Annotated in this window: 53 protein-coding genes (2 of these 53 cut by a window edge); 17 read left to right on the top strand and 36 right to left on the bottom strand. The window is 59.2% G+C overall.

What is annotated here, in order from left to right; genetic code table 11:
* The 5 genes from glyQ to DBR44_RS14745 all read right to left on the bottom strand — a co-directional run.
* Positions 1–48 carry the 5' portion of a glycine--tRNA ligase subunit alpha gene (gene glyQ / locus DBR44_RS14765; RefSeq protein WP_124644782.1) on the bottom strand. Its footprint begins 843 nt before the window's first position, so only the first 48 of its 891 coding nucleotides appear in the window; its start codon is at positions 46–48; the stop codon falls past the left edge of the window.
* Positions 49–174: 126 nt separating this feature from the next.
* Positions 175–1,491, bottom strand: a complete 1,317-nt coding sequence (gene hemG, locus DBR44_RS14760; protein ID WP_124644781.1) for a protoporphyrinogen oxidase — start codon at positions 1,489–1,491, stop codon at positions 175–177.
* Between the two features lie 183 nt (positions 1,492–1,674).
* Positions 1,675–2,700: an L-threonine 3-dehydrogenase gene (gene tdh, locus DBR44_RS14755; protein ID WP_103523333.1), complete on the bottom strand. Its 1,026-nt coding sequence runs from the start codon at positions 2,698–2,700 to the stop codon at positions 1,675–1,677.
* Between the two features lie 69 nt (positions 2,701–2,769).
* A complete protein-coding gene (locus DBR44_RS14750) occupies positions 2,770–3,969 on the bottom strand; it encodes a glycine C-acetyltransferase (protein ID WP_124644780.1) in 1,200 nt (399 codons plus the stop codon).
* Positions 3,970–4,128: 159 nt separating this feature from the next.
* Positions 4,129–5,067: a LysR family transcriptional regulator gene (locus DBR44_RS14745; protein WP_124644779.1), complete on the bottom strand. Its 939-nt coding sequence runs from the start codon at positions 5,065–5,067 to the stop codon at positions 4,129–4,131.
* A 129-nt stretch (positions 5,068–5,196) separates the two neighbouring features.
* Between DBR44_RS14745 and xapA the strand changes: the two genes are divergently transcribed.
* Positions 5,197–6,042, top strand: coding sequence for a xanthosine phosphorylase (xapA, locus tag DBR44_RS14740; RefSeq protein WP_124644778.1), 846 nt, complete (start codon positions 5,197–5,199; stop codon positions 6,040–6,042).
* A 25-nt stretch (positions 6,043–6,067) separates the two neighbouring features.
* Positions 6,068–7,297, top strand: coding sequence for an MFS transporter TsgA (tsgA, locus tag DBR44_RS14735; protein ID WP_124644777.1), 1,230 nt, complete (start codon positions 6,068–6,070; stop codon positions 7,295–7,297).
* Between the two features lie 43 nt (positions 7,298–7,340).
* Here the strand turns inward: tsgA and DBR44_RS14730 are convergent, their stop codons facing one another.
* From DBR44_RS14730 to DBR44_RS14705, 6 genes are all read right to left on the bottom strand, one after another.
* Entirely contained in the window at positions 7,341–8,306 is a 966-nt protein-coding gene (locus DBR44_RS14730) for a PDR/VanB family oxidoreductase (RefSeq protein ID WP_124644776.1), read from the bottom strand.
* A 44-nt stretch (positions 8,307–8,350) separates the two neighbouring features.
* Positions 8,351–9,799, bottom strand: coding sequence for an NAD-dependent succinate-semialdehyde dehydrogenase (locus tag DBR44_RS14725; protein ID WP_124644775.1), 1,449 nt, complete (start codon positions 9,797–9,799; stop codon positions 8,351–8,353).
* A 54-nt stretch (positions 9,800–9,853) separates the two neighbouring features.
* The gene (locus DBR44_RS14720) at positions 9,854–10,972 is read right to left on the bottom strand and encodes an aromatic ring-hydroxylating dioxygenase subunit alpha (RefSeq protein ID WP_124644774.1); all 1,119 of its coding nucleotides are present in this window, start codon (positions 10,970–10,972) and stop codon (positions 9,854–9,856) included.
* Between the two features lie 139 nt (positions 10,973–11,111).
* Positions 11,112–12,065 (bottom strand): alpha/beta hydrolase, encoded by a 954-nt coding sequence (locus tag DBR44_RS14715; RefSeq protein WP_199731063.1) that lies wholly within the window; start codon positions 12,063–12,065, stop codon positions 11,112–11,114.
* 8 nt (positions 12,066–12,073) lie between these two features.
* On the bottom strand, positions 12,074–13,648 hold the full coding sequence (locus DBR44_RS14710; protein WP_137008380.1) for a BCCT family transporter: 1,575 nt from the start codon (positions 13,646–13,648) through the stop codon (positions 12,074–12,076).
* Between the two features lie 94 nt (positions 13,649–13,742).
* A complete protein-coding gene (locus tag DBR44_RS14705; RefSeq protein ID WP_124644772.1) occupies positions 13,743–14,846 on the bottom strand; it encodes a tartrate dehydrogenase in 1,104 nt (367 codons plus the stop codon).
* A 110-nt stretch (positions 14,847–14,956) separates the two neighbouring features.
* Between DBR44_RS14705 and DBR44_RS14700 the strand changes: the two genes are divergently transcribed.
* Positions 14,957–15,862: a LysR family transcriptional regulator gene (locus tag DBR44_RS14700; protein WP_124644771.1), complete on the top strand. Its 906-nt coding sequence runs from the start codon at positions 14,957–14,959 to the stop codon at positions 15,860–15,862.
* Between the two features lie 37 nt (positions 15,863–15,899).
* Here the strand turns inward: DBR44_RS14700 and DBR44_RS14695 are convergent, their stop codons facing one another.
* Positions 15,900–16,115: a hypothetical protein gene (locus DBR44_RS14695; RefSeq protein WP_124644770.1), complete on the bottom strand. Its 216-nt coding sequence runs from the start codon at positions 16,113–16,115 to the stop codon at positions 15,900–15,902.
* Positions 16,116–16,177: 62 nt separating this feature from the next.
* Entirely contained in the window at positions 16,178–17,182 is a 1,005-nt protein-coding gene (gene hemB / locus DBR44_RS14690) for a porphobilinogen synthase (RefSeq protein WP_124644769.1), read from the bottom strand.
* Between the two features lie 600 nt (positions 17,183–17,782).
* On the opposite strand from hemB, the gene DBR44_RS14685 reads away from it, so the two are divergent.
* Positions 17,783–18,889 (top strand): porin, encoded by a 1,107-nt coding sequence (locus DBR44_RS14685; protein ID WP_158613626.1) that lies wholly within the window; start codon positions 17,783–17,785, stop codon positions 18,887–18,889.
* Positions 18,890–19,050: 161 nt separating this feature from the next.
* Here the strand turns inward: DBR44_RS14685 and dnaJ are convergent, their stop codons facing one another.
* The 3 genes from dnaJ to grpE form a co-directional block, all read right to left on the bottom strand.
* On the bottom strand, positions 19,051–20,181 hold the full coding sequence (dnaJ, locus tag DBR44_RS14680; protein ID WP_124644767.1) for a molecular chaperone DnaJ: 1,131 nt from the start codon (positions 20,179–20,181) through the stop codon (positions 19,051–19,053).
* A gap of 129 nt (positions 20,182–20,310) precedes the next feature.
* The gene (dnaK, locus tag DBR44_RS14675; RefSeq protein ID WP_124644766.1) at positions 20,311–22,230 is read right to left on the bottom strand and encodes a molecular chaperone DnaK; all 1,920 of its coding nucleotides are present in this window, start codon (positions 22,228–22,230) and stop codon (positions 20,311–20,313) included.
* A 132-nt stretch (positions 22,231–22,362) separates the two neighbouring features.
* On the bottom strand, positions 22,363–22,908 hold the full coding sequence (gene grpE, locus DBR44_RS14670) for a nucleotide exchange factor GrpE (protein ID WP_124644765.1): 546 nt from the start codon (positions 22,906–22,908) through the stop codon (positions 22,363–22,365).
* A gap of 453 nt (positions 22,909–23,361) precedes the next feature.
* On the opposite strand from grpE, the gene aceA reads away from it, so the two are divergent.
* Positions 23,362–24,660 (top strand): isocitrate lyase, encoded by a 1,299-nt coding sequence (gene aceA, locus DBR44_RS14665; protein ID WP_124644764.1) that lies wholly within the window; start codon positions 23,362–23,364, stop codon positions 24,658–24,660.
* 225 nt (positions 24,661–24,885) lie between these two features.
* Positions 24,886–25,440: a flavodoxin family protein gene (locus DBR44_RS14660; RefSeq protein ID WP_124644763.1), complete on the top strand. Its 555-nt coding sequence runs from the start codon at positions 24,886–24,888 to the stop codon at positions 25,438–25,440.
* A gap of 65 nt (positions 25,441–25,505) precedes the next feature.
* On the opposite strand, the gene DBR44_RS14655 is transcribed toward DBR44_RS14660, so the two are convergent.
* Positions 25,506–26,903 (bottom strand): amino acid permease, encoded by a 1,398-nt coding sequence (locus tag DBR44_RS14655; RefSeq protein ID WP_124644762.1) that lies wholly within the window; start codon positions 26,901–26,903, stop codon positions 25,506–25,508.
* A 526-nt stretch (positions 26,904–27,429) separates the two neighbouring features.
* Positions 27,430–28,326: a LysR family transcriptional regulator gene (locus DBR44_RS14650; protein WP_124644761.1), complete on the bottom strand. Its 897-nt coding sequence runs from the start codon at positions 28,324–28,326 to the stop codon at positions 27,430–27,432.
* A 149-nt stretch (positions 28,327–28,475) separates the two neighbouring features.
* Between DBR44_RS14650 and aceB the strand changes: the two genes are divergently transcribed.
* From aceB to DBR44_RS14620, 6 genes are all read left to right on the top strand, one after another.
* Complete coding sequence (gene aceB, locus DBR44_RS14645) at positions 28,476–30,071, top strand: malate synthase A (protein ID WP_124644760.1); 1,596 nt, start codon at positions 28,476–28,478, stop codon at positions 30,069–30,071.
* A 225-nt stretch (positions 30,072–30,296) separates the two neighbouring features.
* The gene (locus tag DBR44_RS14640; protein WP_124644759.1) at positions 30,297–31,256 is read left to right on the top strand and encodes an ABC transporter substrate-binding protein; all 960 of its coding nucleotides are present in this window, start codon (positions 30,297–30,299) and stop codon (positions 31,254–31,256) included.
* 132 nt (positions 31,257–31,388) lie between these two features.
* On the top strand, positions 31,389–32,291 hold the full coding sequence (locus DBR44_RS14635) for an ABC transporter permease (protein WP_103523356.1): 903 nt from the start codon (positions 31,389–31,391) through the stop codon (positions 32,289–32,291).
* Positions 32,288–33,082 carry an ABC transporter ATP-binding protein gene (locus tag DBR44_RS14630; protein ID WP_124644758.1) on the top strand — a complete coding sequence of 265 codons (795 nt, stop codon included), beginning with the start codon at positions 32,288–32,290 and terminating at the stop codon, positions 33,080–33,082. Before DBR44_RS14635 ends, DBR44_RS14630 begins: the two co-directional genes overlap by 4 nt.
* A 281-nt stretch (positions 33,083–33,363) precedes the next feature.
* Positions 33,364–34,059: an SIMPL domain-containing protein gene (locus DBR44_RS14625; RefSeq protein WP_124644757.1), complete on the top strand. Its 696-nt coding sequence runs from the start codon at positions 33,364–33,366 to the stop codon at positions 34,057–34,059.
* A gap of 93 nt (positions 34,060–34,152) precedes the next feature.
* Positions 34,153–34,764: a glutathione S-transferase gene (locus tag DBR44_RS14620; RefSeq protein WP_124644756.1), complete on the top strand. Its 612-nt coding sequence runs from the start codon at positions 34,153–34,155 to the stop codon at positions 34,762–34,764.
* A gap of 58 nt (positions 34,765–34,822) precedes the next feature.
* Here DBR44_RS14620 and DBR44_RS14615 read toward each other — a convergent pair whose 3' ends face one another.
* Both DBR44_RS14615 and DBR44_RS14610 read right to left on the bottom strand, forming a co-directional pair.
* Positions 34,823–35,155 (bottom strand): YnfA family protein, encoded by a 333-nt coding sequence (locus tag DBR44_RS14615; RefSeq protein WP_199731062.1) that lies wholly within the window; start codon positions 35,153–35,155, stop codon positions 34,823–34,825.
* Between the two features lie 42 nt (positions 35,156–35,197).
* Positions 35,198–36,097, bottom strand: coding sequence for a LysR substrate-binding domain-containing protein (locus tag DBR44_RS14610; protein WP_124644754.1), 900 nt, complete (start codon positions 36,095–36,097; stop codon positions 35,198–35,200).
* 94 nt (positions 36,098–36,191) lie between these two features.
* Here DBR44_RS14610 and DBR44_RS14605 point away from each other — a divergent pair, with 94 nt between their 5' ends.
* Positions 36,192–36,461, top strand: a complete 270-nt coding sequence (locus DBR44_RS14605; protein WP_158613625.1) for a DUF2917 domain-containing protein — start codon at positions 36,192–36,194, stop codon at positions 36,459–36,461.
* A gap of 16 nt (positions 36,462–36,477) precedes the next feature.
* A complete protein-coding gene (locus DBR44_RS14600) occupies positions 36,478–37,083 on the top strand; it encodes a glutathione S-transferase family protein (RefSeq protein WP_124644752.1) in 606 nt (201 codons plus the stop codon).
* Between the two features lies 1 nt (position 37,084).
* Here the strand turns inward: DBR44_RS14600 and DBR44_RS14595 are convergent, their stop codons facing one another.
* The 10 genes from DBR44_RS14595 to DBR44_RS14550 all read right to left on the bottom strand — a co-directional run bounded on the left by DBR44_RS14595 (position 37,085) and on the right by DBR44_RS14550 (position 46,463).
* Positions 37,085–37,345, bottom strand: coding sequence for a TfoX/Sxy family protein (locus tag DBR44_RS14595; RefSeq protein ID WP_124644751.1), 261 nt, complete (start codon positions 37,343–37,345; stop codon positions 37,085–37,087).
* A gap of 94 nt (positions 37,346–37,439) precedes the next feature.
* Positions 37,440–39,341 carry a molecular chaperone HtpG gene (htpG, locus tag DBR44_RS14590; RefSeq protein ID WP_124644750.1) on the bottom strand — a complete coding sequence of 634 codons (1,902 nt, stop codon included), beginning with the start codon at positions 39,339–39,341 and terminating at the stop codon, positions 37,440–37,442.
* Between the two features lie 72 nt (positions 39,342–39,413).
* The gene (gene xdhC / locus DBR44_RS14585; RefSeq protein WP_124644749.1) at positions 39,414–40,376 is read right to left on the bottom strand and encodes a xanthine dehydrogenase accessory protein XdhC; all 963 of its coding nucleotides are present in this window, start codon (positions 40,374–40,376) and stop codon (positions 39,414–39,416) included.
* Positions 40,377–40,459: 83 nt separating this feature from the next.
* Entirely contained in the window at positions 40,460–41,815 is a 1,356-nt protein-coding gene (locus DBR44_RS14580; protein ID WP_124644748.1) for a nucleobase:cation symporter-2 family protein, read from the bottom strand.
* 139 nt (positions 41,816–41,954) lie between these two features.
* Positions 41,955–42,458 carry an ureidoglycolate lyase gene (locus DBR44_RS14575; RefSeq protein ID WP_124644747.1) on the bottom strand — a complete coding sequence of 168 codons (504 nt, stop codon included), beginning with the start codon at positions 42,456–42,458 and terminating at the stop codon, positions 41,955–41,957.
* Positions 42,459–42,497: 39 nt separating this feature from the next.
* Entirely contained in the window at positions 42,498–43,538 is a 1,041-nt protein-coding gene (gene alc / locus DBR44_RS14570; RefSeq protein ID WP_124644746.1) for an allantoicase, read from the bottom strand.
* Positions 43,539–43,595: 57 nt separating this feature from the next.
* A complete protein-coding gene (locus tag DBR44_RS14565; protein ID WP_124644745.1) occupies positions 43,596–44,219 on the bottom strand; it encodes a LysE family translocator in 624 nt (207 codons plus the stop codon).
* The gene (uraD, locus tag DBR44_RS14560) at positions 44,216–44,746 is read right to left on the bottom strand and encodes a 2-oxo-4-hydroxy-4-carboxy-5-ureidoimidazoline decarboxylase (protein WP_124644744.1); all 531 of its coding nucleotides are present in this window, start codon (positions 44,744–44,746) and stop codon (positions 44,216–44,218) included. Before uraD ends, DBR44_RS14565 begins: the two co-directional genes overlap by 4 nt.
* A complete protein-coding gene (gene puuE / locus DBR44_RS14555; RefSeq protein ID WP_124644743.1) occupies positions 44,743–45,681 on the bottom strand; it encodes an allantoinase PuuE in 939 nt (312 codons plus the stop codon). Before puuE ends, uraD begins: the two co-directional genes overlap by 4 nt.
* Before the next feature lie 26 nt (positions 45,682–45,707).
* Complete coding sequence (locus DBR44_RS14550) at positions 45,708–46,463, bottom strand: GntR family transcriptional regulator (protein WP_124644742.1); 756 nt, start codon at positions 46,461–46,463, stop codon at positions 45,708–45,710.
* Between DBR44_RS14550 and uraH the strand changes: the two genes are divergently transcribed.
* Together uraH and DBR44_RS14540 are read left to right on the top strand one after the other, a co-directional pair.
* Positions 46,452–46,976: a hydroxyisourate hydrolase gene (gene uraH, locus DBR44_RS14545; RefSeq protein WP_233578605.1), complete on the top strand. Its 525-nt coding sequence runs from the start codon at positions 46,452–46,454 to the stop codon at positions 46,974–46,976. The two genes, DBR44_RS14550 and uraH, sit on opposite strands and share 12 nt — an antisense overlap.
* A gap of 28 nt (positions 46,977–47,004) precedes the next feature.
* A complete protein-coding gene (locus DBR44_RS14540; protein WP_124644741.1) occupies positions 47,005–48,270 on the top strand; it encodes a urate hydroxylase PuuD in 1,266 nt (421 codons plus the stop codon).
* 152 nt (positions 48,271–48,422) lie between these two features.
* Here the strand turns inward: DBR44_RS14540 and DBR44_RS14535 are convergent, their stop codons facing one another.
* Genes DBR44_RS14535 through gcl form a run of 3 tightly spaced genes read right to left on the bottom strand, consistent with a single transcriptional unit; the run spans position 48,423 to position 51,883 of the window.
* Positions 48,423–49,313 carry a 2-hydroxy-3-oxopropionate reductase gene (locus DBR44_RS14535; RefSeq protein WP_370449664.1) on the bottom strand — a complete coding sequence of 297 codons (891 nt, stop codon included), beginning with the start codon at positions 49,311–49,313 and terminating at the stop codon, positions 48,423–48,425.
* 14 nt (positions 49,314–49,327) lie between these two features.
* Positions 49,328–50,107 (bottom strand): hydroxypyruvate isomerase, encoded by a 780-nt coding sequence (hyi, locus tag DBR44_RS14530; protein WP_124644739.1) that lies wholly within the window; start codon positions 50,105–50,107, stop codon positions 49,328–49,330.
* Positions 50,108–50,137: 30 nt separating this feature from the next.
* Positions 50,138–51,883, bottom strand: coding sequence for a glyoxylate carboligase (gcl, locus tag DBR44_RS14525; RefSeq protein WP_124644738.1), 1,746 nt, complete (start codon positions 51,881–51,883; stop codon positions 50,138–50,140).
* Positions 51,884–52,170: 287 nt separating this feature from the next.
* Here gcl and iclR point away from each other — a divergent pair, with 287 nt between their 5' ends.
* Positions 52,171–53,013, top strand: a complete 843-nt coding sequence (iclR, locus tag DBR44_RS14520) for a glyoxylate bypass operon transcriptional repressor IclR (RefSeq protein WP_124644737.1) — start codon at positions 52,171–52,173, stop codon at positions 53,011–53,013.
* A gap of 71 nt (positions 53,014–53,084) precedes the next feature.
* Here iclR and ispH read toward each other — a convergent pair whose 3' ends face one another.
* The 3 genes from ispH to ileS all read right to left on the bottom strand — a co-directional run.
* A complete protein-coding gene (gene ispH, locus DBR44_RS14515) occupies positions 53,085–54,017 on the bottom strand; it encodes a 4-hydroxy-3-methylbut-2-enyl diphosphate reductase (RefSeq protein WP_124644736.1) in 933 nt (310 codons plus the stop codon).
* A 53-nt stretch (positions 54,018–54,070) separates the two neighbouring features.
* A complete protein-coding gene (gene lspA, locus DBR44_RS14510; protein ID WP_233578583.1) occupies positions 54,071–54,562 on the bottom strand; it encodes a signal peptidase II in 492 nt (163 codons plus the stop codon).
* Between the two features lie 76 nt (positions 54,563–54,638).
* Positions 54,639–57,037: the 3' portion of an isoleucine--tRNA ligase gene (gene ileS, locus DBR44_RS14505; RefSeq protein ID WP_124644734.1), read on the bottom strand. The gene runs 388 nt beyond the window's last position; 2,399 of the gene's 2,787 nt are visible here — the last part of the coding sequence; the start codon falls outside the window, past its right edge; it ends in the stop codon at positions 54,639–54,641.

The raw sequence follows: 57,037 nt of genomic DNA, 5'->3' as shown, positions 1-57,037 counted from the left end.
GTTCCAATAATTCTGGAGGGTAAGGATGATTTCCTGGAAGGTAAGCATAGACGTGGGGTAGCTAGTGAAAAGTCAAAGGACGATTCTACCGCCTAGCGCCCCCGGCGAAAAGCAAGGCGACGGCCAGAACGCACGCCGCGTTGTGCATTGCACGAAAGAATGGCCGTTTCCGCCCTAGCGTTCGCCCTGTTCCGCCAGTTGGCGCGCCAGCCGCCGTCCCTTGGCCAGACAATCCGGCAGCGATACGCCATCCAGCCAGTTGGCACAGACATGCAGCCCCTGCCCCTGCAGCCGCTGCATGGCCTTGCGGGCCGGCTCGATGGCTGCCGTGCCCTGCGGCAGGGCTTGCGGCCAGCGGATGATGGTTTGTTGCAAGGGGGCAGATTCCAGGCCAAACAACTGCTGTAGTTCCCGGTTCAGACCCTGCAGCAAGGGCGCATCGGCCAGGGCGGCCTGCTGCTGGTAATGGCGGCCCCCGACAAAGCTGGTGATCAGCAGCTGGCCGGGCGCACAGCGCTGCGGGTACAGCAGGCTGCTCATCAGATGGCCGGCAGCAAAAGCCTGCTCGCCGGGCGCATGCAGCCCGCCAAAGCCATGCAATGGCCGGCGCACTGTGGCGGCATCCAGCACGCTGGCCACCACTGTCATCGGCACATGTACAATCTGCCGCAAGGCCTGCGCCGCCGTTGCATCGCAGTCTTGCAACAAGCTGGCCGCCTGCGCTGCCGGCAAGGCCAGCACCAGCTGCCGCGCCATGCAGGGGCCGCTGGCGGTTTCCAGCAACCAGCCATCACTCTGACGCCGAATGGCCTGCACCGGGCAATTGAGCCTGACCTCGACATCCTGCGCCAGCCGCTGCGGCAGGCTGGCCAGGCCCCCTTCCAGCGAGACTGCCTGCTTGCGTGCCACCTTGCCGCGCAGCAGCTGCGACAGCACACCACGGCTGATCGAGCCAGCCGCAGCCTCCAGCCGGGCCAGTTGCGGCAGGGTCTCGCACATCAGCAATTCTTCGGCATCGCCGGCAAACACCCCACCAATAAACGGCGCCACGGCCTTGGCCAGCACTTCCTCGCCCAGACAGCGACGGAAAAAGGCTGCCACGGTTTCGCCGGCGGGTGGTGGCGCATTACGTCGCCAGACATCGCCCAGCAATCGCCATTTGGCCTGCCGGCTAAAGAAATCGCCGCACAACAAATCCAGCGGACCCGCCGGCAACGGGTGATAACGGCCCTGCCACAGCACATGGCGCTGGCGACCGATTGCCGCCGGCAACAGCGGCGTCAGACCCAGTTGCCGCAGCCAGTCCAGCAAGGCGGCATCGGCATACAGGGTATTGGGGCCGCCCTCGATCTGTGCCAGCCCGGTGTGCTGGCTGCACACCTTGCCACCCACCCGCTCACCCGCTTCGAATACCCGTACCGCCATACCCTGCTCACGCAGCCACCAGGCACAGGACAAGCCGGATACGCCGGCACCGATGACGGCGATCATCACAAGCACGCCACGAAATTTTTCATGGCCCCAGTGTGCCGCAGCCAGCGCCGCTGAGGCTTGACCCCCATCAACGGCAGTGCCAAAGCAAAACCCGGCTTGCGCCGGGTTTTGAGCTACTAACAAATAATCTGCTGCCGCGTTGCGTCCTGGCCGTAGCCTTGCGCTGAGGGACGTGGGCTATCAGCTCCAGTCCAGAATCACCTTGCCGCTCTGGCCGGACAGCATGGTGGCAAAACCCTGCTCGAAATCATCCACCTTGAAGTGGTGGGTGATGATGGGGCGGATGTCCAGACCAGACTGGATCAGCGCCACCATCTTGTACCAGGTTTCGAACATTTCCCGACCATAGATGCCCTTGATTTCCAGGCCCTTGAAGATGACCTGGTTCCAGTCGATAGCGGTATTGGACGGCGGAATACCCAGCAGGGCTACCTTGCCACCATGGTTCATGGTTTCCAGCATCTGGCGGAATGCCTGCGGGTTGCCGGACATTTCCAGCCCCACGTCGAAGCCTTCGCACATGTGCAGCTCGCTCATCACCTGCTTCAGGTCTTCGCGGGCCACGTTCACCGCGCGGCTGGCACCCATCTGGCGCGCCAGATCCAGGCGGTAGTCGTTGACATCGGTAATGACGATATGGCGCGCGCCCACATGCTTGGCGATGGCCACCGCCATGATGCCGATGGGGCCGGCACCGGTGATCAGCACGTCTTCACCCACCAGATTGAAGGACAGCGCAGTATGCACCGCATTGCCGAAGGGGTCGAAGATGGCGGCCAGATCATCGGAGATGTCGTCCGGAATCGGGAAGGCATTGAAAGCCGGAATCACCAGATATTCGGCAAACGCGCCTTCACGGTTGACGCCCACGCCCACGGTGTTGCGGCACAGGTGGCGACGGCCGGCACGACAGTTGCGGCAGTGGCCGCAAGTGATGTGGCCTTCGCCGGACACGCGCTGGCCGATTTCAAAGCCACGCACTTCGGAGCCCATGGCGGCGACCACACCAACGTATTCATGGCCTACATGCATCGGCACCGGAATGGTTTTCTGCGCCCATTCATCCCAGTTCCAGATATGGATGTCGGTGCCGCAGATGGCGGTTTTGCTGATCTTGATCAGCAGGTCGTTATGGCCGATTTCCGGCTGGGCCACATCGTTCATCCACAAACCGGGTGCTGACTTGAGTTTGGATAATGCTTTCATGCTGTTTGCCTGCCTGTAAGTTGCGCGCCCGTCGGCCACCTGGCCCACGGGCAGAAGTCTGGATGCCGCTCAGTCGATCACTTTCAGCTCGCGGCCCACCTTGATGAAGGCGGCTACCGCACGCTGAACCTGCTCCACCGTGTGGCCGGCGGACATCTGGGTACGGATGCGTGCCTTGCCTTTGGGCACCACCGGGAAGGAGAAGCCGACCACGTACACCCCTTCCTGCAACAGGCGGGCGGCCATTTCACCGGCCAGACGGGCATCGCCCAGCATCACCGGGATGATGGGATGCTGGCCCGGCACCAGGGTGAAGCCGGCAGCGGACATTTCATTGCGGAACAGCTCGGCATTGCGCTTGAGCTGGGCGCGCAGCTGCTGGCCTTCACTCTTGATCAGTTTCAACACTTCCAGGCTGGCCGCAGTAATCGCCGGGGCCAGGCTGTTGGAGAACAGATAGGGGCGCGAACGCTGGCGCAGCAGGTCAACAATAGGCTGGCGCGCCGATACATAACCGCCGGAAGCGCCGCCCAGCGCCTTGCCCAGCGTGCCGGTGTAGATGTCCACCTTGTCGGCCACACCGCACAGCTCTGGCGTACCGGCACCGTTTTCGCCGATGAAACCGACCGCGTGCGAGTCATCCACCATCACCAGCGCGCCATGGCGGCCCGCCACTTCGCACAGGGTTTTCAGGTCGGCAATGATGCCGTCCATGGAGAACACGCCATCGGTCACGATCAGCTTGAAGCGCGCACCGGCCGCTTCGGCGGCAAGCAGCTGGGCCTCCAGATCGGCCATGTCGTTGTTTTTGTAGCGGAAGCGCTTGGCCTTGCACAGGCGCACACCGTCGATGATGGAGGCATGGTTCAGTTCGTCGGAAATCACCGCGTCTTCTTCACCCAGCAGGGTTTCGAATACCCCGCCGTTGGCGTCGAAACAGCTGGAATACAGAATGGTGTCGTTGGTGCCGAGGAAGCCGGAAATGGCCTGCTCCAGATCCTTGTGCACCTGCTGGGTGCCACAGATGAAGCGCACCGAGGCGCAGCCATAGCCATAGTCATCCAGCCCGCGCTTGGCCGCTTCGATCAGGCGGGCATCATCGGCCAGGCCCAGGTAGTTGTTGGCACAGAAGTTGAGCACGTGTGCACCATCAGCCAGGGCGATGTCGGAGCGCTGCGGCGTGGCAATCACCCGTTCCGGCTTTTCAAAACCATCGGCGCGGATTTGTGCCAGTGTCGCTTCAAGGTGGGCAAGATAGGTATGGTTCATGGCAGGGATGTCCTTATAGGCCAATCGTGGGGCGCCGGGGTTCGAGCAGCTGCGGGATCACCGCGCGCCTGGAAACTGTCATCCATTCTAGCCCAGCGTATCCGGCTTTATCAGTGACAGTTGTCAAGGATTTCGCACGGCAGCTGTCACCACCAATGATCAAGCAGTGACATGACTGTCACCATTCATTTCACCTTGCCGCCACTGCAAAAAAGCCTGAGCCACCGGCGACAGCTTGTCCCTGCGGTAAACGGCATACAGATCAGCAGACAAGGGGCTGGCCAGCTCAACAAAGCAGACGCCCGGCCAAGCAATACGGGCATAACACGCAGGTAACAGGCTGACACCATAAGCCTGTGCCACCACGGCCAGTATCGACTGTGGTTCGGCCAATTGCAGCCGTAAACGCGGCACAAAACCATGACGACAACAGGCTGCATAGAGATAGCGTCCCAGGCCACCATCCACCTGTGTCAGCAAGACAAAATCCTCGGCGGCCAGTTCTGCCCATTCGACAGCCTGCCGGGCCGCCAGCGCATGCTTATCCGGCACCGCCAGCACGATGTTTTCATGTTCAAACAAGGTGTAATGCAAACCCGGCAAGGGATGGGCGGGTGCTTCGCGCCAGAAGGCCAGATCGATGCGTTGCTGCTGCAGTGCCAGTTGCTGCGCGGCGGGTGCCAGCTCCAGCATGCCCCACGTCACTGCCGGACACACAGCGGCATAACGCGACAGCGCATCCAGCAGCCCACCCCATAGTGCGGTGCCGACCACCCCCAGTTGCAGCTGCCCGGCCTGCCCTCTGCCCATTTGCTGAATCTGCTGCACAGTCGACAGCAACTGCCCTTCCATGGCTCGCACTTCGGCCAGTAGCTCATGGCCGGCCGCCGTCAGTTGCACAGAGCGAGTGGAGCGTTGCAGCAGGCGGATGCCCAGGCGATCTTCCAGTTCCTTGATATGCAGACTGAGCGGTGGCTGTGACATATGCAGCCGTTGCGCCGCCTTGCTAAAGCTCAATTCCTCGGCAACAGCCAGGAAATAATGCAGCAGGCGGCAATGCAACAGACCCAACTGGGCCACGCGCTGAACAGATGTCATCAGACGACTCCCCCGCAGAGACAGAGCACCATTTATACACAGCCGCTATCAATCGCAATGTCCAACAGTATTGGACCCTGTCGGGTGGCTCGGACAGCATGGACCCACACCCCAAAACAGGACATTGCCATGACCGACTCCGACCTCCACGCCAAGCCTGCTGTCAGCGCCCGACTGATACGCCAGCGCTGTCCGGATTTTCAGCCCAGAGCCGCCCTGATACTGGGCTCCGGGCTGGGTGGGCTGGCAGATGCCATCACTGATGGCCAGTGTTTTTCCTACGCCGAGCTACCTGGTTTTCCCGTCAGCAGCGTATCCGGACATGCCGGTGAATTGATTGCCGGTTGGCTGGATGGCTTGCCAGTGCTCTGTCTGAAAGGACGGGGACACTTCTATGAGGGACAGGGCATGGAGGTGATGCGCGACGCCGTCCGCTGCTGTCGCTTGCTGGGCTGTGAACTGCTGCTGGTCACCAATGCCGCCGGCTCCATGCGACGCGAGGTAGGGCCGGGACAATTGGTCGCCTTGAGCGACCATATCAACTTCATGCCGCAATCACCCTTGGTTGGCCGTAATGACGAAGCCTTTGGCCCGCGTTTTTTCAGTCTGGCCAATGCTTACGATCAGGATTTGCGCCAACGGCTGCAACAAATCGCTGCACGCTGCGAGATTCCGTTGGCCGAAGGTGTGTTTGCCGCGTATACCGGCCCCAACTTCGAGACACCGGCCGAAATCCGCATGATGCAGCTGCTGGGCTGCGATGTAGTGGGCATGTCGGTGGTGCCTGAAGTGATCGCCGCCCGCCACTGCGGTTTGAAGGTGCTGGCAGTGTCCGCCATCACCAATCATGCAGAAGGCTTGTCCGACACGCCGCTGTCACACGAGCAAACACTGCGTTGCGCGGCGCAGGCTTCACGCGACTTCATCCGCCTGTTACACGCCTTCTGTGCCGATCTGGCTGGCGATGCGACCTGACACTTTTTGCGCCAAGGAGTCTGCAATGGAAAAAAACACCAAGCGTTTGCGTATGAATATGGTGGCCTGGCTCAGTTATTTCTTTACCGGTGCCCTGGTGTCCACCCTGGGGCTGGTCATTGGTCCGGTGTCGACGGCATTTGGCAAGGACCCAGGCTTTATCGGCCAGATTTTTACCCTGATGAATCTGGGGCTGTTTCTGCCCATTCTGCTCAGTGGCATACTGATGCGCCGTTTTGGGCTGGGCCGACTGCTCATTGCCGGCTCCATCATCACCTTGCTCACCTGTGCCGCCCTCTTTCTGCAACCGACACTGCTGATGTTCAGCATTGGCGTCACCATGATCGGCGCCACCGCCGGCATCATGATGGCCATCGGCAGCTATCTGGTCGTGCGTATCAACGAAGACCCCAAGCTACGCTCGGCCAACCTCATTTTTACCGACCTGTTCTTCGCCCTGGCTGGCGTCACGCTGTCAGTGGTACTGGGCTATCTGTTCCGCCTGGGCGCCAACTGGCTGACCATGTACGCCATCATGGGCATGCTGGCCATGCTGATGATTCTGCTCTGCCTGGGGCAGCCCTTTCCCAGCATGCCCAAGCAGGACGCACCGCTAGCAAGCACCGCAGAAAATCCGCGCTGGGGCGCTGCAGCATGGCTGCTCTGCTGTGCGCTGTTCGCCTTTTTATTGGCCGAGCCCATTTTCACCATGTGGCTGCCCAGTTGGCTCAAGCAGCAGTTTGCCCTGGGTGAATTGAACGCAGCGTATTACATCACCACCTACTGGACGGTGAAATCCATTGGCCTGTTCATTAACCAGTTCACCGTACGCTTTGTGCAATTGCGTACTTATCTGCTGCTCTCGACCTTGGGTGGCATGATCAGCCTGGGCATCGCCTGCAATAGCCAGAGCCCTGGGCTGATTCTGCTGTGTGCCGGCCTGTTCGGCTTCTGCAATTCAGGCTTGTTCTCCGGCCTGATGAGCTATGGCAGCCTGCAAGTCAAGAACTCGCCGCCCACCCTGACCTCGGCCTTGCTGACCATAGGCACGATGGGAACCCTGCTGTTCTCCTCCGTGTCATCTTTTGCTTACAGTCGCTTCGGCCTGTACTGGGCGCTGAACAGTTCCACCCTGGCCTATGGACTGCTGCTAGTGCTGCTGATGCTGGCCAGCCTACTCAGCCGTGCAGAACGGTTGCATCTGGTGCCACGACAAGAGGACATGCCTGCCACACCACGCAGCAGCCACTCCTAAGTGGCGCAGGCCAGATGGCGGACTGCATCTGGCCTGACTGGCATCACAAATCCAGCACAATGCGCTCGCCGCGGGCGCGCGATACACAGATCAGCAGGCTTTGCTGGGCGGCCTTTTCTTCTTCACTCAGGTATTGGTCGCGGTGCTCGGCCTCACCTTGCACAATGGCCACTTCACAGGTGCCGCACACGCCCTCGCGGCACAGGCAATCCACGGCGGCCGAACCATCCTGCTCAATGGCTTGCAGAATGGTTTGCGCTGCCTCCACCCGGATTTCCCGCCCGGAGCGGGCCAGCACCACGGTAAATGCCTCTCCGCTTTGCGTACTGGCGGCAAACTGCTCCCAATGCAGGCGAGCTGGCGCTATGCCCTGCGCTGCTCCTGCCGCCTTCACGGCCTCAATCAGCGATACCGGTCCGCAGACATAGATATGATCCTGCTCGGCCAGTTGTGCCAGCAAGCTGGCGACATTGCACTGCTCGCCTCGGGCAGCATCATGGAAATGACAGTGAGCGCCGTAACGCGCCGCCAGTTCATCGACAAAGGCCGCTTGCTCGCGACTACGAAAAGCGTAATGCAGTTCAAATGCAGCGCCGCTGGTCTGCAGTTCCTCCATCTGCGACATGAAGGGCGTAATGCCGATGCCGCCGGCAATCAGGATGTGACGCCCCGATATGGCATGCAGCGGGAATAAATTGTTGGGCGGAGATATCTGCAAGATGTCCCCCACCGCCACATGCTCGTGCATGAAAGCCGAGCCGCCACGCGAGGCCTCTTCCCGCCGCACGGCAATCTGGTACTGCTGCAGCTGAAAAGGCGAGCTGAGCAGCGAATAGGCATTATGGATAAGGCCGCTGGCGGTGGGCATTCGTACAATGATGTGGCTGCCACCACTAAAGGACGGCAGTTGACCGCCATCCTGCGCCTGCAAGGTGAAGCGTTTGATCAAGGGGCTGGCTTGCTCGATCCGCACCACGCGGACGGCAATATTCGGGGTCTGTAGGCTCATGTCGCTTCATGCTCGAGGTTGACTGGAGAAACAGGCAGCGGCGCTCAGCACGCCATGCACAGATATTTGGACTCAAGATAGTCATCAATGCCGTAGCGGGAGCCCTCACGCCCCAGGCCGGACTGTTTGATGCCGCCAAAGGGGGCCACCTCATTGGACACCATGCCGGTATTGATGCCGACAATGCCGTACTCCAGCTGCCGCGCCACGCGCCACACCCTGGCAATATCCCGGCTGTAGAAGTAGGCGGCCAGGCCATAGATGGTGGCATTGGCCAGCGCGACGACCTCCTCGTCGCTAGCAAACGGCATGACCGGTGCCAGCGGACCGAAAATTTCCTCCTCGAGCAGACGCATGCCCGGCTTTACATCGGCAATGACGGTAGGAGGAAAATACTGCGGACCGGCAGCCAGGCTGCGCCCGCCGGTCAGCAAGCGGGCTCCACCCTGTAGCGCGTCGTCCAGCAGGGATTGCACCTTGCTGACGGCTCGGGCAGAAATCAATGGGCCGACCTCGGTTGCCTCGGCAAAACCATTCCCTACCCGTAACTCGGCGACGCGGGCGCAGAAGCGCTCCAGAAAGCTGGCATACACGGACTGGTGAACATAAAAGCGGTTGACGCAGACACAGGTCTGGCCTGCGTTGCGGTATTTGGCCTGGATGGCCCCTTCCACCGCAGCATCCAGATCGGCATCGTCAAACACGATGAACGGCGCATTGCCACCCAGCTCCAGCGAGACTTTCTTGATGGTGCCGGCACACTGCTCCATCAGCAGCCTGCCTATCGGCGTGGAGCCGGTGAAACTGAGCTTGCGCACCAGCGGGTGAGTGCTGAGTTGCCAGCCGATGGCCTGGGCATCCCCGGTAACGATATTGAACACACCGGGCGGAATACCGGCGCGGTCGGCCAGTTCCGCCAGCGCCAGTGCCGACAACGGGGTTTCATTGGCCGGTTTGATGACGATGGTACAGCCGGCAGCCAAGGCTGGCGCCGCCTTGCGGGTAATCATGGCGGCGGGGAAATTCCACGGTGTGATGGCAGCGCATACGCCGATCGGCTCGCGCATCACCAGTAGTTCCTGGTCCTTGCGGGGCGAGGGAATCACGTCGCCATACAAGCGCTTGGCTTCTTCGGCAAACCATTCGACAAATGAAGCGGCGTAGCGGATTTCACCCCGCGACTCCGCCAACGGTTTGCCCTGCTCCCAGGTCATCAGCCGGGCCAGGTCTTCCTCGTGCTGCTCCAGCAGGAAAAACCACTGGCGCAGCAGCCGGGCACGTTCTTTTGCGGTCAGGTCGCGCCAGGCCGGCAGGGCCGCATTGGCAGCCTCAATGGCACGGATGGTTTCCTGCTCGGCCATCAGCGGCACCGTGGCGATGGCAATATTGCTTGCGGGGTCGAGCACAGTCAGCGTGGCGGCAGAGTCCGCCCTGCACCACTGGCCATTGATATACGCTTGCTGTCGGAACAGCAGGGGGTCTTGCAATTTCATCGGATACTCCGCAAAAGCGGCAGCTACCGGTAACCGGCAGCGCCGCAGGTGGAATCAGTCCTGGTGCTGGCGTGCCACCAACTGGTGGAAATGGGCAATGCCGTGCTCACTGATGCCGCTGCGCTGGCGGTCTGTCATGATGCGGCCCTGACCACGGTAACCACGGGACTTCAGTCCGCACTGCACGCTTTCCACCAGCCGCAGGTCTTCCGGCCGGAACACGGTGCGATACCACTCCACCAGTGCCTGCTGCTCAGCAGTCAGTTCCTTGTTGCGGAAATAGATGTCGTAGTGCTGCAAGGTGGTCTCGGCATCCACCGGGTATTCATAGATAACCGTCATGAAGTCGGCACCGGGCGGTACGTTGAACACGGTGCAAGGCCAGGCCCAGTAGCCGCTGAAGCTGGGGTCCTTGACCGAGGGGTCGATCTTGAAAGATTTTTCGGAGGATCTGGCAAGACCAAACTGCAGTGTCCAGTTGCCCTGCAGGGTATGCGTGTATTTGTCTACCTGTACCGAGTCGGCAAAGCCCGGGTGGGCTGGCGCACAGTGGTAACACTCCAGATAGTTGTCGACGATGATTTTCCAGTTGGCTGGCGTGGCAGTCACAAAGCGTGCAGCCAGATGCAGCTGGTCGATCACCGGACATGCCGCGCGCAAGCTCTCGGCCAGACCGGGTAGTTGCGCCTCCACCGGGCCGGCAGCCAGATTCATATTGATGAACACAAAGCCGGCATACTCCTCCACCTTGAGCGCCGACAGGCTTGCCTTGTCCGGGTCGAAATCGACCACGTTTTCACAATTGCGGGCATGCCCCAGCTGGCCGTCCAGCTTGAAGGTCCAGGCATGGTAGGGACAGGTAATCACGTTCTTGGCGCGACCACTGCCTTGCAGCAGCTGGTGACCACGATGGGGGCAGACATTGTAAAAGCTGCGCAATACGCCATCCCGGCCACGCACCACAATGATGCTTTCACCGGCAACATCACGCGTGATGTAGTCGTTGGATTCGGCCAGTTCACTGCCATGCGCTACGCAAATCCAGCTATGGGCGAAAATCTTCTCCTTCTCAAACTGATAGACCCTATCCGAGGTGTAATACTCGGCCGGCAAGGTCCAGGCACGCTCGTGATCGGCACAGAAATCCGGGCTCAATCTGGTGTAGTCATTCATGGGGTTCTCCTCTGCTTGGGGTCGTCACAGGGCTGCGAATGCCTGCCCTTTTCTTGTTCGGTCATGCCTGACGAATAAGGATGGCAAGGCCGGGGGAAAATCGCGCAGCGCCACATACCATGCCGGTGCGCAACAGATGTCATGTCTGGCCAGCCAACATGCGACAAATGGCCGCGACCAGCGCACGGTACATGCGGGCTGTCTCCATGCCCTGCGGCCAAAAGCGCAGGCATCCATGCAGCAACCCACGACCGACATGGCATTCAGCTGCAACGCCATTCGCCTGCAGGCGCTGGGCATAGCACAGGCCATCGTCACGAAGCGGGTCGTACTCCGCCACTGCGACAAAGGCCGGCGGCAAACCTTGCAGATTGGCCGCCACCAACGGTGCCAGGCGCTCATCGGCATGCATGGCCGGATCCGGCGCGTACTGCGCAAGGTAATAGGCCATGTCCTTGCGACTGAGCAGCGGGGCATCGGCATGTTCGCTGGCCGCTGGCTCTGTCGGTACTGCCGCCAGTGCGGGGTAGATCAGCGCCTGCCCGCACAAAGGTGGGCCTGGCTTGCCACGTGCAGCCAGGCAGAGTGCGGCAGCCAGATTGCCACCCGCGCTGTCACCGGCGACCACGACACGGGCGGGGTTGATACCCAGTGTCAGGCCAGCCATGCGCAGCATGTCCCACACCGCCAGGCAATCCTCGAAAGCGGCAGGAAAGACATGCTCCGGAGCCAGGCGGTAATCGACCACCAGTACGGCTGCAGCACATTCCTGCGCCAGCGGTGCCGCGATAAAGGCATGTGAATCCAGACCACCCAGCATCCAGCCGCCACCATGCAAATACAGTACACAGGGCCAACCGGCTGGCGGCATGGCCGCAGCTGGGCGGTACAAGCGCAGCGGGATATGTCGTCCGGCCACCGGCAGAACATGGTCCTCAAGCTGCAGCCCATCCGGCAGCGGCGGGGTGAAGTAACGACACAGGGCATCGTAGGCCACACGCATTTCGGACAGGCTGTCATCAGCGGGTAGAAACAAGGCGCTCTGATTGACAAAAGACTGCATTTCCGCAGAAAGCTGATAAGCACTCGCCATGGCCGAACTCATGAGCTGGACTGGTTGCTGGTCACCACCGCGGGCGGCTGCTCGCCAACCTGATGTGCAGGAACATCGCCATAATCTTCACGCAGCCACTTGAGCAGGCCGTACACCATGACCAGGGTGATCAGGGCAAAGGGAATGGCCGTCACAATCACCGTGGTCTTCATGGTATTGAGTGGTGCCTTGGCAAAAATCATCGCCAGCGGCACCAGCGTCAGCATCACGCACCAGAACAGGCGATCGGCAGGAGAGGGGTCTTCACCTTCGGCCAGATTGCGGGTGCAGGTAGCCGATACCGCATAGCCCACGGCATCCATGTGAGCGGCCAGAAATATCGCCATGACCGCCAGGAAAAATGCGATGACCCAACGCCCGGCCGGCAGCAAATCCAGCAACTGGCCAATCGCCACCTCACCGCCCTGCTCGCTCAGCACTTGCGGCACATTGATCAGACCGCTGATAAAACTGTGCACGCTGTAGCTTTCCAGTACGCCGTAGACACACCAGATGCCGGCACAGCCTCCTACCACCATGGCCACCAGCACTTCACGGATGGTGCGGCCACGCGAAATACGGGTGACAAACAGTGCCACCCCTGGGGCATAGGAAATCCACCATAGCCAGTAGAACACCGTCCATTCGCGAGTGAACTTGCCATCGCCCATCGGATCGGTGAACAGACTCATGTCGACAAAGCTGCTCAACATCAGTCCCAGGCTGGATAGCGCATTGCTGGTAATAAACTGCGTGGGGCCCAGCAAATAGATGTAGCCAGCCAGCACCACCACACCCCAGCACACCATCTGGCTCAGACGCTTCATGCCGCCATCCATGCCCACCCAGGAAGACAAGGTAAACAGCACGGATACCGCCAGAATGATGATCAGCTGCGTGGTGAAGCTATCGGGAATGCCTGTCAGGATCGACAGCAATCGGGCAAAGGTAATGGCCGTAAGCACCAGCGAGATAGTCAGTGCCCCGAACATGCACAGCATGAACAGCAGATCCACCAATCGCCCCAAGGCTCCATCAGGCTTGCGGCCGGTGATGGCACCGATAATCGCCGCCAGACTCAGACCCTTGTTCTTGCGTACGTGAAAGTGATAGCACATGGCCACCGCCCCCAGCGCATACATGGCCCAGGCGCTCAGGCCGGAATGAAAGAACGAGTAGGCCACACTGTATTTCAGTGCCTGCGGCGAGGATGGCGGCAAATTGAGACCTGGCGTCTGGTAGTAATACGCCCAGTCCAGAAAACCCCAATACAGCGTGGACGAGCCCAGCCCGGACATGATGAACATGAAAATCCATGTTGACGTTGAGTAGTCCGGCCCGCCCTCCCCCAGCCGAATCTGACCGTACTTGCTCAGGCCCAGCCAGATGACAAACAACACGGCAAAAAAGGCAAACAACAAAATGGGCGAGGCAAATACTGTGGTACACCAGTACATCAGCTGGTTGGCCATCGCGACCGATGCCTTGGGCATCGCGATCATGACAAAGACCAGCGCAAACACAATCAACAGGCTGACCACTGCCAGCGGAATATCACGCCGGCCTTGCTTGGAGGTTTGCATGTTTTCTCCTTGTATCCTTGGCCCAGCAGCTGCCGGGGAATAGCTGCTGGCAGCCGCCGCAATGTAGCGGACCGGTCTGCCAGCAGTCTCTGGACTAAGCCGTCACCGCCAACGGCGCATGTGCGACCACCGCCGCAATGGCTTGGCCCAGCTCGGTGGTCGTGGCCTTGCCGCCAAGATCGGCGGTCAGCGGCCCGGTAAGCAGTACAGACTCGATGGCCTGCATGATGGCATCGTGCGCAGCGCGACAAGGCCCCTGGCTGTGGCCAAGAAAATCCAGCATCAGTGCGCCAGACCAGATCATGGCAATGGGGTTGGCGATGTTTTTGCCGAAAATGTCCGGGGCGGAACCATGCACCGGTTCAAACAGGGAGGGGAAACGACGCTCGGGGTTGAGATTGGCCGACGCCGCCAGGCCAATGGTGCCGGTGCAAGCCGGGCCCAGGTCGGAAAGGATGTCGCCAAACAGATTGGACGCCACCACCACATCGAAACGGTCCGGCTGCAATACAAAGCGTGCCGCCAGAATATCCACATGCTGCCGTTCCCATTGCACGTCCGGGTAGTGCTGTGCCACCGCGGCCACGCGCTCATCCCAATACGGCATGCTCACGGCGATTCCATTGGACTTGGTCGCAGCAGTCAGCTTTTTGCGTGGCCGGCTTTGTGCCAGGGTAAAAGCGTGATGCAGGATGCGATCGACACCATGGCGGGTAAAGATCGATTGCTGCAGCACCAGCTCGCGCTCTGTCCCTTCGAACATGCGGCCACCAACAGCCGAGTACTCACCCTCGGTATTCTCCCGCACCACCAGAAAATCGATATCACCCGGCTGGCGATTGGCCAGCGGGCAGGAAACGCCAGGCAGCAAACGCACGGGCCGCAGATTGACGTATTGGTCGAACTCGCGGCGGAACTTCAACAGCGAGCCCCACAGCGACACATGATCGGCCACTTTGTCCGGCATGCCGACAGCCCCGAAATAGATGGCATCAAAACCCTGCAGGGTGTCGAACCAGTTGTCCGGCATCATCTGGCCGTGCTGCAGGTAGTAGTCACAGCTGGCCCAGTCAAACCGGGTAACCGACAAATCGATATCAAAGCGCCTGGCAGCCGCCTCCAGCACCCGCAAGCCTTCCGGTAGCACTTCCTGCCCGATGCCATCGCCCGCGATGGCCGCAATCCTGTAAGCCCGCATCCTGCCCTCCTCTGTTCTTTCGTCATAATGACCTTGTACTTCGAGGCCTAGCATGGCGGAAAACAAAGCCCGGATAATGGGCTGGTCCGTGCATACAGAAGACACGAAACATGAAGGATCTGCTGCAGCTCGAAGATTTGCGGGTATTTTGCCTGGTCGTCCGCAAGGGAGGATTTGCCGTGGCCGCCGAAGCCATGGCGGCATCCCCGGCCTATGTCAGCAAACGTATTCGTGTACTGGAGCAATACCTGGGCTGTCGCCTGCTGGACCGCACCACCCGGCGCATTGCCATGACCGAGCGCGGAGAGCGCATCTACGCCTGGGCAGGAAAAATACTGCAGGATGTGGAACAAATGAGCGTGGAGATCGGTACCGCACGCGAACAAGCACGCGGCATCATCCGCATCAGCAGCAGCTTTGGCTTTGGCAGGGTGCATCTGGCACCGGTACTGGGCAAACTGGCACAGCATTACCCGGAACTGAGCATCCGCTTCGAGGTAGCCGACTGTCTGGTTGACCTGGCACAAGAGGGAATCGACCTGGATATCCGGGTGGGAAACGAGATTGCCCCACAGCTGCTGGCGCGCAAGCTGGCAGATAACCGGCGCATCCTGTGCGCCTCACCGGCCTATCTGGCACAACATGGTTCTCCTGCCACGCTCAATGCCCTCAGCCAGCACAATTGCCTGGTCATCAAGGAAAGAGATCACCCTTTCGGGGTGTGGCGTCTGGCCGGCCCCCAGGGAGAGTGCAGCATCCGGGTGCAGGGGGCGCTGGCCGCCAACCATGGCGAGGTGGTGCACCAGTGGGCCTTGCAGGGCCATGGCATCATGCTGCGTTCGCTATGGGATGTGGCGCGCGAACTGGAGAAAGGGGAACTGGTACAGGTTCTGCCAGACTACTACCTGCCGGCAGATATCTGGGCGGTGTATCCGGAAAAGCTGGCCAATTCGGCCAAACTGCGTGTCTGTGTGGAATTCATCCAGCAATATTTCCGGCACGGCGGGCTGGCGTAATGCTCGCCAGCACCGCCATCGCAAAGCATGAAACAACTTATTTTGGCTTGCGCAAACTGGCCGGGGTATGGCCGGCCGGGCTGTCTGGCCCATCTTCGTCGTCATCATCATCAGCCGCATAGGGCTGCGGCTTGACGCCGGGCAGGTCGACTGGTGGCGGGGCCTTGGACAGTCTGGCCAGCGAACCGATGGTGGACATCACCAGCGCGACGATGACAAACAGCCAGAACCAGGTGGAGTGCAGAAAATCCATGGCCTACTCCTCTTTCAGGACAATGCGCCGCCCAGGATTGCAAGGCGGCGCAGTGCGGGTCATCAGCCGCGACGCAGCAGGCGCGCCGCATCCAGCGCAAAGTAGGTCAGGATGCCGTCGGCACCGGCGCGCTTGAAGGCCATCAGGCTTTCCATCATGCACTTTTCTTCGTTCAGCCAGCCATTCTGGAAGGCGGCCTTGAGCATGGCGTACTCACCGGACACCTGATAGGCATAGGTCGGCACGCGGAAGGTGTCTTTCATCCGGCGAATCACATCCAGATAAGGCATGCCCGGCTTGATCATGACCATGTCGGCGCCCTCTTCCAGATCCATTGCCACTTCCTGGATGGCTTCATCCAGATTGGCCGGGTCCATCTGATAGTTGTATTTGTCAGCCTTGCCCAGATTGCCGGCCGAACCAACCGCATCACGGAAGGGGCCATAAAAGGCAGAAGCGTACTTGGCCGAATAAGCCAGAATCTTGGTATGAATGAAGCCCGCCTCTTCGAAAGCATCGCGCAGCGCACCGATACGGCCATCCATCATGTCGGACGGGCCGAACACATCCACGCCGGCTTCGGCATGGCACAGACCCTGGCGAATCAGCACTTCGGTGGTTTCGTCATTCAGCACATAGCCGCTGTCATCGATCAGGCCGTCCTGGCCATGCACGGTATACGGGTCCAGTGCGCCATCGGTCATCACGCCCAGTTCGGGAAAGCGCTGCTTGAGTGCACGCACCACGGTAGGCACCAGACCGTCCGGGTTATAGGCTTCCTGCGCGGCATTGTCCTTGCCGGTTTCAATCACCGGAAACAGCGACAGCATGGGAATACCCAGCTCCAGGGCTTGTTCGGCGGTATACAGCAATTTGTCCAGGCTCTGGCGCACCACGCCCGGCATGGAGGCGACTTCCTGCTCGCGATTCTCACCTTCCAGCACAAACACCGGATAGATCAGGTCATTGGTGGTCAATACGTTCTCGCGCATCAGGCGGCGGGAAAAATCATCCTTGCGCATGCGGCGCATGCGCGTGGCAGGGAAATAGCGGTTGGCAAAAATCATGGGGTTTCCATCACAGGTGACAATAGCAATGCTGGGAATTGTACGCCTGTTGCTGCCGGCTGGCAGTGTCATTCCCCTTGCTGGCCGGCGAGCGGCAGCATGCCCTGCAACAAGCGCGTGCGAGCGGCTGCAGCCGGCGGCAACACCACGCCAATGCATCAGTAAAAATCATACCTAGCATTCTTGCAGCTCATAGCAATTGACGATAAGTGTTGTGTAAAAACAGCATTTTTATCAGACAAAACGTCTAATTTACCAAAATGCAACAGTTGAAATACTTAGAAAAACGATCGTTTACACGGAAAAACTACAATAAAAAACAATATTCAGCACATGGGGATTGAACTTTACAAAAACCATAACTTTTTGTTTTTAAATAAATATATCGAATTAATTACAAAAAAATCATCGACACTCATACCTGGAAAAAGCTTTTTCCCATGGCAATTTGTTAATAAATGTTCATTGACGGTTACAAACGTGTTTCGCACACTCAGCCCGGTTGGTGAAATCAAGTTTTTACATGGCTTGCTTTACACCGCGCCCAGCCTGCCAACAGATCAGGCAGGCCTAGAAAAAACTACTAAAGGATTTAGAGGAATGAAAAAACTCGTACTCGTTGCTGCCATCGCAGCAGCCATGCCGGTGCTGGCCCAAGCCGACGTCACCATCTACGGCTCCATCCGTGCTGGCCTCGACAGCATGAAAAGCAGCGACACCAACTTCAAATCGAACACCGGTGTTGACGACTTTGCCAGCCGTATCGGCTTCAAGGGTAGCGAAGATCTGGGCAATGGCCTGAAAGCCATCTGGCAAGTGGAAACCGGTATGAACGTGGATGGCGTAACCACCAGCGGCACCGGTGCAGGCACCTTCGCCAACCGTACCAGCTTTGTCGGCGTAGAAGGCAACTTCGGTAAGGTTCGTCTGGGTTACCTCGATGATGTACTGGGCGAAACCGAGTCCACCGACAACCTGTATGGCCCGCGTCGCGACAACACTGGCATGGCATTCCCGCTGTATGAAGGCAGCGACGTATTTGGTGCCTACGGCGATAGCCGCGTCAAGAATGGCGTACGCTACGACAGCCCGGACCTGAACGGCTTCAATGCCATGGTTCACCTGGGTTCCGGTGAAGCACAGGCTGCTGGCGGCAAGAAAACCGGCAACACCCTGGGTACCCGTCTGGCCTACTCCAACGCCGGCTTCTTCGGTGCCTACGCCTACATGGCCAAGTACAATACCGTCGCCGATCACAACAGCGGTGTACATCGTGTTGAATTCGGTTACGACGCCAACAACCTCTACCTGGCTGCCACCTTGCAGAAAGCCACCCTGTGGGGCGATGCCTGGGCCAAGAACACCGATGGCAGCTATGCCGTTTCCGGTATTGCTGGCACTACCGTTGCCAATACTGGCGCCAACAAGCTGAGCAGCCGCTCCTGGGCCATCAATGCTGCCTACACCATTGGCGCATTCAAGCCGTCCATCGTCTACTCCAAGCGCAGCAGCGTGAAGGTTGACGGTCAGTCGCAAGACTGGGGTGCCACGCAATGGGCCGCCGCAGTGGACTACAGCCTGAGCAAGCGCACCATGCTGCAAGCCGGCTACGGCCAAGTGAAGGAAGACAAGGGTGCACAGGCTGCACTGGGTTGGGCACAGGACAAGGCATCCATTACCTGGGTGATGCTGAAGCACAACTTCTAAGCCGGCTGCCTGGCTGGTTCCTTTGAAAAAGTCATTTGCCACCGCCTTGCCGCGGTGGCTTTTTTCATTCTGCCGCCATCAACACGCGTGAAAAACAAAACCCCCGGCGGACCGGGGGTTGATCGACGACCTGCAAGCAGGCACAAGCCCTGTATTGCGGCTTATTCGAAGAAATCGCGCAGCTTGTCCATGAAGGACTTGGAACGCGGATTATGCATGGCAACGTCGCCCTGGCTGATGGCTTCGAATTCACGCAGCAGCTCGCGCTGACGCTCGGTCAGCTTGACCGGAGTTTCCACCACTACATGACAATGCAGATCGCCATAGTCGGTGCCGCGCACTGCCTTCACGCCCTTGCCGCGCAGGCGATACACCCGGCCGCTCTGGGTTTCTGCGGCGATCTTCACCTTGGCCATGCCGTCCAGCGTGGGAATTTCCACCTCGCCGCCCAGCGCAGCCGTGGCAAAGGAAATCGGCATTTCGCAATGCAGGTCCATGCCGTCACGCTGGAACACCGCGTGCTGCTTGATATGGGTCACCACATACAGGTCGCCGGATGGGCCGCCATTCTGCCCTGGCTCACCTTCGCCGGACAGGCGGATGCGGTCGCCCTCGTCCACCCCGGCCGGAATCTTCACGTTCAGCGTCTTGTTGGTCTTTTTCTGACCGGCACCATGGCAGCTGGTGCAAGGATCGCTGATCTGCTTGCCGGTACCGTGGCAGGTCGGGCAGGTTTGCTGGATGGAGAAGAAGCCCTGGCTCATGCGCACCTGACCATGGCCACCGCAGGTGGAGCAGGTCTTGGGCTGGGTGCCTGGCTTGGCACCGGTGCCATGGCAGACATCGCAATCTTCATGCGAGGGAATGCGAATCTGCTTTTCGCAGCCACGCGCCGCTTCTTCCAGTGCAATATCCAGGTTGTAGCGCAGGTCGGCACCGCGATAGACATTGGAACGACCACCACCGCCAGCACCGCCCCGGCCACCGCCGAAGATGTCGCTGAAGATGTCGGCGAAATCGCCAAAGCCACCAAAACCGGCACCACCGCCGCCGCCACCGGCTTGCGGGTCTACCCCGGCATGGCCGAACTGGTCGTAGGCACTGCGCTTCTGGCTGTCAGAGAGGATTTCATAGGCCTCTTTGACTTCCTTGAATTTTTCTTCGGCTTCCTTGCTGTCCGGATTACGGTCCGGGTGATATTTCATCGCCAGCTTGCGGTATGCCTTTTTGATGTCGTCCTCGGAAGCATCGCGATTGATGCCGAGCACATCATAAAAATCTCTTTTGGACATGGTGTTTCACTCTCTGGCCGCGACCAGCCGGTCCGGCAGGCAATGATCTTCTTGATACGGCAAAGGCACAGAGGCCGGTGGAGAGCCCTCCGCCATTCCCTGTGCCTCGTTCAGTCAGCAAGCGGATGCTTACTTCTTGTCTTTCACTTCTTCGAACTCGGCATCCACCACATCGCCTTCGTCCTTGGCCTTGCCGGCATCGGCCGCACCCTGACCTGCTTCAGCCTGCTGCGCCTGGGCATACATGATTTCGCCCAGCTTCTGGCTGGCCTTGGCCAATTCTTCGGTCTTGGCTTCGATGACCGCCTTGTCTTCGCTCTTCACCACTTCTTCAGCGGCCTTGACGGCGTCTTCGATCTTGGCCTTTTCGGCGGCATCGATCTTGTCGCCATGCTCAGCCAGCGACTTCTTCACGCTGTGGATCAGACCTTCGGCCTGGTTACGGGCAGTCACCAGCTCGTGCAGCTTCTTGTCTTCCTCGGCATTGGCTTCGGCATCCTTCACCATGCGCTGGATTTCATCTTCCGACAGACCGGAAGACGCCTGGATGGTGATGTTGGCCTGCTTGCCGCTGGCCTTGTCCTTGGCGGACACATGCAGGATACCGTTGGCATCGATGTTGAATTCCACTTCGATCTGCGGAATGCCACGCGGTGCAGGCGGAATATCACCCAGATTGAACTGACCCAGGCTCTTGTTGGCGGCCGCCTTTTCACGCTCGCCTTGCAGTACGTGGATGGTCACCGCAGTCTGGTTGTCATCAGCCGTCGAGAAGGTTTGCGAAGCCTTGGTCGGGATGGTGGTGTTCTTCTGGATCAGCTTGGTCATCACACCGCCCAGGGTTTCGATACCCAGCGACAGCGGGGTTACGTCCAGCAGCAGCACGTCTTTACGCTCGCCGGACAGTACCGAACCCTGAATCGCAGCACCTACAGCCACGGCTTCGTCCGGGTTCACGTCCTTGCGCGGTTCCTTGCCGAAGAATTCCTTCACCGCTTCCTGTACCTTGGGCATGCGGGACTGACCGCCGACCAGGATCACGTCGGTGATGTCGGACAGCGATACACCGGCGTCCTTCAGGGCAACACGGCACGGCTCGATGGAACGGGTGATCAGGTCGTCAACCAGGCTTTCGAACTTGGCGCGGGTAATCTTCATCGCCAGGTGCTTCGGACCGGTAGCATCCATGGTGATGTACGGCAGGTTCACTTCGGTCTGGGTAGCGCTGGACAACTCGATCTTGGCCTTTTCAGCAGCTTCCTTCAGACGTTGCAGGGCCATTACGTCGTTCTTCAGGTTCACGCCCTGTTCGCGCTGGAACTCGGTCACGATGTAATCGATGATGCGCTGGTCGAAGTCTTCACCGCCCAGGAAGGTGTCACCGTTGGTGGACAGCACTTCGAACTGGTGCTCGCCGTCTACGTCGGCGATTTCAATGATGGAGACGTCGAAAGTACCACCACCCAGGTCATAAACGGCAATCTTGCGGTCGCCTTCCTGCTTGGCCAGGCCAAACGCCAGGGCGGCAGCTGTCGGTTCATTGATGATGCGCTTCACTTCCAGACCAGCAATGCGGCCGGCATCCTTGGTAGCCTGACGCTGGCTGTCGTTAAAGTAGGCCGGAACGGTAATCACCGCTTCGGTCACTTCTTCGCCCAGGTAGTCTTCGGCAGCCTTTTTCATCTTGCGCAGCACTTCTGCGGAGATTTGCGGCGGAGCCAGTTCCTGGTCGCGTACCTTGACCCAGGCATCGCCATTGGGAGCCTTCATGATCTGGAAAGGCATCAGGTCGATGTCTTTTTGTACTTCCTTGTCTTCGAAGCGGCGGCCAATCAGGCGCTTGGCTGCGTAGAGGGTGTTTTTCGGGTTGGTCACAGCCTGACGCTTGGCCGGTGCGCCAACCAGGATTTCGCCATCTTCCATATAAGCAATGATGGACGGGGTGGTGCGTGCGCCTTCGGCGTTTTCAATCACCTTGGGGTTACCACCCTCAACGACGGCTACGCAGGAGTTAGTGGTGCCCAGGTCGATACCAATGATTTTGCCCATATTCAGTATTCCTTTATCTCAATTCGTTGCGACTGCGGCCGAAAGCTGATAGCCGTGGCCTGTTGTCTTCATAGGTATTGGCTATGCTGTCTTTTTCAAGTGGCTGCCAAGAACCTTTTTATGATTTTCGGGTCAGGCACGCGCCTTGGCCACGATCACCATGGCCGGACGCAGCGTGCGCTCAGCCAGCTGATAACCTTTCTGTAGCACCCGTAACACCGTATTGGCTTCGGCATCGGACTCTTCCGCGCTCATGGCCTGATGCTGGTGCGGGTCAAGCTTGTCGCCCACAGCCGGGGAAATTTCCTTGATCTGCGCCTTGTCAAAGGCGGCCACCAGTTGTTTCAGCGTCATGTCCACACCCATTTTCAGGGTGTCGATCTGACCGCTCTTGTCCAGCAGGGCCATTTCCAGGTAGTCCTTTACCGGTACCAGCTCCTGGGCAAACTTGTTGATGGCGTACTTCTGGGTGTTAAGCAGCTCTTCAGCATTGCGACGACGCTGGTTTTCCTGATCTGCACGACTGCGCAGCAACTGATCCTGCAGTTCGGCAACCTGTGCCTCCAGTGCGGCGATGCGCTGTTCGGCGGTTTGCTCGACAGTCTGTTCGCTGGCTGCAGCGTTGATGGTTTCGTCGACCGCGGCTTCGTTGGTCGCGTTGTTCTGGTTTTCCTGCATGGCAAGACCTCAAGTGAATCAGCTTTTAACGATGTCCTGATGCCAGATAAGGTCTCTCTACGGGAATTCAAGTCCCAGGTCTTGCCAAGGGTTCACAACCGCTGTGACCAGCGCTCACCTCGCGGTGCGTTTTCTGACTTTTCTTTTCGCAACTGCAACAAAAACTGGGCGATCAATTATTCATTTTTCGCCACAATTGTTACCTTCTGAACATCGTGGTTTTTTCGGTGTTGCACCGCACACAAGCTATTTTTTTTGTGCTTATAATGGGCCACACACGCTGAATGACCCACCAAGCAAAGCCGTTATCCGCGGGCTTTTGGTGGTCAGAACGGGCAACAGGCAAAAACCGTTGTCAACAAAATCACTCCGGAAAAACCGGAATGTCATTTGGCCAGAGGATTGCCGGAATTCACCGGTCTGCAGAGAAAACTATTCGAGAAGGGTTTGAACATGACTACTCGCGAACAACGTATCGCCGCCATTCAACATGACTGGGACACCAACCCGCGCTGGAAGGGTATCAAGCGTGGTTACACCGCCGCCGACGTAGAGCGTCTGCGTGGTTCGGTGCAAGTGGAACACACCCTGGCCCGCCAAGGCGCCGAGAAACTGTGGAACCTGGTCAACAACGAACCCTACATCAACTGTCTGGGCGCACTGACCGGTGGTCAGGCCATGCAGCAGGTCAAGGCTGGTATCAAGGCCATCTATCTGTCGGGCTGGCAGGTCGCTGCTGACAACAACGAATACTCCGCCATGTACCCGGACCAGTCCTTGTATCCGGTGGACTCGGTGCCGAAGGTGGTAGAGCGCATCAACAACGCGTTCAGCCGCGCCGACGAAATCCAGCACTCCAAGGGTGTTGAAAAGGGTGCCGCCGGTTTTGTTGACTACTACGCTCCCATCGTGGCCGACGCCGAAGCCGGTTTCGGTGGCGTACTGAACGCCTACGAACTGATGAAGGCCATGATCCGCGCTGGCGCGGGTGGCGTTCACTTTGAAGACCAACTGGCCTCGGTGAAGAAATGTGGCCACATGGGCGGCAAGGTACTGGTACCGACCCAGGAAGCCATCCAGAAGCTGATCGCTGCCCGTATGGCTGCCGACGTTTACGGCGTGCCCACCCTGGTGATTGCCCGTACCGATGCTGAAGCTGCTGATCTGATCACCAGCGACTACGATGCCAACGACAAGCCCTTCCTGACCGGCGAGCGCACTGCCGAAGGCTTCTACAAGACCAAGAAGGGTCTGGAACAAGCCATCAGCCGCGCCGTCGCCTACGCTGACTACGCCGACCTGGTATGGTGCGAAACCGGCACGCCGGATCTGGAATTTGCGCGCAAGTTTGCCGAAGCGGTACACGCCAAGCATCCGGGCAAGCTGCTGGCCTACAACTGCTCGCCGTCCTTCAACTGGAAAAAGAACCTGGACGATGCCACCATCGCCAAGTTCCAGCGCGAACTGGGTGCCATGGGCTACAAATACCAGTTCATCACTTTGGCTGGTATCCACAGCATGTGGTACAACATGTACGACCTGGCACAAGACTATGTTGCACGCGGCATGTCGGCCTACGTCGAGAAGGTACAAGAGCCGGAATTCGCAGCACGCGACCGTGGCTACACCTTCGTATCGCACCAGCAGGAAGTGGGCACCGGCTACTTCGACGATGTCACCACCGTGATCCAGGGCGGCCAGTCCAGCGTGACCGCGCTGACCGGCTCCACCGAAGAAGAGCAGTTCCACTAAGCACCAACGAGGGCTGCCTGGCAGCCCTTGTTAGCACGCCCGCCGGCACCCTGCCTGCGGGCGTTTTGCATTTTGGCCGCTGTTTATTAAATCTGGCTAAACAATCAATTCATCCAGAATGACTGGTCCTGACACGAACAATCACTATACTGGACGCTGCTATTGCTTCCGGCGCGCCATTCACGGCACGCCCTTCCCGATTCATCTCCAGCAAAGGTATTCCCCATGACCAAGGTTGTCGTTGTCTATCACTCCGGCTACGGCCATACCCAACGTGTTGCCCAGCAAGTGGCAGCAGGTGCCAATGCAGAACTCATCGCCATTGATGCCGAAGGCAATGTGCCGGACAGCGCCTGGGATACCCTGGCGGCGGCTGACGCCATCATCTTTGGCTCCCCCACCTATATGGGCAGCCCGAGCTGGCAGTTCAAGAAATTTGCCGATGCCAGCTCCAAGGCCTGGTTTACCCGTGCCTGGCAGGACAAGGTGTTTGGCGGCTTCACCAATAGCGCCAGCCTGAACGGCGACAAGCAGGTTGCGCTGATCAACCTGCAAACCCTGGCCTCGCAACACGGTGGCATCTGGGTCAGCCTGGGCCTGCTGCCCAGCAACAGCAAGGCAGCCGCCCGTACCGATGTCAACAATCTGGGCGGCTCGGTCGGCCTGCTGGTGCAGTCCCCGTCGGATGCCAGCGTGGATGAAATCCCGCAAGGCGATCTGGACACCGCCAAACAATACGGTGCACGCGTAGCCGCCATCGCCGCCAAGCTGCGCGGCTGATTCAGCTCGCTGCAGATGCAAAAAAAGCCACCTTGCAAGGTGGCTTTTTCTTTGGCAAGCGCAGGTCAGGCTTGCTTGTGCAGGTGTGAATTCTTGCGCGAATAACCGAAGTACACCACCAGACCAATCACCAGCCATACCACGAAGCACAGCCAGGTGAGTGCGGACAGCTGGGTCATCAGGAAGACACAGAAGATCACCGCCAGCGCCGGCACATAGGGCACGCCCGGGCACAGGAACTTGCGCGGCAGGTTGGGTTCGGTCTTGCGCAGCTTGATGATGGCGATGGCAATCAGCGAGAAGGCAGCCAGGGTACCGATGTTCACCAGCTCGGCCAGGGTGTGCAGCGGAATGAAGCCGGCAATCAGCGCGATGATGGTACCGATCAGCCAGGTGGCCTTGTACGGCGTGCCGTATTTCGGGTTCACCTCGGAGAAAATCTTCGGCAGCAGGCCGTCGCGGCTCATGGCGAACAGGATGCGGGTCTGACCGTAGGTCATCACCAGAATCACCGTCAGCATGCCCAGAATGGCACCCAGATCGACAAAGCCGGCAAACCAGTCCAGCTTGGCCACTTGCAATGCCAGCGATACCGGATGATCGATACCAGCAAATTGGGCATAAGGCACGATGCCGGTCATGATGGCCGACACGATGACATACAGGATGGAACAGATGGCCAGCGACCAGATCACGCCCTTGGGAATGTCACGCGCCGGGTCTTTCACTTCTTCGGCCGCGCAGGTCACTGCGTCAAAACCCAGGAAGCTGAAGAACACGATGGCCGCGCCGTGGAACACGCCGTTCATGCCATAAGGCAGGGCCGGGCTCCAGTTGACCGGCTTGACGTGCCAGATGCCAATGGCGATGAACACCAGTACCACGGCCACCTTGATCAGTACCACGATATTGTTGACGCGCTTGGACTCCTTGATGCCAAAGGCCAGCAAGGCAGTAATCAGCATGGCGATGGTAAAGGCCGGCAGATTGAACAGCGTCTCCTTGCCCGGCACCGCTCCGGCAGCAGCCGTCAGCGCCACCGGCAGATGAATGCCGAAACCGCCCAGCAGGCTCTGGAAGTAACCGGACCAGCCGACGGATACCGCCGAGGAGGCCAACAGGTATTCCAGCATCAGATCCCAGCCGATGATCCAGGCGACCAGTTCGCCCAGCGTGGCATAGGCATACGTGTAGGTGGAGCCGGAAATCGGCAGCATGGCGGCAAATTCGGCATAGCACAGCGCGGCAAAACCGCAGGCCATGGCACCGATGATGAAGGACAAGACCAGACCCGGGCCGGCGACGGTGGCGCCGGTACCGGTCAGCACGAAAATACCGGTGCCGATGATGGCGCCGATCCCCAGCATGGTCAGGTCGAAAGCCGTCAGCTCCTTGCGAAGCCCTTTGGCGGTCTGGGCAAATTCCAGCATGCCCTGAACGCTCTTCTTGCGCATCAAACTCATGTTCAGACTATCCTGTGTGCACCGCTTCCCCTTGCCATGTTTGGGCGACGGGGTAGCCAGCGTTGATGATCATACTCAGCCCTTCCGCGGCTGCCCCGTCTGTTGCCGGTTCGTGACCGACACCTCCACGCAGGGCACTGCAGCGGAAAACGCGCGATCTTACAGGAAGGGGGGAACAGTTCAAGCCATAAAATCGGACAAAGTGTATCCATTATCCATTCCGCGACCATTCTGGCAGCAGGATTTGCCTCAAAGCCGTCATAAGCCTGCAAGACAAGGCAGTTAATAGCGCTAGACAGCCAACAATCCGGTAGAAATTGCCATAAAAACGCAATGCCATGCCTATTTGACAGCAGTTTGCCCCACTGCAAGCCTGGCTCTCCACTATTTAACAAAATGCGACAAGGCACCATGACATCGGTCTGAATGACCGGCAGGTCGGGACTATCGTCATGGCCGAGCAAGCGCGACCATTACCGGCGAAACAAGGGCGATTGCACACCGTGGGCAGCGTCGCGCTGGCTCATTAATCCCAATAGCCCGGTGCGGTGTAAATCTGCCGTAAATGCTCGATGAAATGCCGTACCCGCGCCGGCAGGAAGCGCCGCTGCGGCACCACGGCATACACCGGGTAGTCTGGTGCGGCAAACTGGTCGAGCACCGTGACCAGCCGCCCTTCCGACACATCGTCCTTCACCTCCCACAACGAGCGCCAGGCCAGGCCCAGACCCTGCAAGGCCCAGTCATGCAACACTGCGCCGTCATTGCACTCCTGCCGCCCGGCTACGCGCAGATTGATCAGCTCGCCATCGCGCTCGAAGCTCCAGCCGCGACTCTGGCTTTCGCCCAAGGACAGACAGTTGTGGCTGGCCAGCTCTTCCAGCGTGCGCGGAATGCCATGACGCGACAGATAGGCGGGCGAGGCCACCACCACCCGGCGGTTTTCTGCCAGCCGCATCGCCACCAGCGAGGAGTCGGCCAGATCGGAAATACGAATGGCGCAGTCGATGCGTTCGCGCTGCAAATCGATCAGGCGGTCGGACAAATCCAGCGTGACCCGGATATCCGGCTGTGCCAGCTGGAAGGCCGCAATATGCGGTGCCACATGACGCCGGCCAAAGCCGGCCGGAGCCGACACCCGCAAATGGCCGCGCGCCCGGCCACTGCCAGAGGCAACCGCGGCCTCGGCCTCGGACAGCTCGGACAGGATGCGCAAACAATCTTCAAAAAACGCCGCGCCCTCCTGCGTCAGGGTTACGCTGCGGGTGGTGCGCACCAGCAATTTCACCCCCAGCCGCTCCTCCAGCGCATCCAGCCTGCGCCCTATCATGGCCGGCACCACACCCTGCTGGCGCGCGGCTGCCGACAGGCTGCCATGATTCACCACCGCAACAAAGGTTTCCAGCTGCTTGAATTCACTCATTGCACACTTAAAAGTAAAAGATGTTATGCCTATTTATGCATTTTTTTTTACTGTTTGGCTAGATACACTGGCTGTCATCGCAATGCAGCATTTTGATCAATCAGGACGGCAAGTTCGCCGCCCACGGCAATTCAATCAGGAGCAAGCACATGGCTATCACCCTTCCGCAAGGCGTGGAAATCCTCGCCCCGCTGACCCCGGCGTTTGAAGAAATCCTCACCACCGAGGCGCTGGCCTTTGTCGCCAAGCTGCACCGCCAGTTTGAAGCACGCCGCCGCGAACTGATCGCCGCCCGCGTGGTACGCCAGGCCGAACTGGATGCTGGCAAGCTGCCCGACTTCCTGCCGGAAACCGCCGCCATCCGTGCCGGCGACTGGAAAATTGCCCCGCTGCCGCAGGATCTGCTGGACCGCCGTGTGGAAATCACCGGGCCGGTTGACCGCAAGATGATGATCAACGCGCTGAATTCCGGTGCCAAGAGCTTCATGGCTGACTTCGAGGACTCCAACTGTCCGAGCTGGGAAAACCAGATCAGCGGCCAGATCAATGTGCGCGATGCCTATCGCAAGACCATTTCCTTTGCCAATCCGGACGGCAAGCAATACCGCCTGAACGACAGCGTGGCCACGCTGATCCTGCGTCCGCGCGGCTGGCACCTGATGGAAAAGCATGTCACCGTAGATGGCGAGATTGTCTCCGGCTCGCTGTTCGACTTTGCCCTGTCCTTCTTCCACAACATCGCCTATCTGCAAAGCGTAGGCAGTGCCACCTATTACTACCTGCCCAAGATGGAAGGCCACCTGGAAGCACGGCTGTGGAACGATGTATTCGTGTTTGCGCAAACGGAACTGGGCATCGCACAAGGCAGCATCAAGGCCACCGTGCTGATCGAAACCATTCTCGCGGCTTTCGAAATGGACGAAATCCTCTACGAACTGCGCGAACACAGCTCCGGCCTGAATGCCGGCCGCTGGGACTACATCTTCAGCTGCATCAAGAAGTTCAAGCAGAATCGCGACTTCTGCCTGGCCAACCGCGCACAGATCACCATGACTGTCCCCTTCATGCGTGCCTATGCCCTGCTGCTGCTCAAGACCTGCCACCAGCGCAACGCCCCGGCCATCGGCGGCATGGCGGCACTGATTCCGATCAAGAACGATCCGGTGGCCAATGAAAAAGCGCTGGGCGGTGTGAAAGCCGACAAGGACCGCGATGCCACCGACGGCTACGACGGCGGCTGGGTAGCTCACCCGGGCCTGGTACCGATTGCCAACGAAGCCTTCACCCGAGTACTGGGCGATGCGCCCAACCAGATTGCCAAGCAGCGCCCGGATGTGAATGTGAGCGCGGCCGATCTGCTGAATTTCCAGCCGGAAGCACCGATCACCGAGGCCGGCCTGTCGATGAACATCAATGTGGGCATCCAGTACCTGGGTTCCTGGATTTCCGGCAACGGCTGCGTGCCGATCCACAATCTGATGGAAGATGCCGCAACCGCAGAAATCTCCCGCTCGCAGATCTGGCAGTGGATTCGCAGCCCCAAGGGTGTGCTGGATGATGGCCGCAAGGTCACGGTAGAACTGTTCCGCGAACTGCAAGCGGCTGAAGTCGCCAAGCTGAAGGCTGAATACGGCAGCCGCTGGAGCAAGCAATACGAAGACGCGGCCGGCATGTTCGACCTGCTGACCACCTCGGACGACTTTGTCGAGTTCCTGACCCTGCCAGGCTACGACTACATCGATTAAACGATCGACCCTATAGCTGGCAATTTGCCAGCTTACACTCATGCGGCCCGTGATCCGGGCCGCTTTTTTTATGCCTGCCACCCGAATGGGCAACTTCCTGTCTCCAATATCCAATTTCAGCCATTTTATTGCGCATCGCAACAAGAAAAATCTTTGGCATTGGAATAAAATTGCGCGAAATAAACATTTTCCAAAAAAATCTATCCTGACTCACAAGGAATCGCCATGTCCCTACGCCATCGCCAACTGCTGGCCGCTGCCGCCGCCGTGCTCTCCCTGTCTGCCGCCGCTGCAGAAATGCAATCGGTCGCCATTACCGCCATCGTCGATCACCCGGCACTGGATGCCGCACGCAAGGGTGTGACCGATGAACTGAAAGCCGCCGGCTACGGTGAGGACAAGGTCAAGGTGCAGTACCAGAGCGCCCAGGGCAACCCGGCCACCGCCGGCCAGATCGCCCGCAAATTCGTGGGTGACAAGCCGACTGTCGCGGTAGCCATCGCCACCCCGTCGGCCCAGGCGCTGGTCGCCGCCAGCAAGACCCTGCCCATCGTGTTCACCGCCGTGACCGACCCGGTTGCCGCCAAGCTGGTCAGCAACTGGAAAGCCAGCGGCACCAATGTGACCGGCGTATCCGACATGCTGCCGCTGGGCCCGCAGGTTGATCTGATCCTGAAAGTGAAACCGACGGCCAAGCGTATCGGCATGGTCTACAGCCCGGGTGAAGTGAACTCCACCATCGTGGCCAAAGAGCTGAAAGCCGAGCTGGCCAAGCGCGGCATGACCCTGGTGGAAGCACCGGCCGCGCGTACCGTAGACGTGGCCCCGGCAGCCAAAAGCCTGATCGGCAAGGTTGATGCCATCTATACCAGCACCGACAACAATGTGGTGTCCACTTACGAATCGCTGGTTGCCGTGGCCAACCAGGCCAAGCTGCCGCTGATCGCCTCGGACACCGACTCGGTCAAGCGCGGTGCCATCGCTGCGTTGGGCATGAACTACTACGATATGGGCCGCCAGACCGGCAAGATCGTGGTACGTCTGCTCAAGGGTGAAAAAGCCGGTGCCATCGCGCCGGAAGTGGGCAGCAAGCTGAGCCTGACCGTTAACCCGGCAGCTGCCATCAAGCAAGGTGCCCCGCTGTCGGCCACCCTGCTCAAGGAAGCCCAGAACACCGTCAAGTAAGCAAGACCTGCGCAGCGCTGCCCTGATGGCCTCGCGGCCGTCGGGGCTTTGTCCGTCACCATCGCCCTGCCTGCCAAGGCAGGGTCTGCCGGCTCCCCCTACCCGGGCAGCCGGTTTGTCGTAGAGGTTTTCATGTCCCTGATTTCACTGATGGGCGCGCTGGAAATCGGCCTGATCTTTGCGCTGGTCGCACTGGGTGTGCTGATTTCCTTTCGCCTGCTCAACTTCCCCGATCTGACCGCCGACGGCAGTTTCCCGCTGGGCGGCGCCGTCGCCGCCGTACTGATTGCCGGCGGCCATGATCCCTGGCTGGCCTGTGGCCTGGCGGCCATCGCCGGTGCCGCAGCCGGCTGGCTGACCGCCTGGCTGAACGTGCGCCTGGGCATCCTGCAATTGCTGGCCAGCATTCTGGTGATGATTGCGCTGTACTCCATCAACCTGCGCATCATGGGCGCGCCCAATATTGCCCTGATCGGCCTGCCCACCGTATTCACCCCCTTCATCAGCACCGTCAATGACAATGCCTGGCTGATCCAGCCTGCCGTACTGGCCGTCATCGTGGTACTGGCCAAGCTGCTGCTGGATGCCTTTTTTGCCTCCGAAGCCGGGCTGGCGCTACGCGCCACCGGAGCCAATCCGCGCATGGCTCGCGCCCAAGGCATCTCCACCGACCGCATGACGCTGGCCGGCATGGCGCTGTCCAATGCGCTGATTGCCCTGGCTGGCGCACTCTATGTGCAAACCCAGGGTGGAGCGGACATTTCCATGGGTATCGGCACCATCGTTGTGGGCTTGGCTGCCGTGATCATTGGCGAAACCCTGCTGCCACCGCGCAGCCTGTGGCTGGTGACGCTGGCCACCGTGCTGGGAGCCCTGTTGTATCGCCTGCTGATTGCACTGGCGCTTAACGCCGACTTCATCGGCCTGCAAGCGCAGGACCTGAACCTCATTACCGCCGTATTGGTGGGCCTGGCACTGGTACTACCCAAGATCAAGGCCAAACTGCGCAACAAGCAAGGAGGACGCACCGCATGATGCGCGCCGACAATCTGTTCAAGACCTTCAACCCCGGTACGCCACTGGAAAACCCGGTGCTGCGCGGCCTGTCGCTCACCATCGAGTCCGGCCAGTTTGTCACCGTGATCGGTAGTAACGGGGCCGGCAAATCCACCTTTCTGAATGCCATCAGCGGCGACATCAGCCCGGATAGCGGCAGCCTCAGCATCGATGGCCAGGATGTGACACGCCAGACAGCCTGGCAGCGCGCCGGCCTGGTGGCCCGGGTTTTCCAGGATCCACTGGCCGGTACCTGCGAAGGCCTGTCCATCGAGGAAAACCTGGCCCTGGCCATGCAGCGTGGCCAGGGCCGCGGCCTGTCGCGGGCAGTCAAAGCCAGCTATCGCGAGCAGTTCCGCGCCAAGCTGGCCACCCTGCAACTGGGGCTGGAAAACCGGCTGGGTGACCGCATGGGTCTGCTGTCCGGTGGCCAGCGCCAGGCCGTGAGCCTGCTGATGGCATCCTTGCAGCCTTCACGCCTGTTGCTGCTGGATGAACACACTGCCGCGCTGGACCCCAAAACCGCCGCCTTCGTACTGGAACTGACCGACCGCATCGTCAGCGAAAACAAGCTGACCGCGCTGATGGTGACCCACTCCATGCGCCAGGCACTGGACCATGGCCACCGCACCGTCATGCTGCACCAAGGCCGCGTGGTGCTGGATGTCAGCGGCGAGAAACGCAGCCGCATGGATGTTCCTGACCTGCTCGCCATGTTCGAGCAGACGCGTGGCGAAAAGCTGGACGACGACGCCCTGCTGCTAGGTTAAGAGCAGCTAACAAAATAGCATCGCGTCCCTGACGCAAGGCGCGCCGACACAGACAGTACAAGGGTACGGCCAGGAGGCGCAACGCAGCAGCAGGGGTTTTGTTAACGGCGCTAATGCAAACAGTAGCTGCACCACCTGACCGGCCGCCATCAGCTGTGGCAGCCGGTCAGATGCCAGATGCCCCGCGACCATGCTCGCTGCCATTTCTCCATTTTGTATGCGAACCTTCTGCCTCGTTCATGTTCAAAAGTTTGTTTGAAAAACATACGCAGGGAGATTGCATGGAAAATATTCGGATTCCCGTCCTGGTTTGGGCTGGTTTGTTAAGCGTTTCCACCTTTGCCGTGGCAGCTGACGGCATCGAACTGCGGCTGTCCGGCTCTGCCCAGCAAGAAGTGGCCAATGACCAGATTCAGGCCACGCTCTATCTGCAGGACAAGAGTGATCAGCCTGCCGTGCTGGCAGACCGCCTCAACAAAGGCATCTCCCGTGGCATGGCAAACGGCAAGTCCTACCCGCAGGTAGAGCTGAGCAGCGGCAGCTACAATAGCTGGCCCAGCTATGACAAGAGCGGCAAGATCATAGGCTGGCAAGGCCGGGCGGAAATCCGTCTGAAAAGCCGCAACATGACGCAGGCGGCAGAACTGGTGGCCCAACTGCAGAAAACCATGTTGCTGGAGGGTGTACAGTTTAGTGTTTCCGACAGCGCACGCCGCGCAGCAGAAAAAGCCATGATTCCGGTCGCGCTGGCAGAGATGCAGGAACAAGCCGACATCACCGCCAAAACACTGGGAAAAAGCCGCTTCACCATCAAGGAACTGGAATTCGGCAATGCCGCCCCCTCCTATCGCCCGCCCATGATGATGCGCGCTGCAGCGGCCCCCATGGCCAAGGAGATGGACGTCGCCCAGCCAGACTGGCAGCCGGGACAAAGCCAGCTGCAACTGCAGATTACCGGCAAGATCGAACTCAACTAGGGCTTTATGCATGGGCAGCCATGCGCTAAAGTAAGCACATAACGGGCTGAGTTCATCAGCCCGCTTTTATGACCCGCCGAGCACCCTACCACCATGAAACTGATTGCCTCCCTCACCAGCCCGTATGCCCGCAAGGTACGCATTGTGCTGGCCGACAAGAAGATTGATTGCCCGCTGGAAGAGGACATGCCATGGAATCCGGACAGCCAGGTCCCGCATTACAATCCGCTGGGCAAGGTCCCTGTACTGGAATTGGATGACGGCAGCACCCTGTTCGACTCGCGGGTCATCGTGGAATACCTGGACAATATCTCGCCGGTGGCCCGCCTGCTGCCACAGGAAAACCGCCGCCTGATCAATACCCGCCGCTGGGAAGCACTGGCCGATGGCATCACCGATGCTGCTGTGGCCATCGTACTGGAACAGCGCCGCCCGGCGGACAAGCAGATGCCGGAATGGATCGCCCGCCAGCAGGAAAAAGTGGACCGCGGCTTGGCCGCCCTGTCGGCCGATCTGGGAGAGCGCCAGTGGTGCAATGGCGAGAGCTACAGCCTGGCGGATATCGCTGTCGGCTGCTGTCTGGCCTACCTGGGCTTCCGCTTCCCCGCCATCGACTGGCGCACAGACTACCCCAACCTCGCCACCCTGCTGGAGCGATTGTCTACCCGCCAATCCTTCATTGACACCCAGCCACCAGCAGGCTGAGCAAAGCACATAAAAAAACCGGGCCCGTCCCGGTTTTTTGTTTCAGTCCGCACCACGCTCATGACTGCCGCGGTGCCAGCATGATCACGCCCATCCCCAGCAGTGCCAGCAAGGCCCCTAGCAAGTCCCACATCCCCGGCCTTACACCATCGACCAGCCATAACCACAGCAAGGCCGCCACCACGTAAACACCGCCATAAGCGGCATAGACACGCCCTGCGGCTGCCGGATGCAGGGTCAGCAACCAGACAAACAGCAGTAGCGAAAAGGCAGCCGGTAGCAGCAGCCAGATAGAGCCCTGCTGCTTCAGCCACAACCAGGGTAGATAGCAGCCGGTAATCTCTGCCAGCGCTGTCAGGCCAAACAAAAGCAATAACTTCAACAATGCCACCGCGGTTTCCCTTTAAATCCATTTAGCTGCAATGCGGCAAGATCAGCCAGCAGCCTGCGCCAATTCCTGCTGATACACTGCGACCTCTTCGGCCATCCAGCCGGCGAAGTCACGCTGTTTGCGCTGCGAGCTTTCACGTGCTGGCCACACCAGCCAGTGCGGGTAGGGATAAGGCACCACAATATCACTCACCTGCACCAGCGTGCCGGCCTGCAAGGCCGCCTGCACCAGGCTGCGCCGCTCCAGCGCCACCCCCAGCCCCTGCTGCACCGCCTGCAATACCAGATTGGAATCATTGATCCACAAACCGGCCTGGGCCGGTTCGGCCACACCGGCAGCCTGACACCAGCCCATCCAGCTCTCCAACGTGCGTACCACCGGCCCTGCCACAATCGCGGCAGGCGTGCGCGGCAACTGTCCTTGACGGAAGGTCGGCGCAGCGACCACCACCAGTTCGTCGTCAAACAGATGCTGCTGTTGCAGCCCCTCCCAATCGCCCTGCCCCATGCGGATACCAATGTCCACCAGACCCTGACGCAAATCCTGGATATCCAGGCTGGCACGCAGACTGATGCGGTATTGCGGGAAGCGGGCCTGAAAGCGTGGCAGGCGCGGCAGCAGCCAGTGCGCGCCAAACGATGGCAACACCGCCAGCACCAGCTCGCCGTCACGCGGCCGCGCCTGTACCAATCGTGTAGCTTCGGTTAATTCTGCCAGGCCTATTCTCACCTGCAGCGCATAGAGCCGGCCATCTTCAGTCAGCCGTAAACCCCGTCCTTCACGCAGGAACAGCACCACGCCCAGCAGCTCTTCCAGCAGCTTGATTTGCTGACTGATGGCGGAATGGGTCACATGCAGTTCGCTGGCGGCCTGGGTCACGCTGCCCAGGCGGGCCAGTGCTTCAAAACTGCGCAGGGCAGATAGCGGTGGCAAGGGTCTCATGTAAATAAAACTAACATTAATCCCGAATAAATATCAATTTTCAGCAGCCAGGCTGCCGCTTATAGTGAAGTCACCCCCACGAAAGGAGATGACCATGCCCCATTCATTAAGGCTGGAACTGGCAGATGGCGAGCTACTGGTGATACAGCTTTCCCGGCGCTGCCAGCTGTTTGCCCGCAGCGGTTCGCACTGGCTGACGATTGATGGCCGGGACATTTGCCTGCGCGATGGAGAATCTGCCGATCTGCCCGCTGGCAAGTTATTGCTGGAAGGCCGTGGCCAACTGGAAGTACGGCTCTGCGCCAACCAGGCCGAAACGCAACATGCCTGGTTCAGGCTGGGCAGCCACTACCAAACCGTTTGATCAGCAAAGGACAATCATGCAACTGATAGGCATGCTGGACTCTCCTTATGTACGCCGTGTCGCCATCAGCCTGCGACTGATGGACATTCCCTTCAGTCACCGCGCGGTATCGGTATTCCGCCATCTGGCCGAGTTTCAGGCTATCAATCCGGTGGTGAAGGCGCCAACCCTGATTCTGGACGATGGCAGCACGCTGATGGATTCCACCCTGATCCTGGACTATCTGGATGCCTGCCAGCCACAACGCAGCCTGATGCCGCAAGCCCTGCCACAACGCCAGCGTGCGCTGCGCTTGCTGGGACTGGCGCTGGCTGCCATGGAAAAAAGCGTGCAGCTGATTTACGAACTGCAACTCCGTCCGGAAGACCGGCGTCACCAGCCATGGCAAGAGCGGGTGTCTGCCCAACTGCTAGCGGCCTACACCCTGCTGGAGCAGGAATTGACCCGGCAAGCGCTGGACATCACAGCACTGGATCAGGCTGGTATCAGCATCGCGGTCGCCTGGCGCTTCAGCCGTGAGCTCCTGCCACAGCAACTGAACTGGGTAGATTTCCCGCAACTACAGCAATGGAGCACGCAAGCCGAAGCCCTGCCCGCCTTTGTAGCCACACCCTTTGAGTAGGCTATTCTCCGGGCGGCTCTTGCTGTTCCAGTTGCAATAGCAGCGACAGCCGCTGCTCACGCGCCACCTGTTGCCACGGCTGGTCATCCAGCGCGCCTTGCAGCGCCCACAACAAGTTGAGGCTTGCCTGAGGATGGCGTTGTTTCACCAAACGGTAGCTGGCTACCACACCGTACTGGGCCAGCTGTGCGAACGTGACAATGCCGACATCGGCCAGCATCCGCCGTGATGCCGGCCCCAGGTTGCGCCAAGGTTTACTCATGGCCACTCCTTTGCCACGGGATAAATGAAAACCGCCCCAGACACGCGGCAAGCCGGTGATCTGGGGCGGTTTCGGTGTACAGCTGGTCGCGAGCTTAGGCCGACAGCTCCAGCAGCAGCTTATTGATGCGCTTGACGAAGGTGGCCGGGTCTTCCAGCTTGCCGCCTTCTGCCAGCAGGGCCTGGTCGTACAGCACCTGGGCCAGATCAGCCGCACGGCCGGCATCGGATTCTTCAGCCAGACGCTTCACCAGTACATGCTCCGGATTGATTTCCAGCGTAGGCTTGCTGACTTCCACCTTCTGGCCGGCTGCTTTCAGCATACGTTCCAGATGCGCACTCATATCGTGCTCACCGGCAACCAGGCAGGCCGGGCTATCGGTCAGGCGCACGGTAGCGCGCACTTCCTTCACCTTGTCACCCAGCGCGCTCTGCACTTTTTCCACCAGCGGCTTGGCAGCTTCTTCAGCCTGCTTTTGCGCTTGTTTGTCGGCTTCGTCTTCCAGCGCGCCTAGGTCCAGTGTGCCCTTGGCCACCGACTGCAGCGACTTGCCATCAAACTCGAACAGCGAACCCACCACCCACTCATCCACGCGGTCGGTCAGCAACAACACTTCCACGCCCTTCTTCTTGAATACTTCCAGGTGCGGGCTATTGCGGGCAGCGGCCAGGGTATCGGCGGTAATGAAGTAGATCTTGTCCTGACCTTCCTTCATGCGGCCGATATAGTCGTTCAGGCTGACTGCCGGTTCATCGCCGTCCACTGCGGTGGAGGCAAAGCGCAGCAGCTTGGCAATGCGTTCCTTGTTGGCGTGATCTTCACCCACGCCCTCTTTCAGAACCTGGCCGAACTCTTTCCAGAAAGCGGCATATTTCTCGGTCTGATTGGCCGCCAGATCTTCCAGCAGACCCAGCACTTTTTTCACGCAACCGGCGCGAATGGCATCGATATCCTTGCTTTCCTGCAGGATTTCCCGCGAAACATTCAGCGGCAGATCGTTGCTGTCGATCACCCCGCGCACAAAACGCAGGTATTGCGGCATCAGCTTGTCGCTGTCTTCCATGATGAACACGCGGCGTACATACAGCTTGATACCCTGCTTGCGTTCGCGGTCCCACATATCGAACGGCGCACGCGCCGGGATGTACAGCAGCTCGGTGTATTCCTGACGGCCTTCGACACGGGCGTGGCTCCAGGCCAGCGGATCGGTGAAGTCATGCGCCACGTGCTTGTAGAATTCGGTGTACTGCTCGTCGCTGATCTCGTTCTTGCTACGAGTCCACAGCGCAGAGGCCGCATTGACGGCTTCCAGCTCGTCGCTTTCGATCACCTCGCCGTTTTCGCCGTAGCTGCTGCCCTTCTTCATCAGAATGGGGATGGAGATATGGTCGGAATAGGTACGTACGATGCGCTTGAGCGCCCAGTCGGCCAGCAGTTCGTCTTCGCCTTCCTTCAGGTGCAGCACGATGTCGGTACCTCGACCGGCTTTTTCCACCTGTTCCAGCGTGTATTCACCCTCGCCTTGCGATTCCCAGCGGATGCCTTCAGCCGTATTGCTGCCGGCACGACGGGTGGTGAGGCTGACCTTGTCAGCCACGATAAAGGCCGAGTAAAAACCAACGCCGAACTGGCCGATCAGGTTGGCATCTTTCTTGGAGTCACCGGACAGCTGCTCGAAGAAGGCCTTGGTACCGGATTTGGCAATAGTGCCGATATTGGCGATCACCTCGTCACGGCTCATGCCGATGCCGTTGTCGGAGATGGTGATGGTGCGGGCTTCCTTGTCGAAGCTGACCGTGATTTTCAGCTCGGCATCATTCTCGAACAACTCGGGCTTGGCCAGACCTTCAAAACGCAATTTGTCGGCAGCATCCGATGCATTGGAGATGAGTTCTCGCAGGAAGATCTCCTTGTTGGAATACAAGGAGTGGATCATCAGGTGAAGGAGTTGCTTGACTTCGGTCTGAAAGCCCAGGGTTTCTTTCTGTGCGCTCATGGTCTCTATTCATCAGTAGTTGGGTAATGGTGAGCTGACAGATAGGGGCAGTGCTGACCGATTTCAATACCCTTACCCAGAATGCGGTCGCGGCGGGGCACTGCCGGGCAGCTGCAGCAGTTGTGCCACCACGGCAATGGCGACAGCCGCAGGTTGGCGGCTGTCGATACCGGCGATGCCAAGTGGACAGCGTATCGAAGCAATCTGCCCCAGTGGCGAACTGCCCATCAGGCGCAGATTAAAGCTGGCCAGCTTGCTGTGGCTGCCCAGCAAACCGACAAAGCGCGCGTCACCACGCTGCAGTATCTGTTCGACCCAGCAAAAATCCAGCACATCGCTGTGCGTCATCACCAGCCAGCAGGCATCTGCCGGCAAGCGGCTGATCAGTTCCACGCCGCCCTGCAGTGTCGTGATATGGTCCGGGCAATCCGCAGGAAACATAGCCGGCCGGCTATCCAGCCAGAGCAGCCGGACGGGCAGCTCGCCCAGCAGGCGGCTCACCGCGCGTCCGACATGGCCGGCACCGCACAGCACCACAGTCAGCTCGGGAGCGGCCAGATCGTCCTGCAACAGCATCGGCTCGGCCAGCCAGCGCACGCCTTCACCTTTACCGGCAGGCCAGCTGCAGCTGATGGGCAAAGCAGAATCCAGCCGCAGCGTGCGCCGCAATACCCGGCCCTGGCTTCTGGCCTGCCAGGCTAGCTCCAGCCAGCCCTCATCCTGCTTGCCCAGTTTTTCAAACAACAACCACACCTGACCGGCGCAACAATAATCACCAGCCGGCCCCAGATGAAAACACTCGCAATGCCGTACCGCTTGTGGCTCAGCCAGCAGGCGACGGGCATGCATGCTCGCCTGCTGCTCCAGCCAGCCCCCGCCCAGCGAGTCGGCCTGCCAGTCGTCAGCCAGCGCCAGCCGGGCACCGGTTTCACGCGGCACCTGCCCCTGGCTACGCACCACGGTCACCAGCATGGCCTGGCCTTGTTGCGGCAGTTGCCGCCGTAATACGGTCAGCCAATCGCCATCGAGCAGCATCGCCCCTTCCTTTTCATGGCGGCCCGTCAAGCAGGTAATGGACCCGCTGGCAGGCGGGTCGGTTGGTTCAGTATCCCGACGGTTCAGTGTCCCGGCATCGACATCACTTCGGTTGCACTCGCCTCGGACAGATCCTCCTTACTCAAGCCATTAAAAAAGGCATTCAGCACCACCGCAGTCAGACTGGCTAGCAGAATGCCGCTGTGCAATAGCGGAGCCATGCCCGCCGGCATCTGGCCAAAAAAGTCTTTGGCGACGGTGGGAATCATGCCCATGCCCAGGCTGATGGCGACGATGTACAAGTTGTAGCGGTTATGGAAATCCACCCGCGACAACACCTTGATACCAGTAGCCAGCACCATGCCGAACATCACGATACCGGCCCCGCCCAGCACGAAGGGGGGAATGGAGGCCACCACGATGGACATCTTGGGTACCAGGCCGAAGGCGATCAGGATAAAACCTGCCATCACGCACACCCAGCGGCTGCTGACCCCGGTAATGCTGACCAAGCCGATGTTTTGCGAGAATGAGGTATGCGGGAAGGTATTGAACATGCCGCCCACCATCGTCCCCAGCGCATCCACTCGTAGGCCGCGGACCAGATCATCCCGCTTGACCGGACGATCGATGATTTCGCCCAGCGCCAGGAACATGCCCATCGACTCGATGAACACGATCAGCATCACCACGGTGAGGGTAACGATGGACCACAGCTCGAAACGCGGCGCACCAAACTTGAAGGGGGTAATCAGGGCAAACCAACTGGCATCCTGCAAACCGTTGAAATCCACTTTCCCCAACAGCAGTGCAATGCAGAAACCCAGCACCAGCCCCAGCAAGATGGAGATATTGGCCAGGAAACCACGGGCAAAACGGATGATCAGCAAAATGAAGATCAACACGCTGAGCGAGATGCCCAGATAGAGCGGGCTGCCATAATCAGGCGAGCCCAGCCCGCCAGCCGACCAATTGATACCGACACCGATGATGGACAAGCCGATGGAGGTAATCACCACCCCCGTAACCAGCGGTGGGAAAAAGCGGATCAAGCGGCCGATCAGCGGCACCAGCAGCAAAGACAGCAGCCCGGAGGCCATGGTGGCACCAAAGATGCCGGGTAGTCCCAGAGCCGGATTCTGGCCGATGGCGATCATCGGCCCCACCGTGGCAAAAGTCACCGCCATGATGACCGGCATACGGATACCAAAACCCTTGCAGCCCAGGCATTGCAACAGCGTGACCAGACCGCAGCAGAACAGGTCGGCACTGACCAGAAAGGCAATTTGCTCCTTGGGCAAGCCAACCGCACCACCGACAATCAGTGGCACTGCGACCGCCCCGGCATACATCACCAGCACGTGTTGCAAGCCCAGCGTGAACAGCTGCACCAGCGGCAGCTTTTCGTCCACCGGATGAACATTTTGCGTCGAGCTCATCGAGTCTCTCCTTCGCATGAGTCTTCCGCCAGCGCAAAAGACGCTGCACGGGCGGGTGGCTCGCCAGGCGACAGGCGTGACGGGGCCACCCTGTTGCATCAACAACAAGGACTACAGCAGGAACCATCAGGGCTTAAGGCTAGCTGACTGCCTCAATGCGATAGCTTGTGGACAAGGCCACCTCATCGCAGTTGTGCCCGCTACCAACACGGTCGACCACGATGAAATCACCTTCCCGCCCCAGGCTGATCAAGGGGTGATGCCAGCAACCACGGCGATAGTTGACCCCCTGATCCGAATAGGCATGAAAGGCTCGTAGCCCGCTTTCATCCGGCAGGCCATCCGGCAGGCTGGGAGCCACCACCACGATGAAAGGCACACCGTTGCAGGGGATGAAGGATTGGCTGCCCAGCGGGTGGCGCTCGAGCATGCTGATGCTCAAAGGGAAATCAAAGGCGGCACCACGTGCCATGCTGATGGCGGGAAGTCCGCCCTCGCCGAGCACCTCCACCATGCCCAGCTTGTGATAGCGCTGGGTGCTGCCGTTATTGATGGGAAACCAGTCGCTGCCTTCAATCTCAATGACATCACCAAAAGGGGCGAACGCTTCTTTGCTAAGCGCTTCCAGGACAAGCAGGGCCATGGTGTTTCTCCTCTGTAGAATCGGGTTGTCCTATGGCTGCTAATCAAGCAGACGGCCCCAGATGCGCAAGCGGCTCACGCCACCGTCAGGGAAAATGTTCAGCCGCACGTGATTGACCGGCCCCAGCGGGCGGATCTGTTCCCGGTCATAAAAGTGCTGCTTGTCCATGGCGGTTTTCTGCTCGGGCAACAAGGTGTCCCAGAACATGGCCTGGGTCACAATGGACTGATCGGTACCCTGTGTCACCAGCGCAGCCTGAATGGAAACGCTGTCCGGATAATTGCCCTTGAAGTGAGCGGTATCCACCTCGATACGCTCGACAATGGCCATCCGCCCCAGTTGGACGATGCACCAGTCGTTGCCCGGTTCGCGCCGGCGGCGGGTTTCCCAGCCATCCCCCATATTGATGCCACGACCGGGCATGATCAGGCGAAAGGGCACGCCGAAATGAGCATCGTTATAGGCAACAATACGACCGCCATGCTGCAGCGCAGACACTTCATGCAGGGCTGAGCGGTCCTTGCCCTCCCAGTCGCTGGCGGGTTGGCCATACACCCGCAAGCGCGCCACGCCGCCATCCGGATAGATGTGCAGCCGCAGATGCGTCCACACCCGTGCGTCATCAATGGCAAAAAAGTGATGCGCGCTGCTACCCAACGCTGCTGCCGGCAGGATTTCGGTCCATACCGTGTGCTCATCAGGTGAACCCGCGAGATGGCAAGCTTCCACCGAAGCAGCCGGCGGGAAATTGCCGGTAAAATGGCTGGTATCGATATCCAGCCCCCTGATCACGCCAGGCAGGCCCAACTGGATGACCGCATGATCATGCCCGCCATTGCGGCGACGGCGCGTCTCCCAGCCATCCATCCATTTGCCGTGATCGTCAAACTTGCCCACCACGAATACCGGTGACGATGACTGCAGCATGCGCTCTGCCGGCGCAAACCACTCATCCGAGCAGGACAGCACACAAGCGCCGAAATCAGGATCGGCCAGATTGGCATGGCGACGGGCAAACTCCGGTAATTCAACCGGCGCCGCAGGTAAAACAGTCGCCGTGGGATGCAATGCAATATTCATGATGTCTCTCCTTTATTTTTGCTTTACCACCAACAAGATTTGCTACTGACTACTCCTTCACAAGACAACGCTGGCCAAGGTCTGCCCCAGCAGCACGCCGCCCATCACCACAAAACAGATTGCCGAAGCCATCAGGAACAAGCGACGCAACGTGGCCATACTGGCCAACAATCGGCTGGCCAGCAGGCCATAAGCGAGCTTGCACAACAGATCAACCACCATCCAGCCCAGCACCATCCACAGCAGCTGTGGCAACAAGGGCCTGGATGGCGTCATGAATTGCGGCAGCAAAGCCAGAAAAAAGGCGATGTCCTTGGGATTGCTGATACCCAGCAGAAAGGCTTTGGAAAAAAGGTGGGCCCGGCCCTGGCGACTATCAGCCGCACTCGCCGCAACACCACGCCCCTGCCAGGTACGGATGCCCAGATAAAACAGATAGCAGGCACCGATGGCTTGCAGCAGCAGGAAGCTGCGCGGCGATGCCAGCAACAATGAGCCGATACCCAGCGCCGACAGTAGCAGTAGGCTGACCGAAGCCAGTACGCCACCAACAAAACCGGGCCAGCTTTTCCAGACGCCAAACTGCAGGGCGTTGCCCACCATGAATAGCGACAATGGTCCAGGGACGGCGATGACCACCGCGATGGCCAATAGATAGAAGCCCAGAGTTTCCGGACTCATACGCAGACGCTTTCCGGCAGCAATGCTTCCAGACGCAAACGCCCGATACGATAGATCTGCTCCAGGCACTCGCGCCGTTCCTCCTCCACACCCAGTTGCAAACGGCGTTCGAATTCGCGGATGATGCCCGCCCGGTCATACCCCCGTACCGCCAGGATGAAAGGAAACCCGAACTTGCTGTGGTAGGCACGGTTCAGTTCGGTCAGGTGGGCAAACTCCTCCGGACTGCATTGATCAAGCCCGGCCCCCGCTTGCTCGGTGGTCGACTCTACAGTCAGTTCGCCGCGTATCGCCGCCTTGCCGGCCAGCTCCGGGTGAGCCCGGATCAGCGTCATCTGCGCACCATAGCCGGCTTTTTCCACTTCGCCGGCCATGACGGCGGCCAGCTCCGCCACCGAATGGAAAGGACGCAAGGCAGCCGTACGCTCCGCCACCCATGGCGAGTGTTCAAAGATACCGCCCAGAACAGCGACAAAAGCATCAAATGGCAGCTGGTTCAACAATGACAGGGTGAGAGGCTGGCTCATCGGCAGGACTCCAGGTCGGGGTGGGGATGATGACGCAGCCAGTGATGGGCGATATCGACACGACGGCATACCCATACCCATTCATGCTGCTGCACATAATCAAGAAAACGCTGTAATGCGGCAAAACGCCCAGGGCGACCAATCAGCCGGCAGTGCAGGCCGATGGACAGCATGGCCGGGGTGGTTTCGCCCTCGGCATACAGCACGTCGAAGCTATCCTTCAGATACTGGAAAAAGTGCTCACCGGTGTTGAAGCCCTGCGCTGAGGCAAAGCGCATATCGTTGGCATCCAGGGTATAGGGCACCACCAGGTGAGGCTTGCGCTGGCCATTGGCCAAGTGCACTTCAGTCCAGAAGGGCAGCTCGTCGCCATAGTGGTCTGCGTCGTAGAGAAATCCGCCCTCCTCCACCACCAGCCGTCGGGTATTCGGGCTGTCGCGTCCGGTGTACCAGCCAGCCGGATGCGATCCGGTCAGCCGGCTGACGATTTCCACGCAGCGCTGCATGTGCTCGCGCTCCAGGCTGACATCGGCATTTTGATAATGCAGCCAACGATAGCCATGACAGGCCAGCTCATGCCCCAGCTCCACGAAGGCGGCCGCCGCTTCCGGATTGCGTTCCAGCGCCATGCCCACGGCAAACACTGTCAGCGGCAGCTCACGCTTTTCGAACTCACGCAAAATGCGCCATACCCCCACCCGCGAGCCGTACTCATACAGGCTTTCCATCGACATGTGCCGTGCAGGGTAGGCCGCTGCGCCAACGATTTCGGAGAGAAACTGTTCGGATAGCGCATCGCCGTGCAGCACATTGCTTTCCCCTCCTTCCTCGTAGTTGAGGACAAACTGCACGGCCACCCTGGCCTGGCCTGGCCAGTTCACCTTGGGCCGCTGGCGGCCATAGCCGATCATGTCTCGCGGATACGCCTGTTGCATGCGTTCAACTCCTTGGTCTTGGGCACCTAAAGCTGGCGATGAAACATCGTCCATGGGTCAGGTATATTTCTGTCGGCAAAATGCATGCGCTGCTCACAATCCTGCAAATGCTGCCGCATGGCTTGCTGCGCGCCTTGCCGGTCTCCCTGCGACAGCCGCTGCAGAATCTGCTCATGCTCATCGAATGAGCAGGCACTGCATCCCGGCTTGTCGTACAGGGCAATGATGAGCGAGGTGCGCGAACACAAGCTGTTCATCAATTCGGTCAGTACCTCGTTTTCCGCCAGCCGAACCATCTGCACATGAAAGGCATTGGACAGACGTATCCAGCTGACCCGGTCCTGCCGTTCGAATGCAGCCCGCTCCTGTCGCACCATTTGCCACAACTGCTGCAGACGCTCTGGCAAATCGGGCAGGCTCAGCAATTTATCCAGAATGGCTGCTTCCACCATGCGTCTGGCCTCAAACACATCGCGGGTTTCCTTGATATCCGGCTGGGCCACAAATGCGCCGCGATTAGGCTGCAGCTCGACAATCTTGTCATGTTGCAACTGGGCCAATGCGGCACGTACCGTGCCACGCGAACAGGCAAAAACATCACACAACACGGCCTCGGTCAGCTTGACGCCTGGCCGCAAACGCTGGTCGATCACCGCATCGAATATTTCCAGATACAGCCGCTCTACTTCGCCTGGGGACTGATTTTCGTCCCGCAGGCTGGAAGCCGGCGGAGCAGAAATCTCCCCCTCACTCTCCGGTACAGGTCGTTGATGATTGTTCATTTTTTCAATTTCCACAATACGGTAATCACTTCCAAAATATTGTTGACAATTATCGACAGGATAAAACAATATCGTCAACTCCAATCGCCCATGCTTTGCACAACAACAACAGCCCGCCATTCAAAAACTGCGCAGGGCTGGTACACAGGAGACAAACAGATGGGAAAACTTTCCACACACGTGCTGGACACCATGCATGGCCGCCCGGCTGCCCAGGTGCGGTGCGAGCTGTACCGGATACAAGGAGATGGGCGCACGCTACTGCGCCATTTCGACACCAATGAGGATGGCCGCAGCAACGAGCCGCTGCTGTCCGGTGACACGATGCAGGCCGGGGTATACGAACTGGTTTTTCATGCAGGCGACTACTTTGCAAGCCAGGGAGTGCATTTGGCAAAACCCTGCTTTGTCGATCAGGTGGTGCTGCGCTTCGGCATTGCCAACCCGGCTGAAAACTATCATGTCCCGCTTGTCGTCACGCCCTGGACCTACTCGACCTATCGCGGTAGTTGACCCCTACTTTCTATCAGGAACTTCACTCATGGAAAGCTACCTCCTCGAGTTCGGCAACCTGCTGCTACGCTGGTTGCACGTGATCGCCGCCATTGCCTGGATTGGCGAGTCCATCTACTTCGTCATGCTGGACAACAGCCTCAGTACACCCAAAGGAGAGCAAGACCCGCGCTATGACCTGCTGGGTGAGATGTCGTCAGTACACGGCGGCGGCTTTTACCATAACCAGAAATATCTGACCCGCCCGCCCTTCCCGCTCGACAACAAATTGCACTGGTCATTCTGGAAGTCCTATACCACCTGGCTATCCGGATTCGCCTTGTTCAGTCTGCTGTATCTGAGCAACCCGGCAGTTTATCTGGCCAACCCGTCCAGCCCCTGGGCCTGGGCAGCGGTACTCACGCCAGCGGAGGTAAACGTTGCGGCCATTGCCCTGCTCATTGTCGGCTGGCTGGTTTACGACGAACTATGCCGGCGCATCAGCCCGGAAATGCAGCGTGATGGCCTGCTGAGCGTGGCGGTTGCCCTCATGATGGCCGGCGTGGCCTACTTCAGCTCCCATGTATTTCAGGGACGCGCTGCTTTTCTGCTGACCGGTGCGGTCATGGCCACCTGCATGTCGGCCAATGTGCTGTTCTGGATCATCCCTGGGCAGCGCCGCATGGTGGCCGCACTACAGGCCGGGGAAGCACCCAACCCGCTGGACGGCAAGCGAGGCAAGCAAAGATCGGTGCATAACACCTACTTCACCCTGCCGGTAGTGTTCCTGATGATCAGCAACCACTATGCCTTTGCCTATAGCAATGACACGGCCTGGTTCATCATGGTGTTGTTCATTTTGGCCGGAGCCTTGATCAGACAATATTTTGTGTTGCGTCATCGCGGTCAGAACGTACTGACCCTGCCGGCAGCCAGTGCCATCATGCTGCTGGTCGTTGGCATGATTGCCGCACCTTCCAGCACACCGAGCGACAGCGCTAATTCCAACCCGGTCACGGCCAGGAGCAATACGGCCCCTTCTGCCAGCACGACGGCGAGCGACAAGGGCAAGGACAGCGGGATGCAAAACGTTGCCGGTGTGCTGCAAGAACGCTGTATCGCCTGCCATGCCGCCAAGCCAACCCAGCCTGGCTTTGCCGCGCCGCCGGCGGGTATCAGGCTGGATAATGAGCGCGACATCCGCTTGCATTACCTCAAGATCAAACAGGCTGTCGCCAGTAAATACATGCCGCTCGCCAATACCACCAAGATGAGCGATGAGGAGCGCCAGCTGATTGCCCAGTGGCAGCCATAAAACCCACAGGCAACAAGCTGTCGGGCAGATTAGCTGAATGAAGCGGTGTAATCCTGCCTAACGTGATAAGCAGCCTTGTCAGCAAGAAAAAGGGGCGGATTTCTCCGCCCCTTTTCTACATCTGCTCTGCCTGATGGTTTGCCACTACCCCGTTACTGGGCAGGGATGGCAAAGTCCGACAATTGTTCCAGTGCCCTGACCATGGCGCTGTGATCCCATGCAGCCCCCCCTTGTGCCACACAACTATTGAATAGTTGCTGCGCCAGCGCCGTTGCCGGCAAAGCCAGTGCCATTTTCTGGGCACTGGACAAGGCCAGATTCAAGTCCTTCTGATGCAGGGATATCCGGAAGCCAGGATCAAAAGCCCGTTTGACCATGCGCTCGCCATGCACTTCGAGAATCCTGGACGAAGCAAAGCCACCCAGCAATGCCTGGCGCACTCTGGCCGGATCAGCACCGGCACGTGCCGCAAACAGCAGGGCCTCGCCCACAGCCTCTATCGTGAGCGCCACAATCATCTGATTGGCTACCTTGGCTGTCTGGCCATCACCATTTTCACCGACACGGGTGATGTTCTTGCCCATCAATTGCAGCACAGGCAGCAACTGCTCGAACACGGCCTGTGGCCCACCCACCATGATGGACAGGGTTGCCGCCTTGGCTCCCACCTCGCCACCGGATACCGGTGCGTCCAGATAGTGGCCACCCAATTGTTCGATACGGCGGGCGTACTGCTTGGTGTCCAATGGAGAAATCGAAGACATATCCACGATAACCTTGCCGGTCAGCTCGGCCTCTGCCACACCGCCGGCGCCAAACAATACCTCGCCGACATCCGGGGTGTCCGGCAACATCAAGATGATGACTTCTGCCTGCTGGGCCACCTGCCTGGCAGTTTCACACAAGGTCAGGGGCTGGGCCGCCAGGGACGACGGCAGGCCGCTGCGCGAACTGACAAACAAGGCATGGCCGGCTTGTACCAGATGCCCAACCATGGGTGCGCCCATGATGCCCAGTCCGATGAATCCTATCTTCATTGCCATCTCCTTCTCTCTGTTCAGGAAAGATACTGCTCGGCCCAGGCAAGACCGGCCTGGGTGCCATTGCGCGGTTTGTACTCGCAGCCAACCCAACCCTGATAGCCGATTTCATCCAGCAAGCTGAACAGGTAGGGATAGTTTATTTCGCCAGTTCCGGGTTCGTGCCGCCCCGGGTTGTCCGCCAGTTGGATATGAGCAATATGCGCCAGCTGCGACTGCAAGGTTTGCGCCAGCTCTCCTTCCATGCGCTGCATGTGATAGATGTCGTACTGGACAAACAGATTATCGCTACCAATATCCCGTATCAGGTCCAGAACCTGGCGAGTACGGGATAGCGCAAATCCCGGGATATCAAAGGTATTGATGGCCTCAACCAGCAATTTGATACCCTCAGCGCGCAACGCACTGGCAGCAAACCGCAAATTGTTGTGTTGGGTCTCCTCCACCATGTCGGCATCAACCCCTGCCGGACGAATGCCCGCCAGAACATTCAGTTGGCGACATCCCAAAGCCTTGGCATAAGCGATAGCCTCGCCCACGCCATCCTGAAACTCGCCGACACGATCAGGCAGGCAGGCAATGCCGCGCTCTCCTGCCTCCCAATTTCCGGCAGGAAGGTTATGCAGCACCTGTACCAGTTGATGTTTGTCCAGCAGTTCGGCCAACTGCTGCTTGTCGTAGGCATAGGGAAACAGGTACTCCACGCCACCAAAGCCGGCATGGGCTGCCGCCTGAAAGCGCGACAGGAAATCGACCTCGCCAAACAACATCGTCAGATTGGCAGCAAATCTTGGCATAAGACTCTCCGGATAAAGATGGCGCTCACATCAGACCGGCAGGTCGATGATGTCTTCGAACTCGTTGATGGCATTGATTTCTGCCCCCATGGCGATATTGGTTACTCGTTCCAGAATCACCTCCACCACGACCGGCACCGCATGCTGCTCCATCAGTCGCTGCGCCTCGGCCAAGCCCGCCGCCAGTTGCTCGGGATCACGGACACGCACGGCCTTGCAGCCCAGCCCTTCAACCACACGAACGTGATCGACACCATAGCTGCCCAGCTCTGGGGCATTGATGTTTTCAAAACTCAGCTGTACGCAGTAGTCGATATCAAACTGGCGCTGTGCCTGACGGATCAAACCCAGGTAGCTGTTGTTCACCAAAACATGGATGTAAGGGACGCGGAACTGTGCGCCAACGGCCAGTTCCTCCAGCATGAACTGGAAATCGTAGTCGCCGGAAATGGCTACCACCGCGGTGGATGGATCCGCCACCTTGGCACCAATGGCGGCCGGAATGGTCCAGCCCAGCGGGCCGGCCTGGCCGCAATTGATCCAGTTGCGCGGGTGATAGACATGCAGGAATTGCGCAGCCGCAATTTGCGACAGGCCGATGGTGCTGACATAGCGGGTGTTCTTGCCAAAAAAGCGGTTCATTTCTTCATACACCCGCATCGGCTTGATCGGCCTATCCGTATGGTTACTGCGTCGCAGCATGCTGCTCTTGCGGCGCTGGCAGTCATCCAGCCACTGCGGGCGCGTCGGCAAGCGCCCTTGTTCCTGCCATTCGCGGGCAATGTCGATCAGCAACGCCAGCGCGCTGGCGGCATCGGACACAATGCCGAAATCGGGCGCAAACACCCGGCCAATCTGGGTGGGTTCGATATCGATATGTACGAACTTGCGTCCGGCGGTATAGACATCGACCGAACCGGTATGGCGATTGGCCCAGCGATTGCCGATACCCAAGACAAAATCCGCCGCCAGCAGGGTGGCGTTGCCGTAGCGGTGGGCGGTTTGCAGACCAGCCATCCCGGCCATCAGCGAATGGTCGTCCGGTATGCAGCCCCAGCCCATCAAGGTGGGAATCACCGGCACCTGCACGATCTCAGCAAAGGTGGTCAGTAGTGCCGCAGCATTGGCATTGATGATGCCGCCTCCGGCCACGATCAGCGGGCGCTCCGATTCGACCAGCATGGCCAATGCCTTTTCCAGCTGGGCGCGACTGGCGGCAGGCTTAAACACTCCCAGCGGCTGATAGGTATCCGGATCAAAATCGATCTCGGCCATCTGCACATCGAAAGGCAGATCAAGCAACACCGGGCCGGGGCGTCCGGAACGCATCAGATGAAATGCCTGCTGCAAGGCACCCGGCAGTTGGGCAGGCTCCATCACGGTTGTCGCCCATTTGGCGACCGGGCGCGCGATCTCCTTGATGTCGACTGCCTGGAAATCTTCCTTATGCAAGCGCGAACGCGGTGCCTGACCGGTGATGCACAGGATGGGAATGGAGTCGGCCGCAGCAGAATACAGGCCAGTAATCATATCGGTGCCCGCCGGACCGGACGTGCCGATACAGACACCAATATTGCCGGCACGGGCACGGGTATAGCCCTCGGCCATGTGCGATGCACCTTCCACATGACGCGCCAGCAAATGCCGGATACCGCCGATTTTTTTCATGGCGGCATACAGCGGATTGATGGCGGCTCCCGGCACGCCAAAGGCCGTGTCCACCCCCTCCTTGATCAAGATATGTACGGCTGCTTCGATTGCTCGCATTTTGGCCATGGATTGCTCCTGAATTAGGCAGGCCTTACCACCTTGGTCATGGCCCGGCATGGCTTCAACTATCCCGCAGCACGGAAACATAGTCAACAAATAATGGAAATCGTTTCCATTATTTTTATTTTTTATATTTTACTCATTAAAATCATGCAATTACTAAAATTAAAATAAAGAAAACAAATACCAAAAAATCAAAAAAATCGCCACGTCGTCAGTAATTGCTACACCCAACTGTACCTAAGGCGTAAAATCGCAGCCAACTTCCCCATCCGCCCACGCCAAGAGGATATATGGCCAAAGCCGACAGCACCCCGCGTACTCCCACCCGTAAACGCGCAGAAGGCGGAAGCGCTAGCACAGGCCAGGTTCAGTCACTGACCCGGGGCTTGGTATTGCTGGAGCGGATTGCCGAAGCGCCTGCCGGCATCATGCTGACTGACCTCTCCATGCAAGTGGGCCTGCCCAACTCCACCACCCATCGCTTGCTCAGCACCATGCAGCAAATGGGTTTTGTACAACAAACCGGCGATCTGGGACTGTGGAGCATAGGCGTGCGCGCCTTTACCGTAGGCAGCGGCTTTCTGGGTAGCCGCGATCTGTCCACCCTCGCCATGCCGGTATTGCGCCGAACCATGGAGGCTGCAGGTGAAACCAGCAATCTGGTGGTATTCGATACCGATGCCTGGCAAAGCGTGGTGGTCGGCCAAGTGCAATGCCGCGAACTGATGCGCATGCTGGCCCCGATTGGCGGCCGTCTGCCGCTACACGCCTCTGCTGCTGGCAAGGCTTTTCTGGCCGCCCAGGATGCAGAACACCTGAACCGTATCTTGCAAAAAACCGGCTTGCCGCATTACACCGAGCACACCATCACCACCCCCGCCCTGCTAAAAGAACAGCTACTGCGGGTTCAGCAACAGGGCTTCGCTTTTGACGATGGCGAACATGCACTTGGGCTGCGTTGCGTAGCCAGCTGCATCTACGACGAAAGCGGTCAGGCATTCGCCGCCATCTCGGTATCCGGCCCCAAATCGCGCATCCCGGACGAGCGCATCACCCACCTGGGATCGCTGATCATGCAGGCGGCCAGCGAAATCACCCAGCGCTATGGTGGCAAACCCAGAAAAAGCAGCTGAACTCCGCCGGCCAGCAATAAAAAAAGCTCTGCAATCAATTGCAGAGCTTTTTTCTGATATTGCCACAACCGTTATTTGTCGCGCAGCCCCGCCGGCAGGGCGAACACGGTCGACTCTTCCACGCCATCCAGTTCAGTAATCTCTCCTGCACCATACTGGCGGATCTGATCGATGACAGCCTGCACCAGCACTTCCGGCGCACTGGCCCCGGCAGTCACGCCCACACGCTGCTTGCCAGCAAACCAGGCTTCCTGCAGCAGGCTGGCATTATCGACCATATACGCCTCAACCCCCTTCAGCGCGGCGACTTCACGCAGGCGATTGGAGTTGGAGCTGTTGGGCGACCCCACCACAATCACAATATCGCACTCGTTGGCCAGCACCTTGACCGCATCCTGACGATTCTGCGTGGCATAGCAGATATCGTCCTTCTTCGGACTGGTAATGCCAGGGAAACGCGCTTTCAGGGCGACAATGATGTCGCGGGTTTCATCCACTGACAGCGTGGTCTGGCTGACATAGGACAGTGCTTGCGGATTGCGCACCTGCAAGTTGGCGACATCGGCAACGTTCTCCACCAGATACATGCCTCCCTCCACCTGCCCCATGGTGCCCTCGACCTCAGGATGACCGGCATGACCAATCATCACGATTTCCATCGCCGCCTGGTGCATGCGCTTCACCTCGACATGCACCTTGGTCACCAGCGGACAGGTGGCATCGAATACTTGCAGCCCCAGCGCTTCGGCCTCGGCCCGCACCGACAAGGGCACACCATGTGCCGAATAGACCAGGGTGCTGCCTGCCGGTACATCTTTCAGCTCTTCAATGAACACCGCGCCCTTGGCACGCAGGTTTTCCACCACGAAGCGGTTGTGCACCACCTCGTGGCGCACATAAATGGGAGCCCCAAACTTCTCGATGGCACGCTCGACGATGGCGATGGCCCGGTCTACCCCGGCACAAAAGCCACGGGGATTGGCCAGCATGATGGTCTTCGTCATCAGCAATCCTTACAGAAAGACCGCCGCCAACGGCGACGGTGCGAAAACAGGTATCAGGCAGATTTGGGCTGTTTCATGCTGTCCAGCACCATCAAGACGGCACCGACACAGATGAAAGAGTCAGCCAGATTGAAGGCCGGGTAGTACCAGCTGTTGTGGTAATGCACCAGGATGAAATCCACCACATGGCCATAAGCCAGGCGGTCGATCACATTGCCGATGGCACCACCGATGATAAAGCTGGCGGCGACATTCATCAGGCTGGTAAAACGCCCCTTGATGATGTTCCAGCCCAGATAGCCGGACACGCCCAGCGCCAGCAGAGTGAACAGATATTTCTGCCAACCGCCAGCATCTCGCAGAAAGCTGAAGGCGGCTCCCGGATTGTAGATCAGGGTAAAGCTGAAATAGCCGGGAATGACATCCCGCATTTCACCAAACTGGTACTGACTGTTGAAATAGATCTTGGACAACTGGTCCAGCACGATGACCAGCAGCGCCAGCCCCATCCACTTGGGCCAGCTTTTGGCGTGAGGCGCACTCATTACGGATTCCATTGCATTACATCCCTTGCCGCTAGGACGCTCCCGGGCCCAGACCCGGGAGCTCACTCAGGCGAGGTCAGGCGTGAGCCCGGCTTTCGCCCTTGCCATCGATATTGTCCACGCAGCGTCCACACACCGCGCCATGACCAGCATGTGACCCGACATCGGCACGATAGTGCCAGCAGCGCTCACATTTCTGATAAGTGGACGGCGTAACCGTAATGCGGGTTTCATCCGCTTCCTTGACCCGTGCGGCCGACACGATCAGCACAAACTTCAGATCATCGCCAAGGCTGGCCAGTTGCTGATACAGATCGCCCGCGGCTTCGATATCCAGCTCGGCCTGCAGCGAAGAGCCCAGTTGATCAGCACTGCGCAACTCTTCAATCTGCTTGTTGGCCTGGGCGCGCAGGCTGCGAATGGCATCCCACTTCTGCTGCAAGGCTTGCTCGCTGGCGCTGCTCAGGGCCGGGAACTCGTGCCAGGTATGGAAGAGCGTGGACTCTTCCTCGCTCTTGGTCAGCACTTCCCACGCTTCGTCAGCGGTAAAGCACAGCACCGGCGCGATCAGCAGCAGCAGGCTGCGGCTGAGATGGTACAAGGCAGTCTGGGCGCTGCGGCGGGCACGGCTGTCGGCCTGGGTGGTGTAAAGACGATCCTTGATGATGTCGAGGTAGAACGCGCCCAGATCCTCCGAGCAATAGTTCACCACGTCCTGCATCGCATGATGGAAGGCATAACGGGTGTACAGCTCGCCCGCTACGCGCTCTTGCACCTGGCGCGCCATCAGCAAGGCGTACTGATCCAGCTCCAGCATTTCGCCAAACGGCACGGCATTGTCCAGCGGATCGAAATCCGACAGATTGGCCAGCAGGAAACGCAGGGTATTGCGCAGGCGGCGGTAGCTCTCGGTCACCCGCTTGAGGATTTCATCGGAAATCGCCAGCTCACCGGAATAATCGGTAGAAGCCACCCACAGGCGCAGGATGTCAGCACCCAGGCTGTCGTTCACCTTTTGCGGTGCCACCACATTGCCCTTGGACTTGGACATCTTCAGGCCCTTGCCATCCACCACGAAGCCGTGGGTCAGCAATTGCTTGTAGGGCGCGCGGCCAATGGTGGCGCAGCCGGTGAGCAAGGAGGACTGGAACCAGCCGCGATGCTGGTCGCTGCCTTCCAGGTACAGGTCGGCCGGCCACGCCAGCTCGGCACGCTGCTTGAGCACGGCAAAGTGGGTAGAGCCGGAATCAAACCATACGTCCAGCGTGTCGGAAAGCTTGCGGTATTCCTCGGCCTCGTCGCCCAGCAGTTCGCGCGCATCCAGGCTGAACCAGGCTTCAATACCCTGCTGTTCGATGCGCAGCGCCACTTCTTCCAGCAAAGCCAGCGAACGCGGATGCAGCTCACCGCTTTCCTTGTGCACGAAGAAGGTCATCGGCACGCCCCAGTTACGCTGGCGCGATACGCACCAGTCAGGACGATTGCCAATCATGGCTTCCAGACGGGCACGCCCCCAGGCCGGGAAGAATTCGGTGGCATCGACGGCGCTCTTGGCACGCTCACGCAGTGCCACACCATCCTCGCCAGCCTTGTCCATGCCGATGAACCATTGGGCTGTCGCACGGAAAATGATGGGGGTCTTGTGACGCCAGCAGTGCGGGTAGCTATGCAGCAGGCGCGCCTGATGAATCAGGGTGCCATGTTGCTCCAGGGTTTCGATGACCTTGGGGTTGGCTTCCCAGACCGTCAGGCCGGCAAACAGTTCGGTGGTGGACTTGTAGCGGCCATCGTCGGCAACCGGGTTGTCGATCGGCAAGCCATACTGCTGCCCCACCTGGAAGTCTTCCAGACCGTGCGCCGGCGCGGTATGCACCAGACCGGTACCGGCATCAGTAGTGACGTGGTCGCCACAAATCAGCGGCACGCTGCGTGCATAGAACGGGTGTTGCAACTGAATCATGTCCAGTTGCGCACCGGTGGTTTCGCCCAAGACGACGGTTTCGGAGAAGCCGTAGCGCTGCAGGGCCGACTCTGCCAGCTCCTTGACCAGGATCAGCTTGCCCTTGGGGGTGGCGATCAACTGGTAAGTCAGCGTGGCACTCACCGCCACCGCCTGGTTGGCCGGCAGGGTCCATGGCGTGGTGGTCCAGATAACCGCTTGGGCATCGCTCACCTGCTCTTCGGTCAAGCCAAACGCTACTGCCAGCTTGTCGCTGTCCAGTACCTTGAAACCAACATCAATGGCCGGAGAATTCTTGTCTTCGTATTCGACTTCAGCCTCGGCCAGTGCCGAGCCGCACTCGATACACCAGTGCACCGGCTTCTCGCCCTTGAACAGATAGCCATTGCTGCAGATCGTACCCAGCGTGCGCACGATGTCGGCCTCGGTCTTGAAGTCCATGGTGAGATAGGGATTATCCCAATCACCCAGCACGCCCAGACGGATGAAGTCCTTTTTCTGGCGGGCAATCTGCT

Source organism: Aquitalea sp. FJL05 (assembly GCF_003852595.1).
Classification (GTDB): domain Bacteria; phylum Pseudomonadota; class Gammaproteobacteria; order Burkholderiales; family Chromobacteriaceae; genus Aquitalea; species Aquitalea aquatilis.
Note: the sequence above shows the minus strand (reverse complement) of the source record. Positions and strands in the feature narration are given on the sequence as shown.

Excerpts from the sequence above, each read along its gene's own strand:
- DBR44_RS14745 (WP_124644779.1), bottom strand. The coding sequence starts at position 5,067 with ATGACATCTGTTCAGCGCGTGGCCCAGTTGGGTCTGTTGCATTGCCGC.
- iclR (WP_124644737.1), top strand. The coding sequence starts at position 52,171 with ATGGCCAAAGCCGACAGCACCCCGCGTACTCCCACCCGTAAACGCGCA.
- DBR44_RS14610 (WP_124644754.1), bottom strand. The coding sequence starts at position 36,097 with ATGAGACCCTTGCCACCGCTATCTGCCCTGCGCAGTTTTGAAGCACTG.
- DBR44_RS14565 (WP_124644745.1), bottom strand. The coding sequence starts at position 44,219 with ATGAGTCCGGAAACTCTGGGCTTCTATCTATTGGCCATCGCGGTGGTC.
- DBR44_RS14715 (WP_199731063.1), bottom strand. The coding sequence starts at position 12,065 with ATGGCGAGTGCTTATCAGCTTTCTGCGGAAATGCAGTCTTTTGTCAAT.
- DBR44_RS14700 (WP_124644771.1), top strand. The coding sequence starts at position 14,957 with ATGAAGGATCTGCTGCAGCTCGAAGATTTGCGGGTATTTTGCCTGGTC.
- DBR44_RS14605 (WP_158613625.1), top strand. The coding sequence starts at position 36,192 with ATGCCCCATTCATTAAGGCTGGAACTGGCAGATGGCGAGCTACTGGTG.
- aceA (WP_124644764.1), top strand. The coding sequence starts at position 23,362 with ATGACTACTCGCGAACAACGTATCGCCGCCATTCAACATGACTGGGAC.
- DBR44_RS14540 (WP_124644741.1), top strand. The coding sequence starts at position 47,005 with ATGGAAAGCTACCTCCTCGAGTTCGGCAACCTGCTGCTACGCTGGTTG.
- DBR44_RS14600 (WP_124644752.1), top strand. The coding sequence starts at position 36,478 with ATGCAACTGATAGGCATGCTGGACTCTCCTTATGTACGCCGTGTCGCC.
- DBR44_RS14725 (WP_124644775.1), bottom strand. The coding sequence starts at position 9,799 with ATGAAATTGCAAGACCCCCTGCTGTTCCGACAGCAAGCGTATATCAAT.
- DBR44_RS14720 (WP_124644774.1), bottom strand. The coding sequence starts at position 10,972 with ATGAATGACTACACCAGATTGAGCCCGGATTTCTGTGCCGATCACGAG.
- hyi (WP_124644739.1), bottom strand. The coding sequence starts at position 50,107 with ATGCCAAGATTTGCTGCCAATCTGACGATGTTGTTTGGCGAGGTCGAT.
- uraH (WP_233578605.1), top strand. The coding sequence starts at position 46,452 with ATGATTGTTCATTTTTTCAATTTCCACAATACGGTAATCACTTCCAAA.
- aceB (WP_124644760.1), top strand. The coding sequence starts at position 28,476 with ATGGCTATCACCCTTCCGCAAGGCGTGGAAATCCTCGCCCCGCTGACC.
- alc (WP_124644746.1), bottom strand. The coding sequence starts at position 43,538 with ATGAATATTGCATTGCATCCCACGGCGACTGTTTTACCTGCGGCGCCG.
- DBR44_RS14750 (WP_124644780.1), bottom strand. The coding sequence starts at position 3,969 with ATGAACCATACCTATCTTGCCCACCTTGAAGCGACACTGGCACAAATC.
- lspA (WP_233578583.1), bottom strand. The coding sequence starts at position 54,562 with ATGAGTGCGCCTCACGCCAAAAGCTGGCCCAAGTGGATGGGGCTGGCG.
- DBR44_RS14550 (WP_124644742.1), bottom strand. The coding sequence starts at position 46,463 with ATGAACAATCATCAACGACCTGTACCGGAGAGTGAGGGGGAGATTTCT.
- tsgA (WP_124644777.1), top strand. The coding sequence starts at position 6,068 with ATGGAAAAAAACACCAAGCGTTTGCGTATGAATATGGTGGCCTGGCTC.
- DBR44_RS14695 (WP_124644770.1), bottom strand. The coding sequence starts at position 16,115 with ATGGATTTTCTGCACTCCACCTGGTTCTGGCTGTTTGTCATCGTCGCG.
- DBR44_RS14655 (WP_124644762.1), bottom strand. The coding sequence starts at position 26,903 with ATGAGTTTGATGCGCAAGAAGAGCGTTCAGGGCATGCTGGAATTTGCC.
- grpE (WP_124644765.1), bottom strand. The coding sequence starts at position 22,908 with ATGCAGGAAAACCAGAACAACGCGACCAACGAAGCCGCGGTCGACGAA.
- DBR44_RS14595 (WP_124644751.1), bottom strand. The coding sequence starts at position 37,345 with ATGAGTAAACCTTGGCGCAACCTGGGGCCGGCATCACGGCGGATGCTG.
- DBR44_RS14625 (WP_124644757.1), top strand. The coding sequence starts at position 33,364 with ATGGAAAATATTCGGATTCCCGTCCTGGTTTGGGCTGGTTTGTTAAGC.
- DBR44_RS14730 (WP_124644776.1), bottom strand. The coding sequence starts at position 8,306 with ATGAGCCTACAGACCCCGAATATTGCCGTCCGCGTGGTGCGGATCGAG.
- xdhC (WP_124644749.1), bottom strand. The coding sequence starts at position 40,376 with ATGCTGCTCGATGGCGATTGGCTGACCGTATTACGGCGGCAACTGCCG.
- DBR44_RS14635 (WP_103523356.1), top strand. The coding sequence starts at position 31,389 with ATGTCCCTGATTTCACTGATGGGCGCGCTGGAAATCGGCCTGATCTTT.
- puuE (WP_124644743.1), bottom strand. The coding sequence starts at position 45,681 with ATGCAACAGGCGTATCCGCGAGACATGATCGGCTATGGCCGCCAGCGG.
- DBR44_RS14630 (WP_124644758.1), top strand. The coding sequence starts at position 32,288 with ATGATGCGCGCCGACAATCTGTTCAAGACCTTCAACCCCGGTACGCCA.
- DBR44_RS14650 (WP_124644761.1), bottom strand. The coding sequence starts at position 28,326 with ATGAGTGAATTCAAGCAGCTGGAAACCTTTGTTGCGGTGGTGAATCAT.
- gcl (WP_124644738.1), bottom strand. The coding sequence starts at position 51,883 with ATGGCCAAAATGCGAGCAATCGAAGCAGCCGTACATATCTTGATCAAG.
- DBR44_RS14640 (WP_124644759.1), top strand. The coding sequence starts at position 30,297 with ATGTCCCTACGCCATCGCCAACTGCTGGCCGCTGCCGCCGCCGTGCTC.
- hemG (WP_124644781.1), bottom strand. The coding sequence starts at position 1,491 with ATGATCGCCGTCATCGGTGCCGGCGTATCCGGCTTGTCCTGTGCCTGG.
- tdh (WP_103523333.1), bottom strand. The coding sequence starts at position 2,700 with ATGAAAGCATTATCCAAACTCAAGTCAGCACCCGGTTTGTGGATGAAC.
- DBR44_RS14535 (WP_370449664.1), bottom strand. The coding sequence starts at position 49,313 with ATGGCAATGAAGATAGGATTCATCGGACTGGGCATCATGGGCGCACCC.
- DBR44_RS14620 (WP_124644756.1), top strand. The coding sequence starts at position 34,153 with ATGAAACTGATTGCCTCCCTCACCAGCCCGTATGCCCGCAAGGTACGC.
- DBR44_RS14580 (WP_124644748.1), bottom strand. The coding sequence starts at position 41,815 with ATGAGCTCGACGCAAAATGTTCATCCGGTGGACGAAAAGCTGCCGCTG.
- dnaK (WP_124644766.1), bottom strand. The coding sequence starts at position 22,230 with ATGGGCAAAATCATTGGTATCGACCTGGGCACCACTAACTCCTGCGTA.
- dnaJ (WP_124644767.1), bottom strand. The coding sequence starts at position 20,181 with ATGTCCAAAAGAGATTTTTATGATGTGCTCGGCATCAATCGCGATGCT.
- ispH (WP_124644736.1), bottom strand. The coding sequence starts at position 54,017 with ATGACGAAGACCATCATGCTGGCCAATCCCCGTGGCTTTTGTGCCGGG.
- hemB (WP_124644769.1), bottom strand. The coding sequence starts at position 17,182 with ATGATTTTTGCCAACCGCTATTTCCCTGCCACGCGCATGCGCCGCATG.
- DBR44_RS14685 (WP_158613626.1), top strand. The coding sequence starts at position 17,783 with ATGAAAAAACTCGTACTCGTTGCTGCCATCGCAGCAGCCATGCCGGTG.
- DBR44_RS14575 (WP_124644747.1), bottom strand. The coding sequence starts at position 42,458 with ATGGCCCTGCTTGTCCTGGAAGCGCTTAGCAAAGAAGCGTTCGCCCCT.
- xapA (WP_124644778.1), top strand. The coding sequence starts at position 5,197 with ATGACCGACTCCGACCTCCACGCCAAGCCTGCTGTCAGCGCCCGACTG.
- DBR44_RS14705 (WP_124644772.1), bottom strand. The coding sequence starts at position 14,846 with ATGCGGGCTTACAGGATTGCGGCCATCGCGGGCGATGGCATCGGGCAG.
- htpG (WP_124644750.1), bottom strand. The coding sequence starts at position 39,341 with ATGAGCGCACAGAAAGAAACCCTGGGCTTTCAGACCGAAGTCAAGCAA.
- uraD (WP_124644744.1), bottom strand. The coding sequence starts at position 44,746 with ATGAGCCAGCCTCTCACCCTGTCATTGTTGAACCAGCTGCCATTTGAT.
- DBR44_RS14660 (WP_124644763.1), top strand. The coding sequence starts at position 24,886 with ATGACCAAGGTTGTCGTTGTCTATCACTCCGGCTACGGCCATACCCAA.
- DBR44_RS14710 (WP_137008380.1), bottom strand. The coding sequence starts at position 13,648 with ATGCAAACCTCCAAGCAAGGCCGGCGTGATATTCCGCTGGCAGTGGTC.